Source organism: Methylobacterium sp. JK268 (genome assembly GCF_054052225.1).
The window spans coordinates 1-56919 of record NZ_JBSVZN010000042.1; the positions used below are offsets into that span (position 1 = coordinate 1).

The following is a 56919-nucleotide window of genomic DNA, read 5'->3' on the forward strand; positions in this document are numbered from 1 at the left end:
TCAAGTTGAAGAGTTGATCATGCGCTCGATCACAACATTGACAGGGCACACTCAGATCAGGTTTCCCCGACCCGGTGAGCTCCTGAGAAACGTCGGATCAAACGCTATCCTTCTCCGCCAGGGCATCGCGCCCCAGCCGCAAGGACAACGCCGTCCACGCTTCTCTTTCTCCGATGAACTTGTCAAAGAGCCTGTTCAACGGACAACCGAGCGATCCCGGGTAACCCACCCGGAGCCAGACCCGCAGTCTGTCCGAAAGAAGCAGAAGCGCCCGGGCCGCTGAGTTGCAACGGCCGGCGCCGATGGGTGGTCGTATACGCCCCGCTCCCAGACCCGTCAACACCCCCTGCGAAGTTTTTGCGACAGCCCCCTCCCCTCAGCGGCGGGCTGCGCGGGCGAGCTGGTCGGGGGTGTCCGGCGCGCTCATGGCGCGGGCCGCGGATTCCGCATCGTGGCCGGCGGCATCCCGGCGGGAAGGATCGGCGCCCCGCGCGAGAAGGAGGTCGACGATCTCCGTCCGGTTGAACATCGCGGCCGTCATCAGCGCGGTGCGCCCGTCCGGTCCGGCGCCGTCCACCGACGCGCCGCCGTCGAGGAGGGCGGTCACCGTCTCGGTCGCGCCCTTGAAGGCGGCGGCGGCGAGCGGCGTCTGCCCGCGGTCGTTCGCGATTTCCGCGTCGGCACCGTGCTCCAGGAGGACGCGCACGGCCTCCGTCTGACCGTGATAGGCCGCGAGCATCACCAGCGTGTCGCCCTTGTCGTTGCGCAGGTTCGCCGGCAGGCCCTGCCGAAGCAGCGCCTCGAGTTCGGCGGCGTAGCCGCTGCGCGCGAGCTGGAAGACGCGCCCGGCGAAAGCGATGGTCTCCTCGTCGAGGGCGGGGCGGGAAGCGGCGGGATCCTGCGTCATGCGGCGAGCCTGTCGTGGATGATCGCCGGGATATCGGGCGCGCGGCGGCCGGAAGCCAGGGGCGGGACTGGAAGGCGGCCACGCCAGCCGGCATAAGCGCCCGGATCGGCCGCGCGCCGGTCCGACCGCCCTGCCCGGCCGCCACGGCCTTCCGCGAGACGAACCCGATGACGATCCGCGCCGTCCCGACCACGCCCTTCCCCGACCAGAAGCCCGGCACCTCGGGCCTGCGCAAGAAGGTGCCGGTGTTCCAGCAGCCGGGCTACGTCGAGAACTTCGTGCAGGCGATCTTCGACAGCGTCGCGGGCCGCGAGGGCGCCACGCTGGTCGTCGGCGGCGACGGGCGCTTCCTCAACCGGGAGGTCGTGCAGACCCTCCTCAAGATGGCGGCGGCGAACGGCTTCTCGCGCATCCTGGTCGGGCGCGGCGGCCTCCTCTCGACGCCCGCCGCCTCCTGCGTGATCCGCAAGGTGGGGGCGATCGGCGGCGTCATCCTCTCGGCGAGCCACAATCCCGGGGGGCCGGACGGCGATTTCGGCATCAAGTTCAACGCCGCCAACGGCGGTCCCGCGCCCGAGACGGTCACGGACGCGATCTTCGCGCGCACCAAGTCCCTGACCGAGTACCGCATCATCGAAGCGCCGGACCTCGATCTCGACCGGCTCGGGGACATCGCCCTCGGGGACGCCACCGTCACGGTCATCGATCCGGTATACGATTACGCGGCCCTGATGGAGAGACTGATCGACTTTCCGCGGCTCGCGGCCCTGTTCCGGTCGGGCTTCCGCATGCGCTTCGACGCCATGAGCGCGGTGACCGGCCCCTATGCCACGGCGATCCTGGAGGGCCGCCTCGGGGCGGCGCCCGGCACCGTCGTGAACGCGCAGCCGCTCCCGGATTTCGGAGGCCACCACCCCGACCCGAACCCGGTCCACGCCCACGACCTGATGGCGCTGATGCACGGGCCCGACGCGCCGGATTTCGGCGCCGCCTCGGACGGCGACGGCGACCGCAACATGATCGTCGCGCCGGGCCTGTTCGTCACTCCGAGCGACAGCCTCGCGGTGATCGCCGCGCAGGCCCACCTCGCGCCGGGCTATGCGGCGGGTCTCGCGGGCGTCGCGCGCTCGATGCCGACGAGCCGGGCGGTGGACCGGGTGGCGGCGCGGCTCGGCATCCCGGTCTACGAGACCCCGACCGGCTGGAAGTTCTTCGGCAACCTGCTCGATGCCGGCCGCATCACCCTCTGCGGCGAGGAGAGCGCCGGAACCGGCTCGAACCACGTGCGCGAGAAGGACGGCCTCTGGGCGGTGCTGCTCTGGCTCAACATCCTGGCGGTGACCGGCAAGCGCGCCGACGCGCTCCTGCGCGAGCACTGGGCGGCCTATGGGCGCGACTACTACGCGCGCCACGACTACGAGGAGGTCGATTCCGCCGCCGCGGAGGGCCTGATGGAGGCCCTGCGGGCGCAGCTCGCGGATCTGCCCGGCCGGCGCTTCGGGGATCTCACCGTCGAGACCGCCGACGATTTCGCCTACGCGGATCCGGTGGACGGCTCCGTGACGCGCCGCCAGGGCATCCGCATCCTGTTCCGCGAGGATGCCCGCGTGGTGTTCCGGCTCTCGGGCACCGGCACGGTCGGGGCGACCTTGCGCGTCTACCTCGAACGCTTCGAACCCGATCCGGCCCGGCACGATCGACCGACCGCCGAGGTGCTCGCGCCGGTCGTGGCCGCGGCCGAGGCCATCGCCGGGATCACGGCCCGGACCGGCCGCCGGGAGCCGTCCGTCGTGACCTGACAGCCGCGATAGCGGTTGACAGAAACTGGAACTGCGTTCAGATCTGGAACTATGTTCCAGATCTGAGGACGCGATGGCGGCCGGATTGCTGCGACGGGTGCTGGACGTGGTGGAGCTGCTCGCGGGGCACGCGCGCGGCCTGCCGCTCCAGACGATCGCCGACACGCTCGACATGCCCAAGAGCGGCGCGCACCGCCTGCTCGCGGAGCTGTCCGCCTACGGCTACGTCACGCAGGACCCCGACAGCTTCCGCTACCTGCTGACCACCAAGTTCGCCACGCTCGGGCTGAAGCACCTCGCGAATTCAGGCGTGGTCGACGTCTCGCAGTCGGTGCTGAACCGGCTCGCGGAGCGAAGCGGAGAGCTGGTCCGCCTCGCCATCGTCGACTACCCACGCCTCGTCTGGGTGGCGAAGGCGCAGGGCGCCCGCTCGGGGCTGCGCTACGACGGCGACATGGGCGCCGAGGCGAGCCTCACCACCGCCTCCACCGGCATCGTCTGGCTGGCGAGCCTCTCGGACGAGGAGGCCGTTCGGCTCGCCCTCGGCCAGGGCTTCCGGCCACCGGGCAGTGCCGGCCCCAACGCCCCGCAGACCCTCCCGGCCCTCCTCGCCCTCGTCGAGGAAGCGCGCCGCCGCGGCTACGCCTGGGTGCACGAGACCCACGCCGCGGGCACCGCCGCCATGGCCGCCAATATCCTGCATCCAGCGACCGGCCGGGCGATCGGCAATGTCAGCATCACCGGGCCGAGCGCGCGCCTCACCGAGGCCTATCGGGACTCGCTCGCGCCGGACCTGCTGGAGGCGGCGGCCACGCTCTCGGCGATCGGACCGCTGTCGGACTACCTCGGCGCGCTGAATGGCGGGCGGCAGCCCGCCGCAGCGGCCGCCGGGAGCGCCTGACGCCGGCTCTTGGCAGGGCGGCCGCAGGGCGCGCATGGTGTGCAAAAACCCCGTCACGGGGAGGGAGGAGCGATGATGACGGACCTGGAACGAGAATTCCTGCAGCGCGACCGGCGCATCCATCCACCGGCCTTCACGGCGGATTACAAGACGAGCGTGCTGCGCTCGCCGCAGCGGGCGATGATCTCCCTGCAATCCTCCCTCTCCGAGGTGACCGGGCCGACCTTCGGCCAGGCCGAGCTCGGCCCCCTCGATAACGACCTGATCCTGAACTACGCCAAGGACGGCGAGCCGATCGGCGAGCGGATCCTGGTCCACGGCCTCGTGCGCGACGAGAACGGCCGGGGCGTCCCCCACACGCTCGTCGAGTTCTGGCAGGCCAATGCGGGTGGGCGCTACCGCCACCGCAACGACCGCTACCTCGCGCCGATCGACCCGAATTTCGGCGGCTGCGGCCGGGCGCTCACCGACGAGAACGGCTACTACTACTTCCGCACCATCAAGCCCGGCCCCTATCCGTGGCGGAACTTCCTCAACTCGTGGCGGCCGGCCCACATCCACTTCTCGGTGTTCGGCTCCGGGTTCGCCCAGCGACTCATCACCCAGATGTATTTCGAGGGCGACCCGCTGATCTGGCGCGACCCGATGGTGCTCGGGATCCCCGATCGCGACGCGGCCGCGCGGCTGATCGCGCCCCTCGACCTCGAATCCGCCATCCCCCTCGACATGCTGGCCTACCGCTTCGACATCGTCCTGCGCGGCCGTCAGCAGACGCTCTTCGAGAACAAGCTGCAGGGGAACTGAGATGAACCCGCCCTTCCATCGCCTGCACGAGACCGCCTCGCAGACCGCCGGCCCCTACGTCCATATCGGACTGATCCCGCATCAGGCCGGCTTCGACATCTTCGAGACCAACTTCTCGAACGTCCTGGCCGGGCCGGGCACGGCGGGCGAGCGCATCCGCCTGGAGGGCCGCGTCTTCGACGGCGCCGACGAGCCCGTCCGCGACGTGCTGGTGGAGATCTGGCAGGCCAACGCCGCAGGGCGCTACAACCACCCGGCCGACCGGCAGGAGGACAAGCCGCTCGACCCGGATTTCCGCGGCTGGGGGCGCACCGGCTCGAACTTCGAGACCGGAATCTGGTCGTTCGAGACGGTCAAGCCCGGCCCGGTGGTCGGGCGCAAGGGCCACCGCCCGATGGCGCCGCACGTCAACCTCTGGATCGCCGCCCGCGGCATCAATATCGGGCTCCAGACCCGGCTCTACTTCGCGGACGAGGCGGAGGCGAACGCCGCCGACCCGGTGCTCGGGCTGATCGAGCAGCGCGGGCGGCGCGAGACGCTGATCGCCCGGCGCGAGGCCCGCGATCTGCCCACCTACGTGCTCGACATCCGGCTCCAGGGCCCGAACGAGACCGTCTTCTTCGACGTCTGACAGAAATCCGGAGGAACGCCCCCATGAAGCCCGTCGTCATCGCGGTCGCGATCACCGGCTCGGTGCCGCGCAAGAAGGACAACCCCGCCGTCCCGACCCGCGTCTCCGAGCAGATCGAGTCCACCCATCAGGCCTTCGAGGCCGGCGCCACCCTGGTGCACATCCACGTCCGCAACGACGACGAATCGCCCTCCTCCGATCCCGAGCGGTTCGCGGCGGTGCAGGAGGGCGTGCGCAAGCACTGCCCCGGCATGATCGTGCAGTTCTCCACCGGCGGCCGCGGCCGCGACCCCAGCGCGCGCGGCCTGTCGCTGGTTCACCGGCCCGACATGGCCTCGCTCTCGACCGGCTCGGTCAACTTCCCGTCGATCGTCTACGAGAACCCGGCCTCGCTGGTCACCGACCTCGCCACCCAGATGCGCGAGCACGGGATCCGGCCGGAGATCGAGGTGTTCGACCTGTCGCACCTCCACGGGGCGAAGCGCCTGATCGAGGCGGGGCTGATGGATGCCGCGCCCCACGTGCAGTTCGTGATGGGCGTGAAGAACGCCATGCCGGCGGAAGAGCACCTCCTCGACATCCTCCTCGCCGAGACCCGCCGAATCCTGCCCCAGGCGACCTGGACGGCGGCCGGGATCGGCCGCGAGCAGGCCCGGGTGATGGAATGGGCGCTCGCGCGCGGCGCCGACGCGGTGCGCACGGGCCTCGAGGACAACATCCGGGTGACCAAGGACCGGCTGGCCGCGAGCAACGCCGAACTGGTGTCGCTCGCCGCCGAGGCGGTGCAGCGGCATGGGCGCCGCGTCGCCACGCCGGCCGAGGCCCGCGAGATCCTGCACCTGCGCCCGGCGGCGTGAGGGCACCCCCCGCCCCTCCCCCCGCCGAGGGGGAGGGGCGGGGCGCGATCACTCCCCCAACCGAGGCCTCGCCATGACCTTCTCGGCCCTCGATTCCGCTCTGCTCGGCCCGCTCTTCGCGACCGACGCGATGCGGTCGGTCTTCACCGACGAGGCCCGGGTCGCCGCGATGCTGCGCGCGGAGGCCGCCCTCGCCCGCGCCGAGGCGGCGTCCGGGCTGGTGCCCGACGCGCTCGCCGGCGCCATCGCGGCGATCGCCCCCGCCTCCCTCGATCCCGCCGCCCTCGGCCGCAGGACGGCGGTGTCGGGCGTGCCGGTGATCCCCTTCGTGAAGGCCGTGCAGAAGGCGCTGCCGGACACGCTCGCGAGCGGGTTCCACAAGGGGACGACCACGCAGGACATCGCCGACACCGCCCTCGTCCTCCAGATCCGCGACGCCCTCGGCCTAGTGGCCGAGGACCTTCGGGCCATCGTCGCCGGCCTCGCCGCCCTGGCGCGGCGCCATCGCGAGACGCCCTGCGTCGGCCGCACCTACGGCCAGCAGGCGGCCCCGGTCACCTTCGGCGCCAAGGCGGCCCTGTGGGCGCTCGGGATCGCCGAACTCGCCGGCGACCTCCCGCGCCTGCGCGGCAAGGTGCTGACCGCCTCGCTCGGCGGCCCGGTCGGCACCCTGGCAGGCCTCAAGGACGCGGCAGATGCGGTGTCCGCGCGCTTCGCCGCGGACCTCGACCTGCGCCACGATCCGGCGCCCTGGCACAGCCGCCGCGGCCGCATGGCCCAGACCGGCACGTGGCTCGTCCTGGTGATGGGTGCGCTCGCCAAGCTCGCGACCGACGTGGCGCAGCTCGCCAGCACCGAGGTCGGCGAGGTCGCCGAGCCCTTCGTGCCGGGGCGGGGCGGCTCCTCGGCCATGCCCCACAAGCGCAACCCGGTCTCCTCGACGGTGATCCTGGCGAATTTCAGCGCCGCGAAGGGGCAGGTGCTGCCGCTCCTCGACGGGATGGCGGCCGCCCAGGAACGGCCGGCCGGCGCGTGGCACGCGGAGTGGCACGCCCTGCCCTCCCTGTTCGGCCTCGCCTCCGGGGCGCTCCGCGAGGCCAGGGCCCTGGCCGAGGGCCTGGTGCCCGATCCGGACCGGATGCGCGCCAACCTCGACCTGACCCGGGGCCTGCTCTTCGCCGACGCGGCGGCGGCGCGGCTCGCCCCGCATCTCGGCGCGGAGGCGGCCCACCGCCTCGTCGAGGAGGCGGCCGGCGCCGTCCGCGCGGGTGAGGGCAGCCTCGCCGAGGTTTTGGCCGCCCGGCCCGAGACGGCGGGCCTCGATCTCGCGCCGGCCTTCGACCTGACGCAGGCGATCCGCGCCGGCGCCCGGACCGCCGACCACGCCCTCGCCGAGGCGGCGCGCTACGTCGCCCTCCTCGCCCCCTGACCGGAGGAACTCATGCCCGTCATCGACGCCAACGGCACCCGCCTCGCCTACGAGATCTCGGGTCCGACCGGCGCGCCCGTGGTCGCCTTCTCGAACTCGCTCGGCACGACCATGGCGATGTGGGACCCGCTAGTCCCGTTCCTGCGCGGCCGCTACCGGGTGCTGCGCTACGACACGCGGGGCCACGGCGCCTCGCAGGTCCGCGACGAGCCAGCCTCGGTGGAGGATCTCGCGGACGACCTCCTCGGGCTCCTCGACGGGCTCGGCATCGCGCGCGCCCACGTGGTCGGTCTGTCTCTCGGCGGCATGACCGGCCAGGCCCTCGCCATGCGCGCCCCCGAGCGGGTGCTGAGCCTGACGCTGATGGCCACCGCCGCCGAGATGCCGAGCGAGGCGAGCTGGAACGAGCGCGCGAACACCGTGCGGGCGCAGGGCACGGAAGCGATCGTCGACGCCACCATGGAGCGCTGGTTCACGCCGGACTTCCCGCGGAATGCCCCCGCGGCGGTGGCGCCGGTGCGACGGCAATTCGTGGAGACCGACCGGGCCGGCTACGCGGTCTGCTGCACCGCCATCGGGCGCATGGACCTCCGGCCCGGCCTCGGCCGCATCACCGCGCCGACCCTGGTGATCGCCGGCCGCGACGATCCGGCGACGCCGCCGGCGAAGTCGGAGGAGATCTGCGCGGGCATCCCGCAGGCCGAGCTGGTGGTCCTGCCCCGGGCCCGCCACCTCCTCGCGGTGGAGCACCCGGAGGCGGCTGCCTCCCACCTCCTCGCCTTCCTCGACCGGCACCGCGGCGCCGCGGAGGCGGCCACCGGGGCGCTGGCCTTCGCGGAGGGGCTGGCGAACCGCCGCAGCGTGCTCGGCGAGGAGCACGTGGACCGCTCGCTCGCGGCGGCCGGGACCTTCGCGGGACCCTGGCAGGACTTCATCACGCGCACCGCCTGGGGCGAGGTCTGGGGCGACCCGCGCCTGCCCTGGAAATCGCGCTCGCTCATCACGCTGGCGATGATGGTGGCGCTCGGGCGGGAGGAGGAGTTCAAGCTCCACGTCCGGCCGGCGCTGAGCAACGGCGTCACGCCGTCGGAGCTTCAGGCGCTCTTGCTCCAGACCGCGATCTACGCGGGCGTCCCGGCGGCGAACGGGGCTTTCCGCTGGGCCAAGCAGGTGCTGGAGGACGAGCTGGAGTAGCGCGACCGTCCACCCTCCCCCCTCTGCGGGGGAGGGTAGATCAGCGCGGACCCGACGTGCCTCAGCGCTGGCCGAACGCCGCGTCCTTGAACAGCTCCTTGAACTCGCGCGGCTGCGAGCGCCAGTACTGCTGGGGCGCGCGCACCCGCGCCCCGAGTTCGGCCGCCGCGTGCCAGGGCCAGCGCGGGTCGTAGAGCATGGCACGGGCGAGCGAGACCGCGTCGGCCTTGCCCTCGACCAGGATCGTCTCCGCCTGGCGCGGCTCGGTGATCAGGCCGACCGCGATCGTGGTGAGGTCGGTCGCCTGCCGCACCCGCTCCGCGAAGGGCACCTGGTAGCCCGGGCCGAGCGTGATCTTCTGCAGGGGGGAGACGCCCCCGGTGGAGACGTGGATCGCCGCGGCCCCGCGCGCCTTCAGGGCCTCCGCGAAGGCGACCGTCTGCTCGACCTCCCAGCCCTCCTCCACCCAGTCGGTGGCCGAGACGCGCGCCCAGACCGGCTTGCCCGCGGGCACGGCGTCGCGCACCGCGTCGAACACTTCCAGCGGGAAGCGCATCCGGTTCTCCAGGCTGCCGCCATAGGCGTCGGTGCGCCGATTCGACAGCGGCGAGAGGAACTGGTGCAGCAGATAGCCGTGGGCGGCGTGGATCTCCACCGCGTCGAGGCCGAGCCGCATGGCGCGCTTGGTGGTGGCCACGAAGTCGTCGCGGATCCGCTTGAGGTCGGCGGCGTCGAGGGCGCGGGGCGCCACCTCGCCCTCCCCGTGCGGCAGCGGCGAGGGCGCCTCGGTGAGCCAGCCGTGGGGATTCTCCGGCGCGATCTGCGCGCCGCCGCGCCAGGGCACCTCGCTCGACGCCTTGCGCCCCGCATGGGCGATCTGGATGCAGAGCGGCAGGGGCGCGTAGTTCCGCACCGCGGCGAGAACCCGCCCCAGCTCGCGCTCGCAGGCATCGTTGTAGAGGCCGAGATCGCCGTAGGTGATGCGCGCCTCCGGCGACACCGCCGTCGCCTCAAGGGTGAGGAGGCCGGCTCCCGACATCGCGAGCTGGCCGAGATGCATCATGTGCCAGTCGCTGGCCTCGCCGTCGCGCGCCGAATATTGGCACATGGGCGCGATGATGATGCGGTTCTCGAGATCGAGGCCGTCGAGGCGCAGGGGCTCGAACAGGCGGGGCGTGGTCATTCGGGGACCTCCGTGACGGACGGCGTCTATCTGGACGCGACGGCGCTCACGGAAAAGCCCCGTCCGCACCGCCGCGGATCATCCCCGCGCCCGGGACATGGCCGCCGCTTGCTCAACCAATGCCGCGCGCCCGCAAGGTCGCCCCGATCTCGTCGAGGATCGCCGGATCGTCGATGGTCGGGGGCGTGGTCCAGGTCTCGCCGTCGGCGATCTTCTTCATGGTGCCGCGCAGGATCTTGCCGGAGCGGGTCTTCGGCAGACGCCCGACCGTGAGCGCGAGCTTGAAGGCCGCCACCGGTCCGATGCGCTCGCGCACCAGCGCGACGAGGTCCGCCTCCACCTCGGCCGGCGAGCGGTCGACGCCGGACTTCAGCACCACGAAACCGCAGGGCACCTCCCCCTTGAGGCTGTCGCGGATGCCGATCACCGCGCATTCGGCGACGGCCGGGTGCGAGGCCAGCACCTCCTCCATGCCGCCGGTCGAAAGCCGATGGCCCGCCACGTTGATGATGTCGTCGGTGCGGCCCATCACGAAGACGTAGCCGTCCCCGTCGAGGAAGCCGGCATCCGACGTGTTGTAGTTGCTCGGGAAGGTGGTGAGGTAGCTCTCGCGGAAGCGCTCGTCCTGCTGCCAGAGCGTCGGCAGGCAGCCGGGCGGCAGCGGCAGGCGCAGCGCGATGGTGCCCATCGTGTCGGGGGGCACCGGCTTGCCGCTCTCGTCGAGCACCTGCACGTCGTAGCCCGGCATCGGCACGGTGGGGCTCCCGTGCTTCACCGGCAGCAGGCCGAGGCCGACCGGGTTCGCGGCGATCGGCCAGCCGGTCTCCGTTTGCCACCAATGGTCGACGACCGGCGTGCCGAGGATGCGCTCCGCCCAGGCCACCGTGTCGGGATCGGCCCGCTCGCCCGCCAGGAACAGGGTGCGGAAACGCGAGAGGTCGTGGCCTCGCAGCAGCCGCGCCTCCGGATCCTCCTTCTTCACCGCGCGAAGCGCCGTCGGCGCCGTGAACAGCGCCACGGCCCCGGTCTCGGCGATCACCCGCCAGAAGGCGCCCGCGTCGGGCGTGCCGACCGGCTTGCCCTCGTAGAGCACCGTCGTGCAGCCGTGCAGGAGCGGCCCGTAGACGATGTAGGAATGGCCCACCACCCAGCCGACGTCGGAGGCGCACCAGTACACCTCGCCGGGCCGGATGCCGTAGAGGTGCGGCATCGACCAGGCCAGCGCCACGAGGTAGCCGCCGGTGTCGCGCACCACGCCCTTCGGCTTGCCCGTCGTGCCGGACGTGTAGAGGATGTAGAGCGGATCGGTCGCCGCGACCGGAACGCACGCCGCGCGGTGACCCGCGGCGCGGGCGGCCGCCACCGCTTCGGCCCAATCGCGGTCGCGCCCCGGGACGAGGGCGGCGGGCGCCTGGGGACGCTGCAGGATCAGGCAGGAGGTCGGCCTGTGGGCCGAGAGCCGGCAGGCCTCGTCGAGGAGCGGCTTGTAGGGGACGACGCGCCCGGGCTCGACGCCGCAGCTCGCCGCCAGCACCACCGTCGGAGCGGCATCCTCGATGCGCGCGGCGAGTTCCTTGGCGGCGAAGCCGCCGAACACCACCGAATGCACCGCGCCGAGCCGCGCGCAGGCGAGCATGCCGAACAGCGCCTCGGGCACCATCGGCATGTAGAGCACCACCCGGTCGCCCCGCCCGACCCCGAGGTCCCGGAGCACCGCGGCCAGCACCGCGACCTCGTCCTGCAGCTCCGCGTAGGTGATGCGCCGCTTCGTCCCCGTGACCGGGGAATCGTACAGGATCGCCGCCTGCTCGCCCCGCCCCGCCGCCACGTGCCGGTCGACGGCGTTGTGGCAGGCATTGACCTCGGCGCCCACGAACCAGCGGCCGTAGATCCCGGCCGCCGGGTCGAAGGTGGCGGTCGCGGGCCGGTCCCAGTCGATGGCGCGGGCAGCCTCGGCCCAGAACGCCGACGGGTCCAGCGCCCAGGCGGAATAGACCTCTGCGTAGCGGCTGCCCGTCGTGGTCTCTTGCGTCGTGCTGTCCGGCGTCGTCGTGTCCGTCATGGCGACCTCCCCGTGTGTTTGGCTCCGGCTTAAGGCAGGCGGGTCTCGCGTTGAATTCGCCGATGCGCCTACGCCTTTCGTGCCACGCGCCACTTCCGTGGATGTCGGCGCGGGCCGCCCTCCGCTACATTGCGGCACGCGCCGCGAACGCGCGAGATCCGGGAGACGCTCGATGACCGCCGAGACCATCTACGACCGTGGCCTCGATCGGAACCCCGCGAATTTTCAGCCGCTCACGCCCCTTACCTTCCTGGAGCGCGCCGCGATGGTTTTTCCGGACCTCGTCGCGGTCATCCACGGGCCGCTGCGGCGCTCCTACGCGGAGCTCTACGCGCGCAGCCGCCGCCTCGCCGCGGCGCTTGCCGCCCGCGGCATCGGGCGCGGCGACACGGTCGCGGTGATGCTCGCCAACACGCCGGCGATGATCGAATGCCATTACGGGGTGCCGATGGCGGGCGCGGTGCTCAACACCCTGAACACGCGGCTCGATCCGGCCATCCTCGCCTTCTGCCTCGATCACGGCGAGGCCAAGGTGCTGATCACCGACCGGGAATTCGCCCGGGTGATCGGGCCGGCCCTCGCCCAGGCGAGCGTCAAGCCGCTGGTGATCGACTACGACGATCCCGAATATGCCGGCGCCGGCGAGCGCCTGGGCACCCTCGAGTACGAGGCGTTCCTGGTCACCGGCGATCCCGCCTACGCCTGGTCCCTGCCGGCCGACGAGTGGGACGCGATCTCGCTCAACTACACGTCGGGGACGACCGGCGATCCCAAGGGGGTGGTCTACCATCACCGCGGCGCGTCGCTCCTCGCGGTCGGCAACGTGGTGGCGGGCCAGCTCGCGCGGCACCCGGTCTATCTGTGGACCCTGCCGATGTTCCACTGCAACGGCTGGTGCTTCCCCTGGACCCTGTCGGTGGTGGCCGGCACCCATGTCTGCCTGCGGCAGGTGCGGGCGAAGGCGATGTACGACGCGATCGCGGATCACGGGGTCACCCACCTGTGCGGCGCGCCGATCGTGATGTCCCTGCTCATCAACGCGCCGGCGGCCGAACGGCGCGACCTGCCGCACCGGGTCGCATTCCTCACCGCGGCGGCGCCCCCGCCCGAGGCGGTGCTCGCCGGCATGGCGGAGGCGGGGTTCGACGTCACCCACGTCTACGGCCTGACCGAGACCTACGGCCCGGCCGTGGTGAACGAGTGGCACGCGGATTGGGACGCCCTCGGTAAGGCCGAGCAGGCGGCCCGCAAGGCGCGCCAGGGCGTGCGCTACCCGCCCCTCGAAGCTCTCGACGTGCTCGACCCCGAGACCATGGAGCCGGTGCCGGCGGACGGCGCCACCCTCGGCGAGGTGATGTTCCGCGGCAACGTGGTGATGCGCGGCTACCTCAAGAACCCCACGGCTACCGAGGCCGCCTTCCGCGGCGGCTGGTTCCACTCGGGCGATCTCGGCGTCAAGCACCCGGACGGCTACGTCCAGCTCAAGGACCGGTCGAAGGACATCATCATCTCGGGCGGCGAGAACATCTCGTCGATCGAGGTCGAGGAGGCCCTGTTCAAGCATCCGGCAGTGGCGGCGGCGGCAGTGGTGGCCAAGCCCGACGAGAAGTGGGGCGAGACGCCCTGCGCCTTCGTGGAGCTCAAGGCCTCCGAGATGGTCTCCGCGGAGGAGCTGATCGGCTGGTGCCGGCAATCCCTCGCGTCCTACAAGGTGCCGCGGCACGTCGTGTTCACGGAATTGCCCAAGACCTCGACCGGCAAGGTGCAGAAATTCGTGCTGCGGGAGATGGCCAAAGCGCTCTGACGACGGCGCTCCATCGGGACTGCGCCCACAGGGCACCGCTCGGTGCGATGCGGCCCATCCCCTGCCCGTTCGATCGCGGGCTTGGCCGAGCTCTCACGGGCAGGCGAGATCGCGCGTCATCCTCGACCGCTGGATGCCTGGCGGCGGCTTCCGGATCCGAAAGCCCGCGGAGCCGGAAGGGCGCGGGCGGGCTCCGCAAGCAAACCCTTCCCACCCGGCCCCAGCCGCCTTGAAGGAGCGCCCGACCCGGGTGGAATCGGGCGCGGCCCGAGGTCTCCGAGGCCGCCGCATCCGCGACGCCGAACCGGCATCCAGGTCAGCGGACGATGCGCTAAAGCATCTTTCGGTACTGGATGAACCCCGACCGGTCGGCGAGCGTGTCGTAGAGCGCCCGCGCCGTTACGTTGCCCTCCTGCGTTAGCCAGTAGACCCGGCTCGCGCCCTCGGCCCGCGCCGCCGCGTAGACCGCCTCGATCAGTGCCCGGCCGACCCCCTGGCCGCGCGCGGCTTCCGCCGTGAACAGGTCCTGCAGGTAGCAGTAGGGTCCGACCGTCCAGGTCGAGCGGTGATAGACGTAGTGGACGAGGCCGATCACCGCCCCGTCCCCCTCGGCCACGAGCCCGTGCATGGGCTCGGCCGGGTCGTGGAGGCGCGCCCAGGTCACGTCGCTGACGGCCGGCGCCACGCTCGCGCCGTAGAAGCGCAGGTATCCCTGCCAGAGCGGGTCCCAGGCGGCCCGCTCGTCGGGCCGCAGGGAACGGATCGTGAGCGTCGTCACCGCCGGGCCTACTTCAGGTGGAACTTGTCGAAGTCGCGATGCTCGGCCTGGATGCGGCGCACCGTGCCGGTATGCGAGCGGTAGACGATCGTGTCGGTCTGCACGACTTGCCGTCCGAAGCGCACGCCCTTGACCAGGGCGCCGTCGGTCACGCCGGTCAGCGCCACCACCACGTCGCCCCGGGCGAGATCCTCAAGCTCGTAGCGGCGGTTCGGATCCTGCACGCCCATCTTGGCGGCGCGGTCGCGCTTCTCCTGCGTGTCGAGGATCAGCCGGCCCTGCATCTGGCCGCCGATACAGCGCAGCGCCCCGGCCGCCAGAACGCCCTCCGGCGCCGCGCCGATGCCGAGATAGATGTCGATCCCGGTCTCCTCCGGCATGGTCGTGAAGATCACGCCCGCGACATCGCCGTCGGAGATCAGCCGCACGGCCGCGCCGGTCCGGCGGATCGCCGCGATCAGGTCGGTGTGGCGCGGCCGGTCGAGGACCAGCGCCGTGATCTCGGAGGCGGGCACGCCCTTGGCCTTGGCCAGCGCGTGGATGTTGTCCTCGGGGCTGGCGTCGAGATCGACGACGCCCTTGGCGTAGCCGGGACCGACCGCGATCTTGTGCATGTAAACGTCGGGGGCCGCCAGCAGCGTGCCGCCCTCCGCCATCGCCATCACGGCGACCGAGCCCGGCATGTCCTTCGCGCAGAGCGTGGTGCCCTCGAGCGGATCGACCGCGATGTCGACCTTCGGCCCCTGCCGGTTGCCCAGGGTCTCGCCGATGAACAGCATCGGCGCCTCGTCGCGCTCGCCCTCCCCGATCACCACGGTGCCGTCGATCGGCAGGCGGTTGAGCTCCCGGCGCATCGCGTCGACGGCGGCCTGGTCGGCGGCCTTCTCGTTGCCCTGGCCGCGCAGGCGGGCCGCCGCGACCGCCGCGCGTTCGGTGACGCGCACCAGTTCGAGGGTGAGGATGCGCTCGATGATCGGGCTGGGGCTGGCCTTGCTGGCGTCCGACATGCGGTGAAGGTCCCTCAACAAACTCGGGGTGGGCTCGGCCGCGTCAGTCGCGCTCGATGCGGATGAGCTGGGGCGGCTCCGACAGGAAGCCGTCCGCCGCCATGGCGTCGAGGCTCGCGCGGATCGCGGCCTCGGTCGCCGCGTAGGTGATGAGCACGAGCGGCACGGGCACGCCCGACCGGCCGTGCGGGTCCTGCGCGGCGGCGTTCTCGGACCGGCGCTGCAGGATGCTCTCGAGGGAGATGTCGCGCTCCGCCATCCGGGTCGCCACGCCCGCGGCGACGCCGGGCCGGTCGTGGACGGTGAGGCGCACGTAGTAGCCGCCCTCGTGGCGCTGCATCTCGGCGCGGGGCGCGCGCGTCAGGGCCGCGACCGGCCGGCCGAAGGCGGGGCCGATCCGGCCCCCGGCCACATCCGCGATGTCGGCCACCACGGCCGAGGCGGTGGCGTCGCCGCCCGCGCCGGGACCGATCAGCGTCAGTTCCCGCAGGGCGTCGGTGTCGACCGTCACGGCATTCGTCACGCCCATCACCTGGGCGATCGCGGAGGATTTCGGCACCATGGTCGGGTGCACGCGCTGCTCGATGCCGGCCGGCGTCGCCTCAGCCACCCCGAGGAGCTTGATCCGGTAGCCGAGTTCGTCGGCCATGCGCAGGTCGAGGGGCGTGATCGCCGAGATGCCCTCGACCGAGATCCCGTCCGCGTCGATCTCCACGCCGAAGGCGAGGCTGGTGAGCACCGCGAGCTTGTGGGCGGTGTCGAAGCCCTCGACGTCGAAGGTCGGGTCGGCCTCGGCGTAGCCCAGCGCCTGCGCGTCCTTCAGGCAGGCCTCGAAGGTCAGCCCCTCGAGCTCCATGCGGCTGAGGATGTAGTTGCAGGTGCCGTTCAGGATCCCGTAGACCCGCGAGATCCGGTTGCCGGACAGGGCCTCGCGCAAGGTCTTGACGATCGGGATTCCGCCGGCCGCCGAGGCCTCGAAGGCGAGCGCCACGCCGGCCTGCTCCGCCGCACGGGCGAGCGCCGCGCCGTGGCGGGCGAGCAGCGCCTTGTTGGCGGTGACCACGGACTTGCCCGCCGCGAGCGCCGCCTCGACGGTCGCCCGGGCCGCGCCCTCGGCCCCGCCGATCAATTCGACCACGCAGTCCACCTCGCCCGAGCGGGCGAGCGCCACCGGATCCTCGAACCACGAGACCTCGGCGAGCGCGAGGCCGCGGTCGCGGGAGCGGTCCCGGGCCGAGACGGCGGTCACCCGCACCGGGCGCCCGGCGCTCTCCGCGAGGGCGCTCCCGCGGCGCTCCAGCATGCGGATCACCGACGCGCCGACCGTTCCGAGACCGGCGATGCCGAGACGGAGACTCTGGGTCATGCGCGTATCCAACGACCTTCACGGGACCCGAAGCGCAGCCTCGGGCGGACGCGGCCCTTCTGCAACGATTTCCGGGTGCGTGCAAGGAAGCGGGACACCCCGTCCCTCGCGGTCCCGGTAGCCGGCCGCCACCGCGACGAGCCCGGCGAGGACGGCGGCGTTGAGGCCGTGCCAGATCCAGTGCGTGCCGATCGGCAGCACGGGGCAGAGCGGCTGGTCGAGGGTGCGCGCCGTGAGCGAGAGCAGGAGCAGGCCCGCGATCCCGAACAGCGCGAGGCCCGCCCGCTGCTGCGCGGGACGGGGCGCGATCCGCAGGGCCGTCGCGACGCCGAGGAGACCGATCAGCGCCGGCAGGTAGGCGACGGAGCCGTAGGTCGCGGGCCCGACCGGCGAGTCTGCGAGGGCCGAAAGCGCCGGTTCGAGAGCGGAGCCCGCGAGCCCGAAGGCGAGGGTCGCCAGGAGGCTGGCCGTCACGCCGAGACCCAGCATGCGACGGAGGGCGAGAAAGAAATAGGCGTGGATGAACACCGCGATCGGCAGCACGTCGGCGAGTTCGGCCCAGCGCACGGCCAGGGTGTGGAACAGGAAGCTGCCGAGGCCGATCACCCCGATCAGCGCGGCGAGCGCGATCGCGGCGGCGTCGCGCGGCGCGCGGCGGCGTTCCGCCACGAGCAGGGCCACGGCGGCTACCAGGAAGGCGCCGTTCGAGAGCGCGTTCAGCGGCTCCGCCCAGAACCCGGCATCGCGCCGCTCGCAATACGCGCAGATCGGCTCCCACCATCCCATCGGCTCATCCCCCCACGGCCCGGGCTCTCCTTGCAATGGTGCGGCGAAACCCCGATGACGGTCGCCGCCACCCCCTCGCCCCGCGGGTTCCGATGCGGATCACCACCTGGAACGTCAACTCGGTCAAGCAGCGCCTCGGGCACCTCCTGTCCTTCCTGGAGGAGGCCAAGCCCGATGTGGTCTGCCTCCAGGAACTGAAATGCGTCGACGAGGTCTTCCCGCGCACGGAGATCGAGGAGGCGGGCTACGTGGTGGCGACCCACGGCCAGAAGGGCTTCAACGGCGTCGCCCTGCTGGCGCGCCAGCCCCTGCCCCTGCGCGACGTCACCCGCGGGCTGCCGGGCGATCCGGAGGATGTCCAGTCGCGCTACATCGAGGCGGCGATCCCGGTCGGCGGCACGACGGTGCGGGTCGCCTCGATCTATCTCCCGAACGGCAATCCGGTTGGAACGGCCAAGTTCGACTACAAGCTCGCCTTCCTGCGCCGCCTCCTCGCCCATGCGCGGGCCCTGCGCGAGCGCGAAGAGGTGCTGGTGCTTGCCGGCGACTACAACGTGATCCCCGACCCCGTCGACGTCGCCAATCCCGAGGCGTGGCTGGAGGACGCCCTGTTCCGGCCCGAGAGCCGGGCCGCCTTCCGGGCGCTCCTCAACGAGGGTTTCACCGACGCCCTGCGGGCCTGCGACGAGCGGCCGGGCCTCTACACGTTCTGGGATTACCAGGCCGGCGCGTGGTCGCGGAATCTCGGAATCCGCATCGACCACCTGCTTCTCTCGCCCCAGGCCCTCGACCGGCTCGTGTCGGCCTCGGTGCAGAAGCATCTTCGCGCCCTGGAGAAGCCGTCGGACCACGTGCCGGTGACGGTGGAGCTCGACATCAACTGACCGCGCCCGCCGCGCCGCGGCGCGGGAGGAGGTTCCCGCGCGGCCCTCTCAGCACACGTGCGACGTCGCGAGATGACCGGCCCGACATTGAGCGTTCACGACCGGTCCCGGGACGCGGCAAAGCTGGTGATCGGCGCCGGCGGGGAACGAAAGACTCCAATCTGCCTATTTTTGAGGCAGATGATCCGGGTCGCTCCCGCGCCCGCCGCCCCGGCCCTGGCAGGGTCCTTGCAGAGCCCGCGACGCCATTGAGCGACGCGAGGTGTATCCGTGAGGCCCAGTTCCTTCCGCAGCCCGATCCTGGCCCTGGCGCTCGGCGCCCTCCTCACCGGGCAAGCGGCCGCGCAGGGGGTGCTCCGCATCGGCATGACGGCGTCGGACATCCCGCTGACCACCGGCCAGCCCGACAATGGCGGCGAGGGCATGCGCTTCATGGGCTACACGGCCTACGACGCGCTCATCAACTGGGACCTGAGCAGCGCCGACAAGGCCGCGGACCTCACCCCGGGTCTTGCCACCACCTGGAAGGTGGATCCGAACGACAGGACGAAGTGGATCTTCACGCTGCGCGACGGCGTGACCTTCCACGACGGGTCGGCCTTCGACGCCGCCGCGGTGATCTGGAACCTCGACAAGATCCTGAAGTCGGACTCGCCGCAATACGACGCCCGCCAGGCGGCGCAGGGCCGGGTCCGCATCCCGACCGTGACCGGCTACCGCGCCGTCGACGCCAGCACGGTCGAGATCACCACCAAGACGCCGGACGCGACCTTCCCGTACCAGATCTCCTGGATCCTGATGTCCTCGCCCGCGAACTGGGAGAAGCAGGGCCGGAGCTGGGACGCGGTCGCCAAGGCGCCCTCAGGCACCGGTCCCTGGAAGATCACCGCTTTCGTGCCCCGCGAGCGGGCCGAGATGGTCCCCAACAAGTCCTACTGGGACAAGGACCGGGTGCCCAAGCTCGACAAGCTGGTGCTCGTCCCGCTGCCCGAGGCGAATGCCCGCGTGGCGGCCCTGCGGTCGGGCCAGGTGGACTGGATCGAGGCCCCCGCTCCCGACGCGATCCCGTCCCTCAAGGCGGCCGGCCTAAAGATCGTCACCAACGTCTACCCGCACAATTGGACCTGGCACCTGTCGCGGGCGGAGGGCTCGCCCTGGAACGACATCCGCGTGCGCAAGGCCGCGAACCTCGCCATCGACCGCGAGGGGTTGAAGGAGTTCCTGGGCGGCCTCGCGAGCCCGGCCCAGGGCTTCATGCCCCCGGGCCACCCGTGGTTCGGCCACCCGAGCTTCACGCTCGCCTACGATCCCGAGGCGGCGAAGAAGCTCCTGAAGGAGGCCGGCTACGGCCCCGCCAAACCGATCACCACCAAGATTCTGATCTCGGCCTCCGGCTCCGGCCAGATGCAGCCGCTGCCCATGAACGAGTTCCTGCAGCAGAACCTCGCGGAGGTCGGCATCAAGGTCGATTTCGAGGTCGTCGAGTGGAACACGCTCATCAACATCTGGCGCGCCGGGGCCAAGTCGGATCTCGCCCGCGGCGCCACGGGCATGAACTATTCCTACCTGATCCAGGATCCCTTCACCGCGTTCATCCGCCACACGCAGTGCAGCCTGGCGCCGCCGAACGGCACCAACTGGGGCTATTACTGCGATCCCGAGATGGACAAGCTGATCGATCAGGTCCGCACCACGTTCGATCCGGCGGCGCAGACCGCGATCCTGCAGAAGATCCACGAGAAGTTCGTGGACGATGCACTGTTCCTGATGGTCACGCACGACGTCAACCCGCGCGCCATGAGCCCGAAGGTGAAGGGCTTCGTGCAGGCGCAGAGCTGGTACCAGAACTTCTCGTCGATCTCGATGGACAAGTAGAGGACGGTGTCTGCTTGAGGCCGGTATCTGCACTTGGATTTTGCGGAGCGTCCAGCCTCACGCGGGGCCCCTCCCCCCTTTGCGGGGGAGGGCGGCGAACGGAGTGAGCGCAGGGGGACGAAGTCCCGCCGAGAGGGGCGGCGCGACGCTGCCGAGTCTGGCGCCCCTCACCACGGCTCAGCCATTTCCGGAAGCGTGGTTCCCCTCTCCCGCCCGGCTCCGCCGGGCACCCTCCCCCGCAGAGGGGGAGGGTTCGGGCCCGGCACCGAGAGACAACGACAAGAGGCCTCATGCTCTCGTTCATCCTGAAGCGCGTCGCCTACGCGGCGCCGGTCGCCCTGGGGGTCAGCGTCGTCTGCTTCCTCCTGGTCCATCTCGCGCCGGGCGATCCCCTGAGCGCGATCCTGCCGGTCGACGCCACCGCCGAGATGCAGGAGCAGATGCGGGCGGCCTACGGCTTCGACAAGCCGCTGCCGGTCCAGTACGCCCTCTGGCTCTGGAAGGTGCTGCACGGCGATCTCGGCACGTCGATCGCCACCGGGAGGCCGGTGGTGTCGGAGGTCGGACGCGCCGTCACCAACAGCCTCATCCTGGCCGCGTCCGCGACGCTGATCGGCTTCACCTTCGGCACCTTCTTCGGCTTCGTCGCCGGCTACGCCCGGGATTCTTGGCTCGACCGTCTCGCCTCGGCGATCGCGGTGTTCGGCGTCAGCGTGCCCCATTACTGGCTCGGCATCGTGATGGTGATCGTGTTCTCGGCGACGCTGGGCTGGCTGCCGCCCACCGGCGCGGGGCCGCAGGGGTCGGGCGAGTGGTGGCCCGACGCCGAGCACCTGCGCTTCCTCGTGCTGCCGGCCGTCACCATGTCGGTGATCCCCATGGGTGTGATCTCCCGGACCGTGCGGGCGCTGGTCGGCGACATCCTGCACCAGGACTTCGTGCAGGCCCTGCGCGCCAAGGGCCTCTCGGAATTCGGCGTCTTCCGGCACGTGGTGAAGAACGCGGCGCCCACCGCCATCGCCATCATGGGCCTGCAGCTCGGCTACCTGCTCGGCGGCTCGATCCTGGTCGAGACCGTGTTCGCGTGGCCCGGCACCGGCTTCCTCCTCAACGCGGCGATCTTCCAGCGCGACCTGCCCCTGCTCCAGGGGACGATCCTCGTGCTGGCGATGTTCTTCGTGACCCTCAACCTCCTGGTCGACGTGGTCCAGACCGCCCTCGACCCGCGCATCCAGAGGGCCTGAGCCGATGACCTCCCCGACCACCCTGGCGCCGGACGCGGGCGCGGCCGCGGTTCCCACGGAGGCGCCCGTCCAGGCCGGGCGCGGCTACTGGGCGAGCGTGCTGGCCCGGCTCCTGCGCGACCCGGTCGCGATGGCGGCCGCCCTGGTGATCCTGCTGATCGTGCTCGCCGCGCTCTTCGCCCCCCTCATCGCGCCGATGGACCCGTTCAAGGGGTCGATGATCCGCCGCCTCAAGCCGATCGGCGACGCCACCTACCTCCTCGGCTCCGACGAGCTCGGCCGCGACATGCTGAGCCGTCTCCTCTACGCGGGCCGGCTCTCGCTGTTCATGGGCGTGCTGCCAGTCCTCATCGCCTTCTTCCTCGGTTCGGGGCTCGGCATCCTCGCCGGCTACGCGGGCGGCTGGGTCAACACGCTGGTGATGCGGGTCGTGGACGTGTTCTTCGCCTTCCCGTCGGTTCTCCTCGCCATCGCGCTGTCGGGGGCGCTGGGGGCCGGCATCCTCAACTCGATCGTGTCGCTCACCGTCGTGTTCGTGCCGCAGATCACCCGGGTCGCCGAGAGCGTGACGGTGCAGATCCGCAACCGCGACTACGTGGAGGCGGCGCGCGTCTCCGGCGCCAACCCGCTGCGCGTCGTGCGCGTGCAGGTGCTCGGGAACGTCCTGGGGCCGGTCTTCGTCTACGCGACGAGCCTGATCTCGGTCTCGATGATCCTGGCCTCGGGCCTGTCCTTCCTGGGCCTCGGCGTGAAGCCGCCGGAGCCCGAATGGGGCCTGATGCTCAACACCCTGCGCACCGCCATCTACGTCAACCCGGTGGTGGCGGCACTCCCCGGCGTGATGATCTTCCTCACCTCCATCTCCTTCAACCTGCTCTCCGACGGGCTGCGCTCGGCCATGGAGGTTCGCTCATGAGCGAGACGCCCGATCCCCGCGACCGCGGCGGCCCCGCCCAGCCCCTCCTCTCCGTGACGGGCCTCGTGAAGCATTTCGGGAGCAAGGGCGGCTTCCTCGCCAAGGGCCCGGTGGTTCGCGCCGTCGACGGCGTCGACTTCGCCATCCTGAAGGGCGAGACCCTCGGCGTCGTCGGCGAATCCGGCTGCGGCAAGTCGACGACCGCCCGGCTCCTGATGCAGATCATCGCTCCGGACCGGGGCGAGATCGTCTTCGACGGCGAGCTCCTGGGCTCGCGCGCCCTCGACCTGAAGAGCTACCGGCGCCAGGTCCAGATGGTGTTTCAGGATTCCTACGCCTCCCTCAACCCGCGGCTGACCGTGGAGGAGACGGTGGCGTTCGGCCCGCAATCGCACGGGCTGTCGCGGCGCCAGGCGCTCGGGCGCGCGCACGACCTCCTGCGCCGCGTCGGCCTTGAGCCCGCGCGCTTCGGCGGGCGCTACCCGCACGAGGTCTCGGGTGGCCAGCGCCAGCGGGTCAACATCGCCCGGGCGCTCGCCCTGGAGCCGCGCCTGCTCATCCTGGACGAGGCGGTCTCGGCCCTCGACAAATCCGTGGAGGCGCAGGTGCTGAACCTGCTCGCCGACCTCAAGCGGGAATTCGGCCTCACCTACATGTTCATCTCGCACGACCTCAACGTCGTGCGCTTCATGTCGGACCGGGTGATGGTGATGTATCTCGGCAAGGTCGCCGAGGTCGGGCCCGCCGACGCCATTTTGGCGGCCCCGCGCCACCCCTATACGGCCGCCCTCCTCGCCTCGCAGCCCTCCACCGATCCCGGCGCCCGGATCGAGGAGGCGCCCCTCACCGGCGACCCCCCGAACCCGATCAACCCGCCCCCGGGCTGCCGCTTTCACACTCGGTGCCGCTTCGCCGCCGACGTCTGCCGCAGCCGCGAGCCGGGGCTCGACGAGGTCGCGCCCGCGCACGAGGCCGCCTGCCACCTCGCGGTGCCGGGCTCCGGCCATCCCGACGCCCCCTCCCTCCCGATCGCGGCCTGACCATGAACGCCCCCCTGCGCGCCCCGCAGACCGCGACCGACGCGCTCGTCCAGGTCCGCGGCCTCACCGTCGACTTCCTCGGCGGGCGCAAGCCCGTCCGGGCGGTGGGCGGCGTCGATCTCGACCTGAAGGCCGGGGACGCCCTGGCGCTGCTCGGTGAATCCGGCTCGGGCAAGAGCGTGACCCTCCGGGCGCTGATGCGGCTCCTGCCGGAGAAGCGCGCCCGCATCGGCGGCGACCTCCGGGTCGACGGACAGGACGTGCTCGGCCTCGGCCGCCGCAGCCTCGCGGCCTATCGGGGCGGTACTGTCTCGATGATCTTCCAGGATCCGGGGCTCGCCCTGGATCCGGTCTACCGGATCGGCGACCAGATCGCCGAGGCGGTGGTGCGCCACGAGGGGGCGAGCGTCGCGGCCGGCCGGGCACGGGCGCTCGAACTCTTCGAGCGGGTGCACATCCCGTCGCCGGCGCGGCGCCTCGACGCCTATCCGCACGAGTTGTCGGGCGGGATGCGCCAGCGCGCCATGATCGCGCTCGCGCTCGCCTGCCGGCCGAAGCTGCTCCTCGCCGACGAGCCCACCACGGCCCTCGACGCCACGGTGCAGATCCAGATCCTGCTCCTGCTGCGCGAGCTGCAGCGGGATCTCGGCCTGGCGGTGATCTTCGTGACGCACGATGTCGGGGTCGCCGTGCAGGTCGCCGACCGGGTGGCGGTGATGTATGGCGGCCACCTCGTCGAGGTCGGGTCGAGCGGCGCGGTCATCGGGACGCCCGCTCATCCCTACACGCGGGGCCTGCTCGCCTCCCGCATCACGCCGGCCTCGCCGAAGGGCGTGCGGCTGGCGACGATCCCGGGTTCCCCTCCGGATCTCGCCGACCCGCCGCCGGGCTGCCCCTTCGAGCCGCGCTGCGCCAAGGCCGCCCCGGTCTGCCGCGACGGGCTGCCCGCGCGGATCGACGTCGCGCCGGGCCACGCGGCGCGGTGCCGACGCATCGGCGACGCCGCCTGAGCGCGCGGGCCCTGCCGCAGAGGAGCCTTCGCGCGCTTCGGGCGTTTGACCCCGGCGCCGATCGCCGCCAGTGAGCCAGATTCTTGCCGAGGCCGGAGCTGTCGCACGGGAGGGCGTCGCCGCCCGGTCCGCCGCGCGATGCCGCGTTGCGGTCCCGATCCCGGCCGGCTAGGCGAACGGCGCGTGCCGGCGCGGCACCAGCGAGCGGAGTGAGCGTGGGCGAGCGACCGGACCGGCGAATCGCGAAGGCGGCCACGGCCCCGTGGGCGGAGGTCGTCCTGGTCTGTCGCAAATGTGCGAAGCGGCAGGGCCTCGGCGGGAGCGTGCGCCGAGACCTCAAGCGGGCGTTCAAGCGCGGCCAGGCGGAGCGCAAGGTGCGCGTGGTCGAGACCGGGTGCCTCGGCCTCTGCCCGAAGCGCAGCCTCACCTTCGCCACCGCGTCCTCGCTCCGGGCCGGCCGGCTCGTCGTGGTCGACCCCGCCACCGGGGCCGAGGCGATGGCGCGGCTCCTCCTGCCCGACGAACCGCGATGAGACCCGCCGCCCTCGCCCGATTCGCCCGCGGCGCCGGCCGCAGCGTCCTCCGGCGCATCCCCCTGATCGGGGCCGCCGGCGGGCTGATCCTTGCCCTCTGGCTGGTGAGCACCCACGATCTCGGCGCGGTCGCGGCCGCGTTCGGCCGGGTCGGGCCGGCCGGTCTCCTGGCGGTGGTCCTCGTTCGGACGGGGATCGTCCTCACCTGCGGCCTCGCCTGGGCACGGGTGGCGGACGAGAGCCGCGTCGGGCTCGGGCCCTACCTCCTGCTGCGCTTCGTCCGCGAGGGCGTGAACGTGCTCCTCCCGGTGGCCTCCGTCGGGGGCGAGGTGCTGGGCGGCCGCCTTCTCACCTTCTGGGGCGTCCCGGGACCGCGGGCCGCCGCCGGCATCGTGGTCGATCTCTTCTTCCAGATCGTGGGCCTCGCCCTGTTCGCGCTCCTGGGCGTCGTGCTCCTGCTCGGGGTCGAGGGCGAGCAGGCGGCCCGCGTCGCGCGCTGGTGCACCGAGGGCCTCGTCCTCGCGACCCTGGTGCTCGGTGCCTTCTTCGCCCTGCAGCGCTTCGGCGGCGCGGGCCTGATCGAGCGGCGCGTGACCGCGCTCGGCCGCCGCTTCCTCCGCGAGGCCTCCGGCGACGCCCCCGACCTCGGCGTGCAGCGGGCGCTCGACGCGCTCTGGGACCTGCGGCGCTGGCGCCCCCTCGCCGAGGGATTCCTCCTGCACCTCGCCGCGTGGCTCGCCGGCGCCGTCGAGATCTGGATCGCCCTCGCCTGCATGGGCCATCCGGTCACCCCGGCCGAGGCGCTGGTGCTGGAATCGCTGAGCCAAGCCATCCGCTCGGCGGCCTTCCCGGTGCCGAGCGGGCTCGGCGTCCAGGAGGGCGGCCTCGTGCTGCTCGGGGGCCTGTTCGGGATCGATCCGGGCACGGCGCTCGCCCTGTCCCTGGTGAAGCGGGTGCCGGACGTGGTGATCGGCCTGCCCTCGCTGCTGCTGTGGCAGGCGATCGAGGGGCGGCGTGAACTCGTCGCCCGCCCGGCCTGCCCGGCGGAGCCGGTCGCGCGCGGGCCTACGCCGTCACCTTGAAACAGGCGCCGAGGCAGGGCTCGACCTCGATGCGGGCGTTGATCTGGTCGAGCATCGCCCGCACGAGTTTCATGCCGAGCCCGGTGCCCTGGGACGGCACCTCGGCCCAATCGGCGGGCAACCCCCTGCCCTCGTCGCGCACGGAGAGGCTGACCCGGCCCTCGGATGCCGCGCCGACGCTGACCGAGACGCGGCCGCCCTCGTCATAGGCGTACTTGAACGCGTTGGTCACGAGTTCGGTGGCGATGAGCGAGAGGGCGACCGCCTTGCGGTAGGGGACCATCAGGCCCGGCTCGGCGGCGAGCGAGAGGGTGTGGCGCCCGCTCGCCATCACCGAGAGGTCGGAGCACAGCGTCTCGATCGTCTGCCCGAGATCGACCTCGCCGACGCTCTCGGTCTGGTAGAGGCTGTCATGCACCCGCGCGACGCTCATGACGCGGCCGACCGTTTCCGAGAAGGCCTGCCGGGCGGCCGGGTCCGTCACCTGGCGCCGCTGCATGTGCAGGAAGGCGGAGACGATCTGGAGGGAGTTCTTGACCCGATGGTCGATCTCCTTGGCGAGGAGGTCCTTCTGCGCCAGCAGGGCCTCCTTCTCCACCAGCAGGGCGGTGAGTTCCGCGATCTTGCGCTGCTGGCGCAGAACCACGCCCTCCACCGCCTGGGCCAGGGCCTCGGCCATGCCGATCTGCCAGGACGCGAAGGGCTCGGAGGCGCCGCGGCGCTCCTCCACCCAGCGCTCGAAGGAGCGCCGCGGCAGCACCGTGGCGGTGCCGGCCGCCGCGAGGACGGTCTTGCGGGGATCGCCGCCCCAGGTCACCGTGCTCGGCACCTCCGGCCGGAACCACAGCAGCAGGTGCTCCCGGCCGGGATCGGCGAAGGCCGCGAGCACGCCGCTCGCGAGGGCGGTGTAGGGCCGCGTGGGCGGATGCTCCGCCGGGAACTCGGCGCTGGCGAAACTGCTGCGGTCGGCGGGGAGCGTCCCGCGCAGGTGCCGGGCGATGGCGAGGATCGCCGCGTCGGGCGGCGCATCGCCCAGACGCCGGACCTCGTGCCGGGAGACGATCGCGGCCCCGGTGGCGCCGAAGAAGGCGAGCAGCGTCGTGTCGCCGCCGGTCAGGGCCGTGAGCACGTCGTCCGACCCAGCAAGCTGCCGGACGAGGCGCGATTCCGCGGCGAGGTGGTCCTGCTGCTCGCGCCAGCGCCGCCCGGTCTCCAGTTCGTGGATGCGCAGCGCGAAGGCGTCGGTCAGAACCGCCGCAGCGGCCCGCGTGTCGGGCGTGACGTAGTGCGGCTTGCGGTGATGGCCGATCATCAGGCCCCAGAGCCGGCCCTCCACCAGGATGGAGACCGACATCGAGCCGTTCACGCCGAGATTGCGCTGATATTCCAGGTGGATGGGTGAGAGGCTACGGCTCTGCGCGAGGCTGAGGTCGACCGGGCGGGTCTCGTCCGGGATCGCGAGCAGCGGCACCGGCACGTAGTCGCGGTCGATCACGAAGCGGCTCTTCGCCCGGGTGTAGAGAGAGCGGGCCTGGGCGGGGATGTCGGAGGCCGGAAAGTGCAGGCCCAGGAGCGACCGGTTCCAAGCAGGGTCGCGATCCTCCGCGACGGCCTCGCCGTTCCAGTCGGGGTCGAAGCGGTAGACGAGGACGGCCTCGAATCCCGTCAGCCGCCGCACCTCGCGGGCGGCCACATGGGCCGCGCCGGCGAGATCGGCGGCGGCCCGCAGGCGGTCGAGCCCGGCGGCCACATCGGGCAGGCTCGCGGTCGCGAAATCCTCCGGATGGCGCGGCAGCCGCTCGAGTTCGAGGAGGAGGCGCCCGTCGAACAGGTGGGCCGTCAGGTCGAACGGCACCTCCGAGGGACCGAGCCTCAGGGCGAGGCGCAGCGTTCGGTCCGGGTCCTCCTCCCGCGCGAGCGCCCGGACGGCATCGAGGACGGGTGCCGGGAGCCACGCGTCGAGCGGCCGGCCGAGGGGCGAACCGTCCAGCGCCTCGGTGGCGTTGGCGCTGCAGGCCGTCACGCGCAGCGTCCCGGGGGCGGCGGCGAGCAGCACCGCGTGGGGCTGGATCGCGCCGGGAACGTGGATCGGCTCGCGCTCGCAGGCGCCCGGATCGATCGGCTCGGCGCGCACCCGCTGATCGATCGCGGCCCGCACGGCCTCCCGCTGCGGCGAGACGGCGATCCGAGCGAGCGGCTCGGTCACGATCCAGTAGCGGTCGGGCGCCTGGGATCGCGTCAGCGTCACGCGCACGTGGAGGGGTTGCGGATCGAACCCGTAGGCGAAGGTGAAGGTCTCGGCGAGATCCCCGCGCCGGACGCCGTCGCGGAAGCGGCCGTAGAAGGCGGGGATGCGCGTGCAGGGCGCCACGTCGCAGAAGAAGTTGCGGCCGATCACGGCGTCGGGTGTGCGGCCGGAGAACCGGCTCTCCGCGCGGTTGTACAGCCGGATCGTCCCCTCGGAATCGACCAAGATCACGCCCGTCGTGAGCGCGTCGATCTCCGACGGATGCAGGGCGTCGAGGCGCACAGCGTCCGGGGAGAATGGGTAAACGGAATCGAAAGACGTCACAGCGACCTATTCCTAGAGGCTTAGGTCGTTGGGGGAAAGTGCTCGATCCGGGATCATCGGCCCCGTCGCCCATGCCGGGCGATCGTCTCGAGGGCGCCCGTGAGCCCTTCCTCGACGGTCGGATGGTAGAAGGGGCGGTCGAGCATCGCGGCCGCATCCCAGCCCTCGCGCAGGGCTGTCACGAGGAGGTGGCCGAGGTGCTCGACTGCCGGCCCGATCATCTCCGCACCGATCAGGCGCCCGTCGCGGGCGCCGTAGAGGCGGGCCATGCCGTGGGCGCGGCCGTCGATGCGCGCCCGGCCCTGATCCGCGAAGGAGACCTCGCCGATCCGCCAATCCGCAGCGGCCTCCGGATCGAAGGGATGGCCGATCACGGCGATCTGCGGGTCCGTGAACACGAGCGCGAAGGCCGGCCAATCCGACGGCCGCCCCGGCGCCCGCGGGTTCGCGGCGTTGCGCCCGGCGATCTCGCCCTGGCGCGCCGCCTCGTGCAGGACGGGGCGCAGCCCGTTGGCGTCGCCCGCGAGGAAGATCGGGGCGTCGCCGCAGCGGAGGGTGACGGGATCGACGGACGGCATCCCCGACCGATCGAGGGACAGGCCGGCCCGGTCGAGGGCGAGGTCGCGCAGGTTCGGCGGCCGCCCCGCCGCCGCCAACACCGCCGCGAAGCGCGCCTCACCGGCACCGCCCTCGCCCTCCCAACGCAGCCGCAGGCCGGCGCCGTCCAGCTCCGCGCCGACCACCGTGCTGCCCAGGCGCAGGGAAACCTCGCGGCCGATCAGCTCCGCCGCGCAATCGGCGACCACGGGATCGCGCAAGCCGCCGATGCGGCGGGATGGGTCGATGAGCGTCACCCGCACGCCGAGCCGTGCGAAGGCCTGCGCCAGTTCCAGCCCGACCGGCCCGCCCCCGAGCACCGCGAGGGTCTCCGGAAGTGCGTCGATCTCGAACACGGTGTCGGTGGTGAGGACGCGCGACGTCACGTCCCGCAGCGGCGGCGGCAGGGCGGGGCTCGAACCCGTGGCGATGACGACGGCCCGCGCCTCCACCCGGACATCCTCGCCGACGCTCAGCGTGGTGGGACCGAGGAAGCGCGCCGCTCCCTCGAAGCGCTCCTCGGGCGCAATCCCGTCCTGGTCCGCCAGGACGGCGGAGACGAACCGGTCGCGCTCGGCGCGCATGCGCGCCAGGACCCGGCGGCCATCCACCTCCACGCGCGGCACCTCGATCCCGAACAGGCCAGCGCCCCGTGCGTCGTGGGCCGCGCGGGCGGCCGCGATCAGGAGCTTCGAGGGCATGCAGCCGACCCGGGCGCAGGTCGTCCCGCCCGGCCCACGCTCGATCAGGACGGTCCTCGCCCCCTCGGCCCGCGCCGCCTTGCGCGCCGCGAGGCCGGCCGTGCCGGCGCCGATGACGGCGACGTCGCAGGTGACCTCCCGCGTCATGCGCCGAGGCTCCGGGCCGGACTCGGCCCGGACCGGGGACAAAAGCCCGCGCGCGCGCAACAGCGGATGCCGGTCGCCGAATGATCCATCGTGCCGCAATCTCTCGTGACCGAGAGGAAGTGCGATCGTCTCCGTTTGGTTCCCGGCCGCCTCAGACCGGCGTCGGCTCGGCGAGAAGGCCGGCCACGAAGGCGTCGAGCCCGACCTGCCGCTCGCGCCGCAAGCGCTCGGCGGTGAGGATCGCCTCGAGGGTCTTGAAGGAGCGGTCGAGGTCGTCGTTGACGAGGACGTAATCGTATTCCGTCCAGCGCTCGATCTCGGTCCGGGCGTTGCGCAGGCGCCGCTCGATGGTGTCGGACGAGTCCTCGGCCCGGCGCTCCAGGCGGCGGCGCAGTTCGGCCATGCTCGGCGGCAGGATGAAGATCGTCACCACGTCGTCGCGCAGCTTGGCGCGAACCTGGCGGGTGCCCTGGTAGTCGATGTCGAAGATCATGTCGCGCCCGGCGGCCAGCGCCCGCTCCACCGGCCGGCGCGGCGTCCCGTAGAAATTGCCGTGCACCTCCGCCCATTCGAGCATGTCGTCCCGCTCGCGGAGGGTCTCGAAGGCCTCGCGGTCGATGAAGCGGTAGTGCTGGCCGTCGATCTCGGAGGGCCGCCGCGCCCGCGTGGTCACGGAGACCGAGAGTTCGAGGCCCCATTCGGGCTGCTGGGCGAGCGCCCGGGTCAGCGTGGTCTTCCCCGCCCCGGAGGGCGAGGAGAGGATCAGCACCAGACCACGCCGCATCACCGCCACCTGCGTCCCCTCGTTCATCAGCCCGTCGTCCCCTGGGGGCCCTCGCGCCACCACCCTACCGCCCCGCGGGTTAAGGAGCGGCGACGGGCCCGCCGTTCCCTACTCGACGTTCTGCACCTGCTCGCGGAATTGCTCAACGACCGCCTTGAGGTCGAGGCCGATGCGCGAGAGCGCGACGTCGTTGGCCTTGGCGCAGAGGGTGTTGGCCTCCCGGCCGAATTCCTGGGCCAGGAAGTCGAGCCGGCGCCCGACGGGGCCGCCCGCCTCCATCAGGGACCGCGCCGCCGCCACGTGGGTGTGCAGCCGGTCGAGTTCCTCCCGGATGTCGGCCCGGGCCGCGAGCAGCACCGCCTCCTGGTGCAGGCGGGCGGGATCGAAGCCGGCCACCTCCGTCAGCGCGGCCACCTGCGCGGCGAGCTTTCGGCGGATCGCCGCGGGCTGGCGCGCCTCGCAGGCATCCGCCGCCGCCGCCAGATCCGCGATCGCGGCGAGCTGGTCGGCGATCACGGCCGCGAGCGCCTGTCCCTCCGCCCGGCGCGCACCGACGAGGGCGTCCGCCAGACGGTCCGCCGCCGCCGCGAGGTCCGTCTCCAGGAGCGCGGCATCCTCCCGCACTTCCTCGGATTCGATCACGCCGCGGACCTGCAGGAGCCCGTCCAGGGTGGCGGGCGCGATGCCCTCGGGCCGCTTCAGCCGGCCGACCGCATCGAGGAGCGAGGCGAGCAGCGCCTCGTTGATCCGCACCCGCGGCGCCGTCTCGGCCCGCGACAGAGTCAGGGTGAGCTGGCACTGGCCGCGGGCGAGGCGCTTCTGCAGCTTGCCCCTCGCCTCCTCGCCCAGCGCCTCGAAGCCCGGCGGCACGCGCAGCCGGACCTCCAGCCCGCGCCCGTTCACGCTGCGGACCTCCCAGGCCCACTGGACCGGGCCGGTCACCCCGGCCTCGCGGGCGAAGCCCGTCATGCTGGCGATGGACATCGGTGGCCGTCAGGGATTGCGCAGGACCGGAACGGTCTTCGGGTAGGTGAGGTCGTAGGTCTTGTTGCGCAGGGGGTCCTTGGCGGTGCCCTCCGAGGCGTCGAAGGCCCTCGATCGCGCACCCGACGGGTCGCTGCCATCATAGGCCAACGGCGCCGCGCCGAGGCCGCGCGTCGCCGGCAGCGCCGAGGGATCCGCGGTCGGCGGCTCGACCTTGTCGACGGAGGCGGCCGGGTCGGTGGCGGACTTCGCCTTCTCGGCCGCCCGCCAGCGGGCGACGTTGCGGTTGTGCGCGTCGAGGCTCTCCGCGAAGGCGTGGCCGCCGGTGCCGTCCGCGACGAAGTAGAGGTCCTTGGTGCGCGACGGGTTCGCCACCGCCTCCAGGGCGGCGCGGCCCGGATTGGCGATCGGTCCGGGGGGCAGGCCCTCGATCACGTAGGTGTTGTAGGGGGTCGGCCGGTCGATCTCGGAGCGCAGGATGCCGCGGCCGAGCGTGCCGCGTCCCCCGACGAGGCCGTACACGATGGTCGGGTCCGACTGGAGCTTCATGCGCTTCTGCAGGCGGTTGACGAAGACGCCCGCGACCCGGGGGCGCTCGTCGGCGCGGCCCGTCTCCTTCTCGACGATGGAGGCGAGCGTCACCATCTCCTGGGGCGTTCTCACCGGGACCTCCGGCGAGCGGCGGTTCCAGATCTGGGTCAGCACCTCGCGCTGCTTGGCCCGCATCAGGTTCAGGATCTTCTGCCGGCTGTCCCCACGCTCGAACTTGTAGGTGTCGGGCAGGAGCGAGCCCTCCGGCGGCGTCTCGACGATGTCGCCGGTCAGGATCTCGTTCTCGTTGAGCCGGGCGACGATCTGCTCGCTGGTCAGACCTTCCGGGAAGGTGATGGCGTGCTGGACCGGGCGGCCCTGGATCAGCGTGTCGATGACGTCGTCGATGCTGGCATGGGCCTTGAAGTTGAACTCGCCGGCCTTGAGCGGCTGCTTGCGGGCGAAGCGCGCCGTCAGTTCGAACAGGGTCGGATGCTCGATGACGCCCTCGCGGGCGAGCAGCGTGCCCATCTCGCCGACGCTGGAGCGCGCCGGCACCACCACGACCTTGTCGTTGACGAGCGGGCCGGCCTCGTTGATCTGGCGGTCGAGCACGACGAGGCCGAGCATCGCCGCGAGCCCGAGCACCGCGAAGAGGGTGAGGAAGCCGCTGACCGCCGAGAGCACGCCGCCGCGTTCTCGCGTCGGCGGGGCGGGCGCCTGGGGCGCCGCCGTGGGCTTGATCGCCTCGCTCGGGCTGCGGGGCGCGAGGCGGCTCGGCGGGGCCGGCTGGTCCGGCGCGCTGGGCGCGGGCGCGTCGGTTCTGCGTTTACGAAACATGGCGGTCCTGTCGTGGCGCTTCCCCGGGCGGGGAACGCGCGCCTGCCGGGCCCGCGGGTCCGGGACCGCGCGACCCTACCAGCCTTTATGGCGAAATGGAGCCGGGAGCGTCGTCCGGCCGGCTTTCGGGCCACCCGATCGCCGAGCGCACGATGCCCGCACGGGACCCTCTCTCGAGGAGATTATCGCGTGCACGATGTTCCGTGACACGCTCATCAGCTGAAGGGATCGGGAAAACACAACACTCCTCATGCTGAGGAGCCCGTTGCGAAGCGTTGCGCCCACGCGCGCCTGCGTGAGGCGGAGGATCTCCGCGCCACGATCCTGGAAACCGGGTGCTTCACATCTCGCAGCAACGACGATGCGCGGCGACCGCGTTCGATTTAGTCCACCCGCCGCATGATCAGCGAGGCGTTGGTGCCGCCGAAACCGAAGGAGTTCGACAGGACCACGTCGACCTTGCGGCGCCGCGCCTCGTGCGGGACGAGGTCGATCGCCGTCTCCACCGACGGGTTGTCGAGGTTGAGCGTCGGGGGAACGACCTGGTCGCGCAACGCCAGCACCGAGAAGATCGCCTCGATCGCGCCCGCCGCCCCGAGCAGGTGGCCGGTGGCGGACTTCGTCGAGGACATCGAGGCGCCCCTCGCCTCCCCGAGCAGCCGCTCGACGGCCTTCAGTTCCAGTTCGTCGCCGAGCGGCGTCGAGGTGCCGTGGGCGTTGATGTAGTCGATATCGGCGGGTTGGATGCCGGCCCGCTTCACCGCCGCGCTCATGCAGCGATAGGCGCCGTCACCGTCCGGCGAGGGCGAGGTGATGTGGTAGGCGTCGCCCGACAGGCCGTAGCCGATCACCTCGGCGTAGATCTTGGCGCCGCGGGCCTTCGCGTGCTCGTACTCTTCGAGGACGAGCACGCCGGCCCCCTCGCCCATCACGAAGCCGTCGCGGTCGCGGTCATAGGGTCGCGACGCCTTCTGCGGCCGGTCGTTGAAGCCGGTCGAGAGGGCGCGGCAGGCGGCGAAGCCCGCGAGCGAGAGCCGGTTGATCGGCGACTCCGCGCCGCCGGCCAGCATCACGTCCGCGTCGCCGAGCGCGATCAGGCGGGAGGCATCGCCCACCGCGTGCGCGCCCGTCGAGCAGGCGGTCACCACCGCGTGGTTCGGACCCTTGAGCCCGTGAGCGATCGACACCTGGCCCGAGGCGAGGTTGATGATGCGCCCCGGGATGAAGAAGGGCGAGATCCGCCGCGGCCCCTTCTCGAACAGGGTCACGGAGGCATCGTAGATGCCGCCGATGCCGCCGATGCCCGAGCCGATCAGGACGCCGGTGGCGCACTGATCCTCGTGGGAGGTCGGGTGCCAGCCGGCATCGTCGAGGGCCTGGGCGGAGGCCGCCATCGCGTAGACGATGAAGGGATCGACCTTCCGCTGCTCCTTCGGCTCCATGTAGGCGTCGGGGTTGAAGGCGCCCTCGCCCGCGTTGCCGAGCGGGATCGAGCAGGCGATCTGGCAGGCGAGGTCCGAGACGTCGAAGGCTTCCACGCGGGAGGCCCCGCTCTGCCCCTCGATGAGGCGGCGCCAGGTGATGTCGACACCGCTTCCGAGCGGCGACACCATCCCGAGGCCCGTGACGACGACCCGACGCATCGCGTTATCCCAAACCGATCCCGTACTGAAACCCGCCCGGCCCTGGGGCCGAACCGCTCGCTCCCCGACGCGGGGACGTCAGCCCGAGTTCTTCTCGAGGAACTTGATCGCGTCGCCGACCGTCTGGATCGTCTCGGCCGCGTCGTCCGGGATCTCGACGTTGAACTCTTCCTCGAACGCCATCACCAGCTCGACCGTGTCGAGGCTGTCGGCCCCGAGATCGTCGATGAAGTTCGCGTTCTCGGTCACCTTCTCGGCCTCGACGCCGAGGTGCTCGACAACGATCTTCTTCACCCGGTCCGCGATATCGCTCATCTGATGGTCCTCGGTCTTCTCGTGGTGAGGGAGGCGCCGCTGCCGATCAGCCGACGATCCCCGGGAAGCGTGTGATTGCGGCCGGTTCCGCCGGCCGCGCGGTGTGATGGGAAGCCGCACGCGGCCGGACCGCTCAATCCCCTTGCGCGGCCGGCCGGGTGCTTAACACAGCGCTTCCCCCGTGGCGAGGGCCGGTTCAGCGGCGGTTCAGGGGCGCGGGAGCCCGGTGCGACGACCCTAGAGCATCGCCATGCCGCCGTTGACGTGGAGGGTGTGCCCGGTGACGTAGGCGGCCTCGTTCGAGGCGAGGTAGACGGCTGCCGCCGCGACCTCGCTCCCCTCGCCCAGGCGCCCCATCGGGACGGTGGCCAGGATGCCGGCGCGCTGCTTCTCGTTGAGCGCGTCGGTCATCGGCGACGTGATGAAGCCCGGGGCGATGCAGTTCGCCGTGATGCCCCGGCTCGCCACCTCGGCGGCGAGCGCCTTGGTCAGGCCGACAAGGCCGGCCTTGGCGGCGGCGTAGTTGCCCTGGCCGGCATTGCCGGTCGCCCCCACCACCGAGCCGATATTGACGATGCGGCCGAAGCGGCGGCGCATCATGCCCTTCACGGCCGCCCGCGACAGGCGGAAGGCGGCCGTGAGGTTGACGGCGATCACACTGTCCCACTCCTCGTCCTTCATGCGCAGGAAGAGGTTGTCGCGGGTGATGCCGGCGTTGTTCACCAGGATGTCGAGCCCGCCCAGGGCTTCCTCGGCCGCCGGGACAAGTCCCTCGACGGAAGCGGTGTCGGCGAGGTTCGCCTCCAGGAGATGCACCCGCTCGCCCCCGAGGTCGGCGGCGAGCGCCTCGAGCGCCCCGCGGCGCGTGCCGGAGAGGGCCACTTGAGCCCCCTGTCCGTGGAGCGCGCGGGCGATGGCGCCGCCGAGGCCGCCGGTCGCGCCGGTGACGAGGGCCTTGCGGCCGGTGAGGTCGAACATCGTGGGGATCACTCGCTTACAGGCTGAAGGCGGCGATGTCGGCCGGCGCGCCGATCGGGGCGGCACTCGCCCCCGGCGCGATGCGCTTGACGAGGCCCGTGAGAACCTTGCCGCTGCCGACCTCGAAGAAGGCGTCGATGCCGGCCGCCGCCATCGCGCCCACGCATTCGCGCCAGCGCACCGTGCCGGTGACCTGGCGCACGAGGGCGTCCCGAATCGCCGCCGGCTCGCTGATCGGGGCGGCGAGCACGTTGGCCATGACGGGGACGCGCGCGGCCACCAGCCGGACCTGGTCGAGTGCGGCCCGCATCGTCTCGGCGGCGGGGCTCATCAGGCGGCAATGGAAGGGCGCCGAGACGTTGAGCATCACGGCGCGCTTGGCGCCGCGGCCCTGGGCCAGGGCCACCGCCCGCTCCACGGCCGCGCGGTGGCCGGAGACCACGACCTGCCCGGCGCCGTTGTCGTTGGCGACGTCGCAGACCTCGCCCTGCTCGGCCTCGCCGGCGATCTCCTCGACGGCCTCGATCTCCAGGCCGAGGAGCGCGGCCATGGCGCCGGTGCCGAGCGGCACGGCCCGCTGCATGGCCTCGCCCCGCAGGCGCAGCAGCCTCGCCGTATCCGCGATGGTCAGGGCGCCGGCCGCGGCGAGCGCGCTGTACTCGCCCAGGGAATGGCCGGAGACAAACGCGACGTCGCGGGCGAGGTCGAGCCCGCGCTCGGCCTCCAGCACCCGCACCACCGCGAGGCTCGCCGCCATCAGGGCCGGCTGGGCGTTCGCCGTCAGCGTGAGCTCTTCGGCCGGTCCCTCGAACATCAGGCGGGAGAGGGGCTGTCCCAGCGCCTCGTCCACCTCCCGGAAGACCTCGCGGGCGGCGGGATGGGCCTCGGCCAGGGCCGCACCCATGCCGACGGCTTGGCTGCCCTGGCCCGGAAAGATGAAGGCGCGCGACACGGCTGCGGTTTCCTGCCCTGCGAGTTAGTCCGTTCGGTTGGGGCGCGCACGTCGCACCGCGCGGCGCGCCAGTCAAGCGCGGCCGCACCAACTTCTCGGCCTCACGGCGCGAGCAGCCCCAGATGCAGGGCGACGAGGAGCCCGATCCCGAGGGCGATGCGGTAGATCACGAAGGGCCAGGCGGAGAAGCGCTCCAGCACGCGCATCAGCAGCCAGATCGCCGCGAAGGCCGACACGCTCGCCACCGCGAGCCCGACCGCGAGCACGCTCCAGCCCGTCGCGCCGAGCCCCGCCTTGTGCAGGATCCAGATCTCGCGCAGGCCCGCGAGCAGGATCGCCGGCAGGCCGAGGAGGAAGGAGATCCGCGCGGCGTCCGCCCGCTGGAAGCCGAGCATCAGCGCGCCCGTGAGCGTCGAGCCCGAGCGGGACACGCCCGGGATCAGCGCTCCCACCTGCGCGACGCCCACCGCCAGCATGTCGCGCAGCTTCGCCGATTCCGCCGGCCGGCTGTGGCGGGCCGCCGCCTCCGCGAAGGCGAGGAGCAGCCCCATTACCACGCAGGCCCAGGCGATCACCGGCAGGGTGCGAAGCGGCGAGTTGCAGGCGTTCAGCACCGGCGAGAGCAGCACGCCCCCGATCACGATCGGGACCGTGGCGAGCACGATGCCCACGGCGAAGCGGAACTCCGTGCTGTAGAAGTCGCGGCGCATCACCGCGCCGACCGAGCCGACCGTGATGTCGCGGACGTCCCGCCAGTAGTAGCTGACCACCGCGGCGAGCGCCGCGAGTTGCATCGCGGCCGAGAAGGCGGAACCTGGATCCTGCCAGCCGAGCAGCCCCGGCACCACGCGCATATGCGCGGTCGAGGAGATGGGCAGCAATTCGGTCAGGCCCTGCACCACGCCGAGCACCGCCACGCGGGCGTAGCCGAGCGCCACGAACCCGGTATCGACACCCTGGACGCAGGCCTCCGTCGTCCCGCTCGCCATCCGCCAATCCCCCGCGCTGACAATGCCCCTGGGCGAGCCCCGCGGACCGCCCGGCGGCGCCTTCAACGCGAGCAAAGTGACCGGTTGAAGGCAGGGCCGCGCCACAGGTTCGGGGGCCATTCCAACCTTGCCGCCGATCGCGTTTCCGAAGACAAGGTGAGCCGCCAAGGCCGCGGCGGTCCCGGCTCGCCAGTGCCGGCCGCCTCTGCCATAGGTTATCGTTGCTGAAGGGATCGCATGCGGTGGGTCGCTTCCGCGGTCGTCCGGCTGGTGTTGCTGGGCCATGTCGCCGCGGCGCAGGCCGCCGAATGGCGCTTCTGCTACGGCACGGAACCGGCGAGCCGCACCTTCTACCTCACGGTCCCGTTCACCACGTCGTCCGGAATGACGGCGGTCGAGACGACGTTCCGGCAGCGCCTCGCCGCGGACGGCCTCGCGGTCGCCCAGGTGGGCTGCCCGCTCGGCGCCGACCGCAGGGATCTCGACGGGCGCATCGCCATCGCCGTGCACCACGAGCGGGAGAACGGCATGCGCATCGTCTCCCTCGACTGGCCGTCCGGGGACCCGATCGCCGCGGTGCGCTGAGCGCCGCCCCCCTCTCGCGCGCCCGAGATCCCGCATGCATCGCCACCTCGTCCACACGCGCGCCCTCGACTTCTGGTTGGCCCGGGGCGCCGTCGCGGTCATCGCCGCGCTCCAACTCCTCGTGGTCAACGACCTGACCGTCGGCCCGCGCTGGCTCGCCCCCGGACTGGAACTGGCGCTGCTGCTGCCGCTCTCGGCGGCGACGGCCTGGAACCAGCGCCGCGCGCGCCGCGCCACCACCGACGCCCACTGGCAGATCGTCACCCGCCACCGCCGCCTGATCCGGCGCGCGGCCCTGGTGCTGACGATGCTCGTGACGCTCATCAACACGCTCGCGCTGGCGGAGCTCGTCCGGGCGCTCCTCGCCGGCAAGGCCGGCAGCGCCCCGACGCTTCTCCTCGACGCCCTCAACATCTGGACGACGAACGTCATCATCTTCGCGCTCTGGTATTGGTCGGCCGATCGCGGCGGGCCGGCCCTGCGCAGCTTCCGGAGCGAGCGGGGAGCGGATTTCCTGTTCCCGCAGATGACGCTCGAATCCAAGACGTCCGACGCGCCCTTCGTGCCCGGCTTCGTCGACTACCTGTTCCTGTCCTTCACCAACGCCACGGCCTTCTCGCCCACCGACACGCTGCCGCTCTCGCAGCGGGCGAAGCTGCTGATGATGCTGGAAGCGTCGATCTCGCTCCTCACCGTCGCGCTTGTGGCCGCCCGCGCGGTCAACATCCTGTCCTGACGCGCGGCGTCCGGGACCGCGCCGGCGTGGAGGCTGTGGCCGGCCGCGTTCGAGGGTAACGAGGGCCGCGGACGCGAGATCCGATCGTGCCGCACCTGCCCGCCCCGCCGTGGCCCTGCGGCGCGGTCGATGGAGATCATCACGGAGGGCTCTCGACTCTCGGCGGCGCTCCGGGTCCTCTCGATGGACCTGCTGCTGGGGGGACAACGCCCACCTGATCGCGCTGGTGATCCTCGCCGACGGGGGATGGCAGCGCGGAATGCATGCCGCGCCGCCGCTCCTCAGGATGGGTTCTCGAGGCTGAGCACGCCCTCCGCCTCGTCGTAGGCGAAGACCTCCGCGTAGCGCGCCCAGGAGATCAGCGCCCGCAGCGTCCGCTCGGCGTACTCCTCCGACATCGCGTCCTCCAGCTCGTCGCGGAAGCGGCTGGCGGGCGCGCGGTGGCTGGCCCGCTCGTCGAGGACGCGGCGGATATGGGCCGCGAGCGGCACATGCGCCAGCAGGTGCTGGGCGAAGAGGCGCTTGCGCTCGTCGACCTCGCCCACCGCGAAGCGGCGCCCGTCCGGGGTGAGCCGGATGTCCCCGCCCTCGACCTCGGCGAAGCGCAGGAGCTGCAGCGTCTCGGCGATCGGGAAGAGTTCGTCGATCTCGAGCTGCAGGTCGCTCGCCAGGGCGGGCAGGTCCGCGCGCCCGTTATGGGGCGCGCCGTTCACCGCCTCCAGCATCCCGGCGAGCAGGTTCGTCGACACGTCGGGCAGGATCATCGTGATGCCGAGGCCCGGGAAGGCCCCCTCCCGCGCCGGCGTCGCCGCGCCGGAGCGCGCGGTCATGCGGGCGTAGATGTCGTCGACGAGGGCCCGGAAGGCGGGGTCGAGGCGGTTGCGCGGCTGGGGCAGCGTCACCTTGATCTCGGCGACGATGCGGCCCGGATTGGACGAGAACACCAGGATGCGGTCGGACATCAGGACCGCCTCCTCGATGTTGTGCGTCACGATCAGGATCGCCTGGATCGGCATCCGCCCCTCGATCCAGAGATCGAGCAGGTCGGTGCGCAGGGTCTCGGCGGTGAGAACGTCGAGGGCGGAGAAGGGCTCGTCCATGAGGAGGAGCTGCGGGTGCACGACGAGCGCGCGGGCGAGTCCGACGCGCTGGCGCATGCCGCCCGACAGCTCCTTCGGGTAGGCGCTCTCGAACCCGTCGAGGCCGATCAGGTCGATCGCCGCCAGGGAGCGCTTGCGGCGCTCGGCGCGCGGGACCCCAAGGGCTTCGAGGCCGAGTTCCACGTTCTCCAGGACGGTGAGCCAGGGGAAGAGCGCGAAGGACTGGAACACCATCGCGACTTCGGGGGCCGGTCCCTCGACCGGGCGCCCGCCGATCTCGACGCGGCCTTCGCTCGCCGGCATCAGTCCGGCGATGATGCGCAGGAGCGTCGACTTGCCCGAGCCCGAGCGGCCGAGCAGCGACACGATCTCGCCGGAAGCGATCTCGGCGTTGACGTCGTCGAGGACCAGGAGGTCGCTCCCGCCGCCCTTGCGGTACAGGTGCTTGATGCCCTGCGCGCGGACGAGGGCGCGGGCGGTGGTGTCCCGGTCGACGGGCAGGGTGAGGCTGGTCGCGGCCATGGCGAGGGTCTCCTGAGCGTACCGGGCTCAATCGAAGCGGAAGCGGCGCTCGGCGAAGGCGTAGAGCGGCCGCCAGATGACGCGGTTCAGGACCACGACGAACAGGCTCATCACCAGCACGCCCAGCACGACGCGGGGATAGTCGCCGGCGTCGGTGGCCTTCGCGATGTAGGCGCCGAGACCGGCCGCTTCGAGCTTGGTGTCGCCCCAGCTCGCCACCTCGGCGACGATGCTGGCGTTCCAGGACCCGCCCGAGGCGGTGAGCGCCCCGGTGACATAGTAGGGCAGGATCCCCGGCAGCACGACCTTCCCCCACCACTGGGCCGAGCGCAGGCGGTAGAGCGTCGCGGCCTCGCGCAGGTCGGTCGGGAAGGCCGAGGCTCCGGCGATGACGTTGAACAGGATGTACCACTGCGTGCCGAGCACCATCAGGGGCGACAGCCAGATGTTCGGGTCCGCGCCGGTCGCCACGATGGCGACGACCGCGAAGGGGAACAGGATGTTGGCCGGGAAGGCCGCGAGGAACTGCGCGAGCGGCTGGAGCCCCTCCGCCACGGCCGGGCGCAGGCCGATCCACACCCCGATCGGCACCCAGATCAGCGAGGCGATCACGATCAGGACCATGACCCGCAGGAGCGTGAGGCCCCCGAGTTCCACGGCCTCGCCGACGTCGCTCCAGGCGAGCGTCTCGCCCAGATAGGCGATCGCGATCCAGAGCGCGTAGACGGTGAGCGCCAGGACGCCGGCGAGCCAGAGCCGGTCCGCGAGCCGGCCGAAGCCTCGGTCCCGGCGCGCGGCCGTCGCCTGCGCCGCGCGGATCGCGCGCAAGCGATGCGGCACGAGGTGGCCGGGGAGCGCCGCCGCCGCGCGCAGCACGGCCCCGATCGCCCGCAGCGCCCGCGTGCGCCGCAGGAGGTCGTACACGAACGAGTGCGGCCGGGCCTGCGCGGCGGTCTGCTCGAAGCGGAACTTGTCCGCCCAGGCGACGACCGGCCGGAACACGAGCTGATCGTAGAGGAGGATCACGACGGCGATCGCGGCGACCGCCCAGGCGATGGCGGCGAGGTCCTTGCGCGCGACGGCGAGGGCCAGCCACGCGCCGATCCCCGGCAGGGTGATCTTGTTGTCGCCGACCGAGATCGCCTCCGAGGCGACGATGAAGAACCAGCTGCCCGACATCGACATCATCGCGTTCCACACGAGGCCGGGCATGGCGAAGGGCGCTTCGAGCCGCAGGAAGCGCTGCCAGGGCGTGAGCCGGAAGTGCCGGGCGACCTCGATGAGGTCGCGGGGCAGCGTGCGCAGCGACTGGTAGAACGAGAACGCCATGTTCCAGGCCTGCGCCGTGAAGACCGCGAAGACCGCCGCGCATTCGGCGCCGAGCTGGCGGCCCGGGAACAGGCCGAGGAAGAACACCACCGTGAAGCTCAGGAAGCCGAGCACCGGCACCGATTGCAGGATGTCGAGGGCCGGCACGATGACGAGTTCCGCCTTCCGGCTCTTGGCGGCGAGGGTCGCCACCGCGAAGGTGAAGACGAGCGAGGCCGCCATGGCCGCGAAGAGGCGCAGCGTCGTGCGCAGGGCGTAGTCGGGCAGGAGCCAGGGATCCAGGCGGACCGGGTCCGCGTCGAGGGCGGCGAGCGGCGCGCGCATCTCGTGCACGCCGTGCACCGTCGCGACCAGGCCGCCGATGACGATCACGAAGGCGGCCAGGTCGTAGATGTTCGGGATCGGGAAAGTATCGGCGGGGCCGGCGTGCCGGGGACCACGGCGCGTCGCGGCGAAGAGCGTGCGAGCATCGAGCATCGCGACCTCCTGGATGGGACGGGGACCGGCGGGCGCCGGCGGAGGGGATCGGTCGGGGCGTTCCCGCGCGCGGCGACGCGGGGGGCACGAAGCGCCGGGCGCGACGAGGCCGCGCCTCAGGCGACCCGCCAGACGGCCGGCGCAGCGGTGCGGCAGCGCCGGCCGAGCCGGACCGCTTGACGTCGTCGGTCGAGGACGGATTCGGCCTGCGTCAGGCGACACGCGCGGAGGCCGCCGTGCGGATCGAGGAACAGTGGGACGCGCCGGTCATTGGGCGCGGCGCGGGGCTGCTCCGAAGACCGGCATGCGGGGGCTGCGGACGGGCGGGCGGTCCGGATCAGGTCGAGAAGGATCATGTCTCACCTCGGTGTCGACCGGCCGCAGAGCCGACCGCGCTCGCGAGGCGCGCCTGCCTCAGGCGTTCAAGCGAGCGGCGAACGGCGCGCGCGGCGCGGTCCATCGACTGTGACTGTCGCTTGGCATGATGGAGGGCAGGTCCTGAATGAGTGCGGCCGGCGGGGATCCCGCGTCGACCGCACGGGCCTCATACTCCTCGGTTCCCCTGTGTCAATCGCAGTCCTCGGCCGTCGCCGCGGGTGGGCGCGGCACCGCCCCGGCCCTCGCGGCGACGGATGCGGCCCGAGGTCAGCTCGCGGCGGGAATCGCGGGCTGCGCGGTCGGCAGCGGGACGAGCCGCCACAGGTCCGGGCGCGCCATGAGTTCGGCCACGAACGCGAAGGTGAGCGCGTGGGTCGGGCAGTTGGACAGGATCCGCGCCCGGAGGGGCCGCCCCGCCAGGGCGAGGTCACCCAGGAGGTCGAGGACGCGGTGGCGCACCGGCTCATCGGGAAAGCGCCCTCCTCCGATGATGCGCCCGCCGACCACGATCGCGACGCGGCCTGGGCGTGCCCCGCGCAACAGGGGTTCGGAGCCGTGACCGCGCATCCGCGCCAGGGTCGCGGCCGAGAGCGGGACCTCGAACTCCGGTCGCGCCTCCACGGGAACGGTCCGGCAGCGGGCGATGGTCTGGCTGTGGAAGGAACGGTCCCACAGGCGCTGCCGAAGGCCGTCTGGCAGCAGCCGCCCGGCGAGGTCGCTGCGCAGGAGCATGCGCCAGAGCACGGAGGCGTTGCCGAAGCTGCGGCTCGGGGCGATGGCGTCGCGGAAGGTCTCCGCGTCGACCGACCCGGACCATCGCTGGATGCCGAAGCCCGGCACCCGGTCGTTGCTCACGTCGACGGCGAAGCCGTCGAAGGGCTCGCCGCGCACGAAACCGTGCCCGTCCCGCACCTCGAGCGGCCGCAGCAAGGCAATGGCGAGGCGCGGGGTCGGCTGCTCCGCGACGCCGGCCGCCTCGATCAGGTGGCACCAGGGCCGCGCCGACCCGTCGAGGATCGGAATCTCGTCCCCCGCCACGGTGATGGCGGCGTTGTCGACCCCGTAGCTCGCGAGGCTCGCCATCAGGTGCTCGATCGTGAGCAGCCTGCGGCCGCCTCCCAGGTCGATCGCGGTGTTCATGCGGCTGGGCAGGCGGGCCGCCCACGTGGCGGGCGTGTAGTCCCCGCTCTCCCCGCGGTCGCGGAAGCGGATCCCGAAATCCGGCGGGGCCGGTTCCACGATTACGCGGCACGGTCTTCCGCGATGAAGTCCCGGTCCGCGCGCCTCGAACCCGGCGGCAAGGGTCGATTGCCGCGCCGCGTCCCGGTCCAGCCCACCCGTTTGGCAGTCTCTCCCAGGTGCGCCGATGATCTGGTGCATGTCCGCCCCGACTGGCCGGCTCCGTCTCTCACGTGGAAACAGGGTCGAGGTCAAGACGGCCCCCGTGCCGTGCCACGACGGCGTTGCGACAGCCATGACCCCCGAGATGAATCGGGGAGACATCGAAGGCCGCTCGCAGTTGGACCGGCGGCCGCCCCACCAGGCGTCACTTCGCACCCGCGAACCGATCGGCCGAACCGTCGCTCATTCGCGTGCGGTCGGGCCGACAGGACTTCACACATCCGCGTGAGGTGGGTTGTTGATGGCTCTCGCGCGATGTACCGCTCACGCGCTATCGCTCCCGACAGGGGGCTGACAAAAAAAAGCCGCCCTTGAGGAGCGGCCCGAAGTCTAGGGAGGAAACGCCCAAAGAGGGCGACGTGGTCGCGACGCCGTCACGGCCACACATCGTGTGGTGACATGCTGCGCCGCACCCCGCAACTGCCCGAATGGGCGGTGCGGCCGATCGCTGCGAGGCCGGAACCATCACGATTCCGCCTCAAAGCGGGGCACTCAGCCGAGGACGGCGAGAAGCACGGCGGTCCGGATCGCGAGATGGCGGGCCGTGACGCTCACGCCCGGGTCATAGGCGACGAGGTGCGCCCAGGGGTGGCCCTCGATGGCGGCAGCGATGTCGACCGTGACGTCGTCGGCGACGAGGCGCGGCCCGGCGGTCGGCTCGGTGAGGAAATCCGCGACGGCGGCATCGATCTGCTCTCGGGTGACGATGGCGGCGCGGCAGAGGTCGGCGAGGGTCGAGGTCGTCGTGGTGGGTGTCAGCATCGCGCCGACATAGCGCGCTTCTACGGCCGAGCCATGCCGCTGATGCGCGCCCTGCCCTGCAGGAATTCCGTTTCGCGGGTGATCGGGCGCTCCTTCCCGGCAGGGGAAGGCGGATGTGCGCGATCCGGATCGAGGCCGGACGGCGGGCGAACGGAGGGCCGAGGTCGCGGGCCGCCCTATTCCGACAGCAGGGCGACCATCGAGAACAGACCCGCGATTATCAGGTTGCCGAATGTCAAGACCGTGAGCAGAGTCATGGTGGAAAATCTCCGTGCGATCGAGCTTGACGGTTAACGCGCCGCGCCAAGCCGGAGTTGCATCGTGGCTAATACGGCCTTTGCGATGCGGAGCCCGAAGCCAGGCCGGGCGGTACGGAGAGGATCGCCGGACGGTCAGCGCCGCGCGGGGGCGCGCTGCGGCGCGACCCCCTTCGGCTCCGCGGGCGCCGCGTTGATGCCGGGCGCGATCCCGGGCGCGATCTGATCGGCGTCCGGGACGGGCGCCGGCTCCGGTGCCGGGATCCGCGCCACGGTGGCGGCGCCCTCGACCGTGGTGGTGACCTCCGCCTTCTCCACGCCCTCCCGGTTCGGCTGCGGGCCGAGGCGCGCCACCAGGGCGCTGAAGACGTCGCGCAGGCGGTCGTCCCGCTGCGCGTAGGCGCCGACGGAGACCGTCGCGGTCATGCCGGCAACGAGCGGCACGCCGTCCGGGACCGCCTCGATGCGGATGCGCACCGGGACGCGCTGCGCGAGCCTCACCCAGGTGTAGACGGGGTCGACGCTGGGCAGCCCCTGGGTGCCCGGGCTGGCATTCGTCGTGCTGATGCCGCGGGTGATGCTGTCGACACGCCCGCGGATCGGCGCGTCGTACCCCATCAGGGCCGCGGTCGCGACGTCGCCGACCCGGATTCCGGCCATCTTCGTCTCCTCGAAGTAGCCGTCGATCCAGTAGGAGTCCGCGTCGATCACCGAGACGTTGCGGGTCCCCGCCGTGGCGTAGTCGCCGACGCGCAGGAGCAGGTTCGTCACGTAGCCGGTGACCGGGCTGCGGACCTGCGTCCGCGCGAGGTTGAGTTCGGCCTGGGCGACCTGGGCCTTCGCGGAGGCGAAGGCGGCCTCCGCCTGCTTGGCGACGCCGGCATATTGCTGCTTCTCCTCGATGGAGGTGGCCACGGTGGAGAGCGCCTCGCGTCGGGCCGCCTGGGCGCGCTTCACCTCCAGGTCCGCGGCCCGGGTCTCGACCTCGGCCTTCGCCGAGTCGAGGGCGATGCGGAAATCGGCCGGGTCGATCACGTAGAGGACGTCGCCCTTGCGGACGCGCTGGTTGTCGATCACCCGCAACTCGACGATCTGGCCCGAGATCTGGGGCGCGATGCTGGCGACCTGCACGCGCACCTGTCCGTCGCGGGTCCAGGGCGCCACGACGTAGAAGCGCCAGACGACGAGCGTGGCGCCGGCCGCCGCGACGAGGACGACCAGCGTCGCCAGGATTCGGAGCAGCTTGCGCCCCCGTCTGCGCCCCTCGGCCACGTCGGACTCCCCTAGATGATGACGATCAGGAGCGCGAGGAGGCAGAGATAGAGCCCGGCCTCGGCGAGCGGAGGGTTGGCGAAGACCCGCTCGAAGCGGATCAGCCGCAGGATCGGGCGCAGGCCGAGAAGCAGCAGCAGCGCCCCGGCCGCGTAGGCGACGAAGGGGGCGACGAGGACGCCGCCGAGCGCGAGGTCGCGGACCATGGGTCTAGCCGGTCGTCCCGAGGGCGAGCCGCCGGAAGACCGGCCGCTGCACCTCCAGAAGGTAGGCCGCCTCGGCGAGGTCCGCCACGGCGCGCGCGAGCGTCCGTCGCGCTCCCCCCGCGGCGAGGAGACCCGCGGCCGCCTCCCGCAACGCGCCCGGGTCGGTTGCCGCCAGGGCGCGCCGCGCCGCCGCGACCGGGCCGCGGCAGGCCGGATCCGCCGCGAGCGCATCGAGGGCCGCATGCGCGCCCGCCGCGTCGACGTCGAGGCCCGCGAGCGCGAAGGCGTGGCGCAACCCCGCCCGGTGGGCCGCGCCGTTGCTGCCGCGCCATCCGGCGAATTGCACGAGGCGGTCGCAGTCCCGCGCGAGGCGCGCCTCCGGATCCTCGGTCGCGCCGCGCAGGGAATCGGCCACGTCCCGGCGGGCCGAGAGCAGCGACCAGCGCCGGTGCTCCGCCTCGCGCACCGGCGGGATCAGGCGCAGCGTCAGGAACAGGATGATCCCGGACAGGCAGAACAGCAGGCTCGACACGACGTAGGTCTGCGGATTGTAGGGCTGCGGGTTGGCCGGGCTGAGGATCACCGGGAAGAACACCAGCAGGATGAAGCCGAGGCTCCCGGTGCGCGGGCGCAGGCTGAGGAAGCAGGCCAGGAACACCACGGGCGCCATGGCAAGGGCGAGCAGCGGGAAGCCCTGCGCGCCGTCGAGGACCAGGAACTCGACGATCCCCGCCGCCGCCGCGGCGAGCGGCAGGCCGAGCATCGCCCCCGCCGCGAAGGCGGGCGGGTTGGGGTTGATGCCGCTGAGTGCCGTGAAGGCCGCCACCTGCACGAGCGCGGTCGCCGTGGACGGCCAGCCCGCGAGAACAAAGATCGCCGCGCTCGCCAGGAAGGCGACGACGGCGCGCGCCGCGTTGCGCAGGGCGAGGCGCCGCTCGCGGTGGACCGGCAGCACCACGTCGCGCCGGGGCCGCCGCCCGGTCGCGAGGGACGCGGCCCCGTCCCGTGCCAGCCGGTCCTGGCGCAGCAGGTCGACCGCGCGCCGCATCAGCCACACGCGGTCGGGCGTCGCCGCCGCGTCGACGATCAAGTAATCGAGCCGGGCGACGAGACCGGGCAGGGCCGCCTCATCGCCGGTCAGGCCGGCCTCGACGCGGCGCGCGAGGTCGCGCGCCTCCGTGCCGCCCACCCGCCGCGCCGCGACCGCGAAGGCCCGCGCCGCCGCCACCGCGGCGAGGACGGCCGCGATGGCGCTGCGGGCGCCGGCCGCCCGCGCCTCGCCGTCGTGGAATTCGGGCGCCACGGCCTCGATCGAATCGCGCGGCGCCGAGGCCCGGCGCAGGACCGCGACCGCCTCCTCCGCGCCGGGATCGCCCTCCCGCACGGCCCGGAGCGCGAAGGCCCGGGCGGCCTCGATCGCCTCGCCCACGCCCTGGCGCAGCTGCGGGAAGACAGCGGGCGCCCCGAGCGCGTCGTTGACGAAGGTGACCGCGATGATCCCGAGGGTGACGGCCGCCGTCCGGGCGACCCCGTTCGCGAAGACGGATTGCGGCGAATCGATATTCGCGATGGCGATGATCGCGACGGTGTAGCCGGACAGCATCGCGCCATAGGCCCGCACACCCTGCAGGTAGCTGCCGGTGAACACGCAGATCCCGAGCCACGCCGCGAAGGCGATCAGCATCAGGGTACGGTCCTGCCCGAACAGGGCGGTGAGCAGGAGCGCGACGGCGAAGCCGATGAGCGTGCCGAGGAACCGCGACAGCGCCTTGGCCAGCGCCTGCCCGCGCCGCGGCTGGGCCAAGATCGCCACGGTCACGGCTGCGGAGGAGGCGCTCTCCAGTTCGAGCCAGAACCCCGCGTAGAGCGCCAGCATCATGGCGAGCCAGATCCGCAGGGCGTAGAGCCAGTCGGACAGCGGCCGCGGGTCCAGCCGATCGAGCACGGAGTCGACGAACCCGGCGCCGCCCGAACCCGGCGGGACCGGCTGGTCTGGCGGCGCGTCGGCCGCGCCGCGCATCGAGGCATCGGCCATCCGTTCGTTCCGCTCGACCCGTGCCCGCCTTAACCCGCCGCCCGCGCCGCCGTTCCCGCCCGGGCGCCGCTCCCGTCGCGGCGACGGCGACACGGGCGCAGCGCCGCTGTCGACCGGTGGCGCACGGCCCCGTACAACCTGGGGCCGGAGACACGGTCCGGGCCTCGCGGCCGGACGGGACGGGAGCGGAATGCGGCGATGATCGCGGGCTGGGCGGTGGTGCTGACCGCGCTCCTCTACATCTGCGGCCTGTTCGCGGTCGCGCATTGGGGCGACGTCTCCGGCCGGCGCCTGATGCGCGACGAGCGCGTGCGCCCGACCGTCTACGCGCTGTCCCTCGCGGTCTACTGCACGTCCTGGACCTTCTTCGGCTCGGTGGGTCTCGCGAGCCATTCCGGCCTCGACTTCCTGACGATCTATGTCGGACCGGTCCTGGTCATCGGCCTCGGCCACCGCCTCGTCGCCCGGGTCGTGCGCATCGCCAGGGCCCAGAACTCGACCTCGATCGCCGACTTCATCGCCGCCCGCTACGGCAAGAGCGAGCGGATCGCCGCACTGGTCTGCCTGATCGGTATCGTCGGGGCGATCCCCTACATCGCCCTGCAGCTGCGCGCCGTGGCGTCCTCGCTGCAGGTCTTCCTGACGGCCACCGAGGGGAGCGGCGGCGGCACCCTCGTGCTGATGGGCGATCTCGGCCTGTTCACGGCCCTGGTCCTGGCCGGTTTCGCGGTCGCCTTCGGCACGCGCCACGCCGATGCGACCGAGCACCAGGACGGGCTGACCCTGGCCATCGCCGTCGAATCCCTGGTCAAGCTCCTGGCCTTCCTGATGGTGGGCGGGTTCGTGCTGGGCTGGATCCTGCGCGAGGCGCCCGCGATCACGCCCGCCGCGCTCGGCCGCGGCGCGGCGGATCTCGTCGGGGCGACCTCGGGGCCGCTGACGCTGGCCGTTCAGAGCCTGCTCTCGGCCTGCGCGATCCTTCTTCTCCCCCGCCAGTTCCACATGGCCGTGGTGGAGAACCGGGCCTTGGCGGATGTCCGGCGCGCCGCCTGGACCTTCCCGGTCTACCTCGTGCTCATCAACCTGTTCGTGGTGCCCCTGGCGGTCATCGGGCTCGCCATGTTCCCGGACGGGAGCGTCATGCGCGACATGACGGTGCTCGCGCTGCCGCTCGCCGAGCGGGCGGACGGCATCGCGCTCGTGGCCTTCGTGGGCGGTCTCTCGGCCGCGACCGCCATGGTGATCGTCGAATCGGTGGCCGTGGCGATCATGATCTCCAACCACCTCGTCGTCCCGCTGGTGCTCCGCCGGCGCCCGAGCGCCATGGGCGCGCGCCACCTCGGCGGCTGGGTGCTCGGCGTGCGCCGGGCCGCGATCGTGGTGGTGATCCTCGCCGCCTACGCCTATTCGCAGGTCGCCGGCGAGGTGGCGCTCGCCTCGATCGGCCTGCTCTCCTTCGCGGCGGTGGCGCAGATCGCCCCGGCCTTCCTCGGCGGCCTGCTCTGGCGGCGCGCCACCGGACTCGGCGCCGGGGCCGGGATGACGCTCGGCCTCGCGGTCTGGGCCTACACGCTGCTCCTGCCGAGCCTGCTCGTCGGCTCCGCGCATCCCTGGGCGGCGGCCCTCCTCGACGAGGGCCCGTTCGGCATCGCGGCCCTGAGCCCGACGGCGCTGATGGGCCTAGCCGACCTGCCGCGCCTGATCCACGGCACGCTCTGGAGCCTGGGGCTGAACCTCCTCGCCTATGTGGGCTTCTCCCTGCTGCGGCCGCCCAACGCGATCGAGCGGCTCCAGGCCGGGGCCTTCGGGCACGGGACCGCGCCCGAGGAGGGCGCGCTCGACGCGCCGTCGTTCCGGCTCTTCCGCGGCACCCTCACCTTCGGCGAATTGCGCGGCGCGGTGGCGCGGCTGCTCGGCGAGGAGCGGGCGCACCGCGCCTTCGAGGCGTTCTTCGCCGCGCACGGCCGCACGCCGCTGCATCCCGACGCGGTGGCCGGCCTCGCCGAGCTGCGCCACGCCGAGCACCTGCTCGCCTCGGCGATCGGCGCCGCCTCGGCCCGGCTCGCCCTCTCGCTCCTGCTCGGCCGGCGCAACGTGTCGCCGCGCGCGGCCCTGCGCCTGCTCGACGATGCCTCGGCGGCCTTCCAGTACAGCCGCGACTTCCTCCAGCACGGTCTCGACCATGCGCGCCAGGGCATCACGGTGTTCGACCGCGACATGACCCTGATCGCCTGGAACCGCGCCTTCGCGGACCTCTACGACCTCCCGGGCGACATCCTGCGGGGCGGCATGCCGCTCGCGGAGATCGTCCGCTTCAACGCCGCCCGGGGCGTGTACGGCGACCGGCAGGCGGACGATCTCGTGCGCGAGCGCCTCGCCGCCTTCCGGCTCGAAGCGGCGCCGCAGCGGCTGCGGCTCTCTCCGGGCGGGCGGGTGATCGAGATCAGGGCCAACGGCCTGCCGAATGGCGGCGTCGTGGCGACCTACACGGACGTGACCGAGGCGGTGGCCGCCGAGGAAGCGCGCGAGCGGCTCAACGAGGAGTTGGAGCGGCGCGTGCGCGAGCGCACCGAGGAACTCACGCGCCTCAACGCCGCGCTCTCCCGCGCCAAGGCGGAGGCCGAGGAGGCCAACCTGTCGAAGACCCGCTTCCTGGCGGCGGCCAGCCACGACATCCTCCAACCGCTCAACGCGGCGCGCCTCTACGCCAGCGCGCTCGTCGAGCGGGACCGCGGCGGCGATCCGAGCCTGGCGGAGAACGTCGATGCCGCCCTCGATGCCGTCGAGGAGATCCTCACCACGCTCCTCGACATCTCCCGCCTCGATGCCGGCGGGCTGGAGCCGCAGCTCTCGGCCTTCCGGGTCTCGGACCTGCTGGCCCAGCTGCGCCGGGATTTCGAGCCGACGGCCCGCGAGAAGGGTCTGCGCCTGACCGTGATGCCCTGCCGCCTCGCGATCCGCTCGGACCGCCCGATGCTGCGGCGCCTGCTTCAGAACCTCGTTTCCAACGCCATCAAGTACACGCCGTCCGGGCGCGTGCTGGTGGGGGCGCGCCGCCGGGGCGAGCGGGTCGAGATCGTGGTCTGCGACACCGGCCTCGGCATCCCGCCCTCCGATCAGCGGCGGGTGTTCCAGGAGTTCCAGCGCCTCGACCAGGGGGCGCGGGTGGCCCCCGGGCTCGGGCTCGGGCTGTCGATCGTGGAGCGCACCGCCCGCCTGCTCGACCATCCCCTGGCCCTGCGCTCGGCGGCGGGCCGCGGGTCGCGGTTCTCGGTCACGGTGCCCCTCGCGGCGCTGCGGCCGTTCCAGGAGGTGCCGGCCGAGGCGCCGCGGCCGGCCGCCGCCGGCCTCGCCGGGCTGAACGTCCTGGCGGTGGACAACGAGCCCGCCATCGTCGACGGCATGGCCCGGCTGCTGGAGGGTTGGGGCTGCGCGGTGCGCACGGCCGGCTCCTTCGGGGAGGCGGTGCGCTGCCTCCTCGGCGACAGCCTGCGCCCGGACGTCATCGTGGCCGACTACCACCTCGGGGAGGGCAACGGAATCGACCTGATCGCGTCGCTTCGGGCAGCCCTGGCGGCCGAGGTTCCGGCGGTGCTGCTCACGGCGGACCGGTCGCCCGCGGTGCGCGAGGCGGCCGCGTCCCGCCGCATCCACCTCCTGGCCAAGCCGCTCAAACCCGCCGCCCTGCGCGCCCTTCTCACCCAGTGGCGCCCGCGGAGCGATGCCGCGGCGTGAGCGGTCGAGGGAGGGATGCTCATCCCGGCGGCGTCTCCCGACGAGACTTCCGCTCGAACGCCGCCCGGGTCGCGACACCGCGGCCGTCCGGATCGGGCGACGCTCGGTTCAATGACGAACCCACATGATCCGGGCGATCCAGGCGATCCGGTTCGTCAGCAGCACTTCGGCCGGCATCTCGGGCGCGATTGGAGCCAGTTCGACGACGCGCGCCGTACGCCGCCGGAGCATCGCACCCCGGAGCGGGCCGTCGTGGAGGCTCAACACAACGCGGTCGCCGCGACGCAGCGGCGCCCGGGCGCAGACCACCAGCACGTCCCCGTCGTGGTAGAGCGGCTGAAGCCCGGTCCCCTGCACCTCGATGGCGAAGCAATCCTCGGCGGCGAGGTCCGGGAAGTCGAGCTCGTCCCACCCGGAGCTCATCGGGCGCCCGTCCGGGCCCACCGGGGGCGCCTCGGCGAGGGCCGCGCTGCTGATCAGGGGAAGCACGTTCGGCAAGCCGGCGGAGCGTGGCTCGACGAGCTGGACGAAATCGTCGAGGCTCGTCCCCGTGGCGGTGAGGATCTTGGAGAGGGACTCGGTCGAGGGCCAGCGCTTGCGGCCGTCCGGCGCGATCCGCTTGGAGCGGTTGAAGCTGGTCGGGTCAAGGCCCGCGCGCTTGGCCAGACCGGAGGCGGTGAGGCTGTGGCGCTGCGCGAGCATCTCGATGGCAGACCAGATGCGCTCGTGGGAGAGCATGGAGGGGTTCCAATACGGGCCAGGCAGATGTCGTCGCGGCCGACACCGGACACTACTCAACGTCACTCGAAAGGCAACGCCGCATCACACTGCCCGAGCGCTTATCCCCTTCACGGCGACGACCGCCCCCGGAGACTCATCGATGCCTCTCATTTACAAGATCTGCCCCGCGACGCTCTGGCGGGAATGCGAATGCTCGGGCTGGTTCCGCGGCGCACCAATCGATACCCGGGATGGCTTCATCCACTTCTCGACGGCGTCCCAGGTCGAGGAGACGGCGTCGAAGCACTTCGCGGGCCAGTCCGACCTCGTCCTGGTTGCGGTCGAGGCGGATGATCTCGGGGACGCGTTGCGCTACGAACCGTCCCGCGGCGGCGACCTGTTCCCGCATCTCTACGCGCCCCTGCCCCTCGGCGCGGCGCGGTGGGTGCGGCCGCTCCCGCTCGGTCCCGACGGTCGCCACCTCTTCCCCGCCCTGCCCGAGGCCTGACCCCACCTTGCTCGCCCGCCTGTTCCCCCTCGCCCGCCCGCTGCTCCACGGCCTCGACGCCGAGGCGGCGCATCGCCTGACGCTTCGGGCGCTGGCGATCCTGCCGCCCGGGCCCGCGCCGCGCGAGGATCCGCGCTTGGCCATCCCGGTCCTGGGACGGCGCTTCCCGAACCCGATCGGGCTCGCGGCGGGCTTCGACAAGGGCGCGGAAGTGCCCGACGCGCTCCTGCGCCTCGGTTTCGGCTTCGTGGAGGTGGGCGGCGTCGTCCCGCGTCCCCAGCCCGGCAATCCCCGGCCGCGGGTGTTCCGCCTGCCCCGGGACGGCGCGGTGATCAACCGCTTCGGCCTCAACAGCGAGGGCCTGGAGGTGGTCGCGGCCCGGCTCGCCGCGCGCGCCGCGCGTCCCGGCATCGTCGGTGCGAATATCGGGGCGAACAAGGAGACGCAGGACCGTCTCGCGGACTACGTCGCCTGCACGTGCGGGCTCATGGGGCTCGTCGACTTCGTCACCGTCAACGTGTCGTCGCCCAACACGCCGGGCTTGCGGGACCTCCAGGGCGAGGCCTTCCTCGACGATCTTCTCGCCCGCGTGGTCGCGGTGCGGGACGAGGCAGGCGCCGCGCGGCGCGCCGCGATCCTGCTCAAGATCGCGCCCGACATCACGCTCGACGCCCTCGACGCCATGACGGAGACCGTCCTGCGGCGCGGGATCGACGGCCTCGTGGTGTCGAACACCACCGTTGCGCGCCCGGCGGGCCTCGCCGAGGCGGCGGTCGCGCGGGAGACCGGCGGCCTGTCGGGCCGGCCGCTCTTCTCGCCCTCGACGCGGCTCCTGGCGGAAACGTTCCTGCGGGTCGGCGACAGCGTGCCGCTCGTGGGCGTCGGCGGGATCGATTCGGCGGAGGCCGCCTGGACCAAGATCCGGGCCGGCGCGAGCCTGGTGCAGCTCTACTCGGCCCTCGTCTATGCCGGGCCGGGGCTCGTGGGCGCGATCAAGGCCGGTCTGGTCGAGCGGCTCGCCCGCGAGGCGCGCCCGCTCGCCGCCATGATCGGCCGGGACGCCGCGGACCTCGCCCGGAGCGCCTGACGCCGCAGCCCGCCGTCAGCGGGCGGTCGCCGGGGCGGCGGGCGGGAAGGCCGCGCGGGCGAGGCGCGGGTAGAGGAGCCCCTGCCCGATCCCGCGCGCCGCCAGGAGCGTCAGGAGCGCCAGCCACAACCCGGCATTGCCTTGGCCCCGCAGGACCCAGAGCACGGCGAGGTAGACGGCCAGCGCCGCCAGCATCAGGTTGCGCATCGCGCGCGTCCAGGTGGCGCCGATATAGATGCCGTCGAACGCGAAGGCGGCCGCGGCCACGACCGGCGTGAGCGCCGCGAAGGGCAGGAAGGCCCGCGCCAGTGCCCGGACCTCCGGATGGGTGGTGATCGCGTCGATGAACGGCCCGCCCGCGGCGAGGAACACCCCGGAAACCACGAGGCCGAAGCCGAGGCACCAGCCGAGCGCCGCACGCACGGCCTCCCGGAAGGCGGCTTCGTCGCGGGCGCCGAGCGCCCGCCCGCACAGGATCTCGGCCGCCGTGGCGAAGCCGTCGAGGAAGAAGCTGCCGACGAGGAAGAGGTTCTGCAGCACCGCATTCGCCGCGAGCGTCAGGTCCCCGGCGCGGGCGCCCAGGGTCGAGAACAGTCCGAAGGCCGCGATGATCGCCACGGTCCGGATCGTCACGTCGCCGTTCACCGCGAGCATGCGCCCGAGCCCGCCCCGCTCCAGAACCTGCGCGCCGGGGACGCGCCAGGGCCGGGCGCCGAGCCGATGCAGAACCAGGAGGCCGAGGAGAAACCCGGTCGCCTCGGCCAGAACCGTCGCGACCGCGGCCCCCGCCACGCCGAGACCGAGACCGAGGACCAGGGCGAGCGTGAGCGCGACGGCGACGAGGTTCACGACCACCTGAAGGGCGAGACCGAGATCGACGCGCCCGCGCCCCAGCGTCGCGCCGAGCACCGCGTAATTCGCCAGCGTGAAGGGCGCCGCGTAGATGCGGATGCCGAGATAAGCCGTGAGCGCCGCCGTGACGGCGGGGCTCGCGCCGGCCAGCGCGGCGGACGCGGTGCCGATCGGCCCCCGCGCGGCCACCAGGACGAGCCCGACCGCGCCCGCGACCGCCAGGGCGCGCGCGAGCGTCCGGTCGGCCTCGGCGGCGTCGCCGGCGCCCATCGCCTGGGCGGTGAGGCCCGCCGTCGCCATGCGCAGGGAGCCGAAGGTCCAGAACAGGCAATCGAAGACCACCGCTCCGAGCGCCAGCGCCCCGAGGAGCGCCGCGTCGCCCAGCTGGCCGATCGCCGAGGCCCCCACCACCCCGAGGAGCGGGGTGGTGACGTTGGCGAGCGTGGCGGGCAGCGCCAGGGGAAGGACGCGCCCGAGGACGCGGCGGTGCGTCGTCCCCGTGAGGTCCGCCCGCTCCACGCGGCCTCAGCGGCCGTTCGCGAGCAGCCGCGACAGGAACCAGAGGGGCACCACGACCACGGCGCCGGCCGCCAGCCACGCGCCCGCGTCGTGGAAGCTCGAGAAGGCGATCTCCATGAGGTCGCGCAGCGCGTCGTAGGCCCGGTAGTAGAGGGCCCGCGGGGTGATCCCGATCATCGCCATCCCGGCCCCGACGAGGAGCGACAGGAAGACGAGCTTGACGAAGACCGCCGCCGGCGAGCCGCCGAGGAAGCGGCGCAGCTCGGATCCGGCGCGCTGCGCGCCCGTCGGGCCGTAGCCCTCCCGCGGGTCC

At 72.5% G+C, this 56919-nt stretch carries 49 protein-coding genes (1 of these 49 only partly in view); 21 read left to right on the forward strand and 28 right to left on the reverse strand.

What is annotated here, in order from left to right:
- Nucleotides 1–376: 376 nt before the first annotated feature.
- Nucleotides 377–907, reverse strand: coding sequence for an ankyrin repeat domain-containing protein (locus tag ACW9J6_RS30960; RefSeq protein ID WP_457120163.1), 531 nt, complete (start codon nucleotides 905–907; stop codon nucleotides 377–379).
- A gap of 167 nt (nucleotides 908–1074) precedes the next feature.
- Between ACW9J6_RS30960 and ACW9J6_RS30965 the strand changes: the two genes are divergently transcribed.
- The 7 genes from ACW9J6_RS30965 to pcaDC all read left to right on the forward strand — a co-directional run bounded on the left by ACW9J6_RS30965 (nucleotide 1075) and on the right by pcaDC (nucleotide 8522).
- Complete coding sequence (locus ACW9J6_RS30965; RefSeq protein ID WP_457120213.1) at nucleotides 1075–2706, forward strand: alpha-D-glucose phosphate-specific phosphoglucomutase; 1632 nt, start codon at nucleotides 1075–1077, stop codon at nucleotides 2704–2706.
- 73 nt (nucleotides 2707–2779) lie between these two features.
- A complete protein-coding gene (locus tag ACW9J6_RS30970) occupies nucleotides 2780–3607 on the forward strand; it encodes an IclR family transcriptional regulator (protein ID WP_457120164.1) in 828 nt (275 codons plus the stop codon).
- A 75-nt stretch (nucleotides 3608–3682) separates the two neighbouring features.
- Complete coding sequence (pcaH, locus tag ACW9J6_RS30975; protein ID WP_457120214.1) at nucleotides 3683–4411, forward strand: protocatechuate 3,4-dioxygenase subunit beta; 729 nt, start codon at nucleotides 3683–3685, stop codon at nucleotides 4409–4411.
- 1 nt (nucleotide 4412) lies between these two features.
- A complete protein-coding gene (gene pcaG / locus ACW9J6_RS30980; RefSeq protein ID WP_457120165.1) occupies nucleotides 4413–5042 on the forward strand; it encodes a protocatechuate 3,4-dioxygenase subunit alpha in 630 nt (209 codons plus the stop codon).
- A gap of 23 nt (nucleotides 5043–5065) precedes the next feature.
- On the forward strand, nucleotides 5066–5899 hold the full coding sequence (locus ACW9J6_RS30985) for a 3-keto-5-aminohexanoate cleavage protein (RefSeq protein WP_457120166.1): 834 nt from the start codon (nucleotides 5066–5068) through the stop codon (nucleotides 5897–5899).
- A 73-nt stretch (nucleotides 5900–5972) separates the two neighbouring features.
- Nucleotides 5973–7328, forward strand: coding sequence for a lyase family protein (locus ACW9J6_RS30990; protein WP_457120167.1), 1356 nt, complete (start codon nucleotides 5973–5975; stop codon nucleotides 7326–7328).
- 12 nt (nucleotides 7329–7340) lie between these two features.
- On the forward strand, nucleotides 7341–8522 hold the full coding sequence (pcaDC, locus tag ACW9J6_RS30995; RefSeq protein WP_457120168.1) for a bifunctional 3-oxoadipate enol-lactonase/4-carboxymuconolactone decarboxylase PcaDC: 1182 nt from the start codon (nucleotides 7341–7343) through the stop codon (nucleotides 8520–8522).
- Between the two features lie 61 nt (nucleotides 8523–8583).
- On the opposite strand, the gene ACW9J6_RS31000 is transcribed toward pcaDC, so the two are convergent.
- Nucleotides 8584–9705: an NADH:flavin oxidoreductase/NADH oxidase gene (locus ACW9J6_RS31000; RefSeq protein WP_457120169.1), complete on the reverse strand. Its 1122-nt coding sequence runs from the start codon at nucleotides 9703–9705 to the stop codon at nucleotides 8584–8586.
- A gap of 112 nt (nucleotides 9706–9817) precedes the next feature.
- Nucleotides 9818–11767, reverse strand: a complete 1950-nt coding sequence (locus ACW9J6_RS31005) for a propionyl-CoA synthetase (RefSeq protein ID WP_457120170.1) — start codon at nucleotides 11765–11767, stop codon at nucleotides 9818–9820.
- A 172-nt stretch (nucleotides 11768–11939) separates the two neighbouring features.
- On the opposite strand from ACW9J6_RS31005, the gene ACW9J6_RS31010 reads away from it, so the two are divergent.
- Nucleotides 11940–13571, forward strand: a complete 1632-nt coding sequence (locus ACW9J6_RS31010; RefSeq protein ID WP_457120171.1) for an acyl-CoA synthetase — start codon at nucleotides 11940–11942, stop codon at nucleotides 13569–13571.
- 331 nt (nucleotides 13572–13902) lie between these two features.
- On the opposite strand, the gene ACW9J6_RS31015 is transcribed toward ACW9J6_RS31010, so the two are convergent.
- From ACW9J6_RS31015 to ACW9J6_RS31030, 4 genes are read right to left on the reverse strand one after another with little or no spacing between them, the layout of a single operon-like run.
- On the reverse strand, nucleotides 13903–14349 hold the full coding sequence (locus ACW9J6_RS31015) for an N-acetyltransferase family protein (RefSeq protein ID WP_457120172.1): 447 nt from the start codon (nucleotides 14347–14349) through the stop codon (nucleotides 13903–13905).
- Between the two features lie 8 nt (nucleotides 14350–14357).
- Entirely contained in the window at nucleotides 14358–15356 is a 999-nt protein-coding gene (gene glpX / locus ACW9J6_RS31020; protein WP_457120173.1) for a class II fructose-bisphosphatase, read from the reverse strand.
- A 43-nt stretch (nucleotides 15357–15399) separates the two neighbouring features.
- Nucleotides 15400–16722 carry a homoserine dehydrogenase gene (locus ACW9J6_RS31025; RefSeq protein ID WP_457120174.1) on the reverse strand — a complete coding sequence of 441 codons (1323 nt, stop codon included), beginning with the start codon at nucleotides 16720–16722 and terminating at the stop codon, nucleotides 15400–15402.
- Nucleotides 16723–16740: 18 nt separating this feature from the next.
- A complete protein-coding gene (locus tag ACW9J6_RS31030; protein WP_457120175.1) occupies nucleotides 16741–17508 on the reverse strand; it encodes a ceramidase domain-containing protein in 768 nt (255 codons plus the stop codon).
- 92 nt (nucleotides 17509–17600) lie between these two features.
- On the opposite strand from ACW9J6_RS31030, the gene xth reads away from it, so the two are divergent.
- The 8 genes from xth (at nucleotide 17601) to ACW9J6_RS31070 (ending at nucleotide 26092) form a co-directional block, all read left to right on the forward strand.
- Nucleotides 17601–18392, forward strand: coding sequence for an exodeoxyribonuclease III (xth, locus tag ACW9J6_RS31035; protein WP_457120176.1), 792 nt, complete (start codon nucleotides 17601–17603; stop codon nucleotides 18390–18392).
- A 270-nt stretch (nucleotides 18393–18662) separates the two neighbouring features.
- Nucleotides 18663–20267, forward strand: coding sequence for an ABC transporter substrate-binding protein (locus ACW9J6_RS31040; protein WP_457120177.1), 1605 nt, complete (start codon nucleotides 18663–18665; stop codon nucleotides 20265–20267).
- A gap of 290 nt (nucleotides 20268–20557) precedes the next feature.
- Complete coding sequence (locus ACW9J6_RS31045; RefSeq protein WP_457120178.1) at nucleotides 20558–21511, forward strand: ABC transporter permease; 954 nt, start codon at nucleotides 20558–20560, stop codon at nucleotides 21509–21511.
- 4 nt (nucleotides 21512–21515) lie between these two features.
- Nucleotides 21516–22427, forward strand: coding sequence for an ABC transporter permease (locus ACW9J6_RS31050; protein WP_457120179.1), 912 nt, complete (start codon nucleotides 21516–21518; stop codon nucleotides 22425–22427).
- Entirely contained in the window at nucleotides 22424–23467 is a 1044-nt protein-coding gene (locus ACW9J6_RS31055; RefSeq protein ID WP_457120180.1) for an ABC transporter ATP-binding protein, read from the forward strand. Before ACW9J6_RS31050 ends, ACW9J6_RS31055 begins: the two co-directional genes overlap by 4 nt.
- Before the next feature lie 2 nt (nucleotides 23468–23469).
- Nucleotides 23470–24477: an ABC transporter ATP-binding protein gene (locus ACW9J6_RS31060; RefSeq protein ID WP_457120181.1), complete on the forward strand. Its 1008-nt coding sequence runs from the start codon at nucleotides 23470–23472 to the stop codon at nucleotides 24475–24477.
- A gap of 215 nt (nucleotides 24478–24692) precedes the next feature.
- Entirely contained in the window at nucleotides 24693–25010 is a 318-nt protein-coding gene (locus tag ACW9J6_RS31065; protein ID WP_457120182.1) for a (2Fe-2S) ferredoxin domain-containing protein, read from the forward strand.
- A complete protein-coding gene (locus ACW9J6_RS31070; RefSeq protein ID WP_457120183.1) occupies nucleotides 25007–26092 on the forward strand; it encodes a lysylphosphatidylglycerol synthase domain-containing protein in 1086 nt (361 codons plus the stop codon). The genes ACW9J6_RS31065 and ACW9J6_RS31070 overlap by 4 nt, the downstream gene beginning before the upstream one ends.
- On the opposite strand, the gene ACW9J6_RS31075 is transcribed toward ACW9J6_RS31070, so the two are convergent.
- From ACW9J6_RS31075 to ACW9J6_RS31120, 10 genes are all read right to left on the reverse strand, one after another.
- On the reverse strand, nucleotides 26076–28622 hold the full coding sequence (locus tag ACW9J6_RS31075) for a histidine kinase dimerization/phosphoacceptor domain -containing protein (RefSeq protein ID WP_457120184.1): 2547 nt from the start codon (nucleotides 28620–28622) through the stop codon (nucleotides 26076–26078). The genes ACW9J6_RS31070 and ACW9J6_RS31075 overlap by 17 nt on opposite strands.
- Before the next feature lie 95 nt (nucleotides 28623–28717).
- Nucleotides 28718–30109 carry a dihydrolipoyl dehydrogenase gene (locus ACW9J6_RS31080; protein WP_457120185.1) on the reverse strand — a complete coding sequence of 464 codons (1392 nt, stop codon included), beginning with the start codon at nucleotides 30107–30109 and terminating at the stop codon, nucleotides 28718–28720.
- Between the two features lie 151 nt (nucleotides 30110–30260).
- Nucleotides 30261–30920, reverse strand: a complete 660-nt coding sequence (gene gmk, locus ACW9J6_RS31085) for a guanylate kinase (RefSeq protein ID WP_457120186.1) — start codon at nucleotides 30918–30920, stop codon at nucleotides 30261–30263.
- Between the two features lie 81 nt (nucleotides 30921–31001).
- A complete protein-coding gene (locus tag ACW9J6_RS31090) occupies nucleotides 31002–31877 on the reverse strand; it encodes a YicC/YloC family endoribonuclease (RefSeq protein ID WP_457120187.1) in 876 nt (291 codons plus the stop codon).
- A 9-nt stretch (nucleotides 31878–31886) separates the two neighbouring features.
- Nucleotides 31887–33248, reverse strand: coding sequence for an endolytic transglycosylase MltG (gene mltG, locus ACW9J6_RS31095; RefSeq protein ID WP_457120188.1), 1362 nt, complete (start codon nucleotides 33246–33248; stop codon nucleotides 31887–31889).
- A gap of 383 nt (nucleotides 33249–33631) precedes the next feature.
- Entirely contained in the window at nucleotides 33632–34891 is a 1260-nt protein-coding gene (gene fabF, locus ACW9J6_RS31100; protein WP_457120189.1) for a beta-ketoacyl-ACP synthase II, read from the reverse strand.
- 78 nt (nucleotides 34892–34969) lie between these two features.
- Entirely contained in the window at nucleotides 34970–35206 is a 237-nt protein-coding gene (locus ACW9J6_RS31105) for an acyl carrier protein (RefSeq protein WP_012333004.1), read from the reverse strand.
- A 237-nt stretch (nucleotides 35207–35443) separates the two neighbouring features.
- Nucleotides 35444–36184 (reverse strand): 3-oxoacyl-[acyl-carrier-protein] reductase, encoded by a 741-nt coding sequence (fabG, locus tag ACW9J6_RS31110; RefSeq protein WP_457120190.1) that lies wholly within the window; start codon nucleotides 36182–36184, stop codon nucleotides 35444–35446.
- Between the two features lie 16 nt (nucleotides 36185–36200).
- Nucleotides 36201–37136, reverse strand: coding sequence for an ACP S-malonyltransferase (fabD, locus tag ACW9J6_RS31115; protein WP_457120191.1), 936 nt, complete (start codon nucleotides 37134–37136; stop codon nucleotides 36201–36203).
- A gap of 101 nt (nucleotides 37137–37237) precedes the next feature.
- Nucleotides 37238–38125 (reverse strand): undecaprenyl-diphosphate phosphatase, encoded by an 888-nt coding sequence (locus ACW9J6_RS31120; protein ID WP_457120192.1) that lies wholly within the window; start codon nucleotides 38123–38125, stop codon nucleotides 37238–37240.
- Between the two features lie 237 nt (nucleotides 38126–38362).
- Here ACW9J6_RS31120 and ACW9J6_RS31125 point away from each other — a divergent pair, with 237 nt between their 5' ends.
- Both ACW9J6_RS31125 and ACW9J6_RS31130 read left to right on the forward strand, forming a co-directional pair.
- Complete coding sequence (locus ACW9J6_RS31125) at nucleotides 38363–38710, forward strand: hypothetical protein (protein WP_457120193.1); 348 nt, start codon at nucleotides 38363–38365, stop codon at nucleotides 38708–38710.
- A gap of 34 nt (nucleotides 38711–38744) precedes the next feature.
- Complete coding sequence (locus ACW9J6_RS31130; RefSeq protein ID WP_457120194.1) at nucleotides 38745–39446, forward strand: hypothetical protein; 702 nt, start codon at nucleotides 38745–38747, stop codon at nucleotides 39444–39446.
- Nucleotides 39447–39727: 281 nt separating this feature from the next.
- Here ACW9J6_RS31130 and ACW9J6_RS31135 read toward each other — a convergent pair whose 3' ends face one another.
- From ACW9J6_RS31135 to ACW9J6_RS31170, 8 genes are all read right to left on the reverse strand, one after another.
- A complete protein-coding gene (locus tag ACW9J6_RS31135) occupies nucleotides 39728–41068 on the reverse strand; it encodes an ABC transporter ATP-binding protein (RefSeq protein WP_457120195.1) in 1341 nt (446 codons plus the stop codon).
- 27 nt (nucleotides 41069–41095) lie between these two features.
- Complete coding sequence (locus ACW9J6_RS31140) at nucleotides 41096–42874, reverse strand: ABC transporter permease (RefSeq protein ID WP_457120196.1); 1779 nt, start codon at nucleotides 42872–42874, stop codon at nucleotides 41096–41098.
- A gap of 116 nt (nucleotides 42875–42990) precedes the next feature.
- Nucleotides 42991–43230, reverse strand: a complete 240-nt coding sequence (locus tag ACW9J6_RS31145) for a hypothetical protein (RefSeq protein WP_457120197.1) — start codon at nucleotides 43228–43230, stop codon at nucleotides 42991–42993.
- A gap of 289 nt (nucleotides 43231–43519) precedes the next feature.
- Nucleotides 43520–44755 carry a UDP-3-O-acyl-N-acetylglucosamine deacetylase gene (locus ACW9J6_RS31150; protein WP_457120198.1) on the reverse strand — a complete coding sequence of 412 codons (1236 nt, stop codon included), beginning with the start codon at nucleotides 44753–44755 and terminating at the stop codon, nucleotides 43520–43522.
- A 390-nt stretch (nucleotides 44756–45145) separates the two neighbouring features.
- Nucleotides 45146–45415 (reverse strand): hypothetical protein, encoded by a 270-nt coding sequence (locus ACW9J6_RS31155; protein WP_457120199.1) that lies wholly within the window; start codon nucleotides 45413–45415, stop codon nucleotides 45146–45148.
- Between the two features lie 392 nt (nucleotides 45416–45807).
- Complete coding sequence (locus ACW9J6_RS31160; protein ID WP_457120215.1) at nucleotides 45808–46989, reverse strand: efflux RND transporter periplasmic adaptor subunit; 1182 nt, start codon at nucleotides 46987–46989, stop codon at nucleotides 45808–45810.
- Nucleotides 46956–47150 carry a DUF1656 domain-containing protein gene (locus ACW9J6_RS31165; protein ID WP_457120200.1) on the reverse strand — a complete coding sequence of 65 codons (195 nt, stop codon included), beginning with the start codon at nucleotides 47148–47150 and terminating at the stop codon, nucleotides 46956–46958. Before ACW9J6_RS31165 ends, ACW9J6_RS31160 begins: the two co-directional genes overlap by 34 nt.
- 4 nt (nucleotides 47151–47154) lie before the next feature.
- The gene (locus ACW9J6_RS31170) at nucleotides 47155–49185 is read right to left on the reverse strand and encodes an FUSC family protein (protein WP_457120201.1); all 2031 of its coding nucleotides are present in this window, start codon (nucleotides 49183–49185) and stop codon (nucleotides 47155–47157) included.
- A 198-nt stretch (nucleotides 49186–49383) separates the two neighbouring features.
- Here ACW9J6_RS31170 and ACW9J6_RS31175 point away from each other — a divergent pair, with 198 nt between their 5' ends.
- The gene (locus tag ACW9J6_RS31175; protein WP_457120202.1) at nucleotides 49384–52920 is read left to right on the forward strand and encodes a NahK/ErcS family hybrid sensor histidine kinase/response regulator; all 3537 of its coding nucleotides are present in this window, start codon (nucleotides 49384–49386) and stop codon (nucleotides 52918–52920) included.
- 108 nt (nucleotides 52921–53028) lie between these two features.
- Here the strand turns inward: ACW9J6_RS31175 and ACW9J6_RS31180 are convergent, their stop codons facing one another.
- Nucleotides 53029–53658 carry a S24 family peptidase gene (locus ACW9J6_RS31180; RefSeq protein WP_457120203.1) on the reverse strand — a complete coding sequence of 210 codons (630 nt, stop codon included), beginning with the start codon at nucleotides 53656–53658 and terminating at the stop codon, nucleotides 53029–53031.
- 142 nt (nucleotides 53659–53800) lie between these two features.
- Between ACW9J6_RS31180 and ACW9J6_RS31185 the strand changes: the two genes are divergently transcribed.
- Complete coding sequence (locus ACW9J6_RS31185; RefSeq protein ID WP_457120204.1) at nucleotides 53801–54148, forward strand: DUF952 domain-containing protein; 348 nt, start codon at nucleotides 53801–53803, stop codon at nucleotides 54146–54148.
- A gap of 7 nt (nucleotides 54149–54155) precedes the next feature.
- The gene (locus tag ACW9J6_RS31190; protein WP_457120205.1) at nucleotides 54156–55235 is read left to right on the forward strand and encodes a quinone-dependent dihydroorotate dehydrogenase; all 1080 of its coding nucleotides are present in this window, start codon (nucleotides 54156–54158) and stop codon (nucleotides 55233–55235) included.
- A gap of 15 nt (nucleotides 55236–55250) precedes the next feature.
- Here ACW9J6_RS31190 and ACW9J6_RS31195 read toward each other — a convergent pair whose 3' ends face one another.
- A complete protein-coding gene (locus ACW9J6_RS31195) occupies nucleotides 55251–56606 on the reverse strand; it encodes an MATE family efflux transporter (RefSeq protein WP_457120206.1) in 1356 nt (451 codons plus the stop codon).
- Between the two features lie 6 nt (nucleotides 56607–56612).
- Nucleotides 56613–56919, reverse strand: partial view of a DUF6460 domain-containing protein gene (locus tag ACW9J6_RS31200; RefSeq protein WP_457120207.1) — the 3' portion only. It continues 41 nt past the right edge of the window; only the last 307 of its 348 coding nucleotides appear in the window; its start codon lies off the right edge, out of view; its stop codon occupies nucleotides 56613–56615.

Bases quoted from the DNA above. Each gene is read 5' to 3' on its own strand.
- ACW9J6_RS30960 (WP_457120163.1), bottom strand. From the start codon at position 907: ATGACGCAGGATCCCGCCGCTTCCCGCCCCGCCCTCGACGAGGAGACC.
- ACW9J6_RS30965 (WP_457120213.1), top strand. From the start codon at position 1,075: ATGACGATCCGCGCCGTCCCGACCACGCCCTTCCCCGACCAGAAGCCC.
- ACW9J6_RS30970 (WP_457120164.1), top strand. From the start codon at position 2,780: ATGGCGGCCGGATTGCTGCGACGGGTGCTGGACGTGGTGGAGCTGCTC.
- pcaH (WP_457120214.1), top strand. From the start codon at position 3,683: ATGACGGACCTGGAACGAGAATTCCTGCAGCGCGACCGGCGCATCCAT.
- pcaG (WP_457120165.1), top strand. From the start codon at position 4,413: ATGAACCCGCCCTTCCATCGCCTGCACGAGACCGCCTCGCAGACCGCC.
- ACW9J6_RS30985 (WP_457120166.1), top strand. From the start codon at position 5,066: ATGAAGCCCGTCGTCATCGCGGTCGCGATCACCGGCTCGGTGCCGCGC.
- ACW9J6_RS30990 (WP_457120167.1), top strand. From the start codon at position 5,973: ATGACCTTCTCGGCCCTCGATTCCGCTCTGCTCGGCCCGCTCTTCGCG.
- pcaDC (WP_457120168.1), top strand. From the start codon at position 7,341: ATGCCCGTCATCGACGCCAACGGCACCCGCCTCGCCTACGAGATCTCG.
- ACW9J6_RS31000 (WP_457120169.1), bottom strand. From the start codon at position 9,705: ATGACCACGCCCCGCCTGTTCGAGCCCCTGCGCCTCGACGGCCTCGAT.
- ACW9J6_RS31005 (WP_457120170.1), bottom strand. From the start codon at position 11,767: ATGACGGACACGACGACGCCGGACAGCACGACGCAAGAGACCACGACG.
- ACW9J6_RS31010 (WP_457120171.1), top strand. From the start codon at position 11,940: ATGACCGCCGAGACCATCTACGACCGTGGCCTCGATCGGAACCCCGCG.
- glpX (WP_457120173.1), bottom strand. From the start codon at position 15,356: ATGTCGGACGCCAGCAAGGCCAGCCCCAGCCCGATCATCGAGCGCATC.
- ACW9J6_RS31025 (WP_457120174.1), bottom strand. From the start codon at position 16,722: ATGACCCAGAGTCTCCGTCTCGGCATCGCCGGTCTCGGAACGGTCGGC.
- ACW9J6_RS31030 (WP_457120175.1), bottom strand. From the start codon at position 17,508: ATGGGATGGTGGGAGCCGATCTGCGCGTATTGCGAGCGGCGCGATGCC.
- xth (WP_457120176.1), top strand. From the start codon at position 17,601: ATGCGGATCACCACCTGGAACGTCAACTCGGTCAAGCAGCGCCTCGGG.
- ACW9J6_RS31045 (WP_457120178.1), top strand. From the start codon at position 20,558: ATGCTCTCGTTCATCCTGAAGCGCGTCGCCTACGCGGCGCCGGTCGCC.
- ACW9J6_RS31050 (WP_457120179.1), top strand. From the start codon at position 21,516: ATGACCTCCCCGACCACCCTGGCGCCGGACGCGGGCGCGGCCGCGGTT.
- ACW9J6_RS31055 (WP_457120180.1), top strand. From the start codon at position 22,424: ATGAGCGAGACGCCCGATCCCCGCGACCGCGGCGGCCCCGCCCAGCCC.
- ACW9J6_RS31060 (WP_457120181.1), top strand. From the start codon at position 23,470: ATGAACGCCCCCCTGCGCGCCCCGCAGACCGCGACCGACGCGCTCGTC.
- ACW9J6_RS31070 (WP_457120183.1), top strand. From the start codon at position 25,007: ATGAGACCCGCCGCCCTCGCCCGATTCGCCCGCGGCGCCGGCCGCAGC.
- ACW9J6_RS31080 (WP_457120185.1), bottom strand. From the start codon at position 30,109: ATGACGCGGGAGGTCACCTGCGACGTCGCCGTCATCGGCGCCGGCACG.
- gmk (WP_457120186.1), bottom strand. From the start codon at position 30,920: ATGAACGAGGGGACGCAGGTGGCGGTGATGCGGCGTGGTCTGGTGCTG.
- ACW9J6_RS31090 (WP_457120187.1), bottom strand. From the start codon at position 31,877: ATGTCCATCGCCAGCATGACGGGCTTCGCCCGCGAGGCCGGGGTGACC.
- mltG (WP_457120188.1), bottom strand. From the start codon at position 33,248: ATGTTTCGTAAACGCAGAACCGACGCGCCCGCGCCCAGCGCGCCGGAC.
- fabF (WP_457120189.1), bottom strand. From the start codon at position 34,891: ATGCGTCGGGTCGTCGTCACGGGCCTCGGGATGGTGTCGCCGCTCGGA.
- ACW9J6_RS31105 (WP_012333004.1), bottom strand. From the start codon at position 35,206: ATGAGCGATATCGCGGACCGGGTGAAGAAGATCGTTGTCGAGCACCTC.
- fabG (WP_457120190.1), bottom strand. From the start codon at position 36,184: ATGTTCGACCTCACCGGCCGCAAGGCCCTCGTCACCGGCGCGACCGGC.
- ACW9J6_RS31120 (WP_457120192.1), bottom strand. From the start codon at position 38,125: ATGGCGAGCGGGACGACGGAGGCCTGCGTCCAGGGTGTCGATACCGGG.
- ACW9J6_RS31125 (WP_457120193.1), top strand. From the start codon at position 38,363: ATGCGGTGGGTCGCTTCCGCGGTCGTCCGGCTGGTGTTGCTGGGCCAT.
- ACW9J6_RS31130 (WP_457120194.1), top strand. From the start codon at position 38,745: ATGCATCGCCACCTCGTCCACACGCGCGCCCTCGACTTCTGGTTGGCC.
- ACW9J6_RS31135 (WP_457120195.1), bottom strand. From the start codon at position 41,068: ATGGCCGCGACCAGCCTCACCCTGCCCGTCGACCGGGACACCACCGCC.
- ACW9J6_RS31140 (WP_457120196.1), bottom strand. From the start codon at position 42,874: ATGCTCGATGCTCGCACGCTCTTCGCCGCGACGCGCCGTGGTCCCCGG.
- ACW9J6_RS31145 (WP_457120197.1), bottom strand. From the start codon at position 43,230: ATGATCCTTCTCGACCTGATCCGGACCGCCCGCCCGTCCGCAGCCCCC.
- ACW9J6_RS31150 (WP_457120198.1), bottom strand. From the start codon at position 44,755: ATGTCTCCCCGATTCATCTCGGGGGTCATGGCTGTCGCAACGCCGTCG.
- ACW9J6_RS31155 (WP_457120199.1), bottom strand. From the start codon at position 45,415: ATGCTGACACCCACCACGACGACCTCGACCCTCGCCGACCTCTGCCGC.
- ACW9J6_RS31165 (WP_457120200.1), bottom strand. From the start codon at position 47,150: ATGGTCCGCGACCTCGCGCTCGGCGGCGTCCTCGTCGCCCCCTTCGTC.
- ACW9J6_RS31170 (WP_457120201.1), bottom strand. From the start codon at position 49,185: ATGGCCGATGCCTCGATGCGCGGCGCGGCCGACGCGCCGCCAGACCAG.
- ACW9J6_RS31175 (WP_457120202.1), top strand. From the start codon at position 49,384: ATGATCGCGGGCTGGGCGGTGGTGCTGACCGCGCTCCTCTACATCTGC.
- ACW9J6_RS31180 (WP_457120203.1), bottom strand. From the start codon at position 53,658: ATGCTCTCCCACGAGCGCATCTGGTCTGCCATCGAGATGCTCGCGCAG.
- ACW9J6_RS31185 (WP_457120204.1), top strand. From the start codon at position 53,801: ATGCCTCTCATTTACAAGATCTGCCCCGCGACGCTCTGGCGGGAATGC.